Genomic DNA, 57,671 nt, shown 5'->3' with positions numbered 1-57,671 from the left:
GGCCGTCACCGGAGCGGCCATGCTGCCGATCTTCGTCAACACGAGCCATAATTTCCGTCACCTCTACTTCCGCCAGGTGCTGGGCGACGAACGTCCATTCGACGGGGCGTCGCCGGTCTGAAAGCCCTGCCGCGTCTCAATTGCGGGAGCGCCTTGCACCTGCAGCCGTCAGGACGGGACGGTTGAGATGACCTTGCCTTCGCGAAACAGCGCAAAGCGCGAGACGCGGATAGACAGTGTCTGTCCCTCGGCTATGTCCGCACTTTTCGGCACCTGGATCCGCACCATCGTGCCGTCGTCCGCCTGGCTCTCCACCTTGATGAAGGATCCGAGATTGACGGTCCGGGTGACGAGCACGCCGCCGTCGCCGGTCTGACCCTCGACGACGATGTCTTCGGGACGAACCGCAAGGGTTGCGGCGCCCGCTGTGACCGATGTCGGGATCTCAAGCCCCGCGATCCGGATGCGCCCCGCATCGACCGCGCAATCGAACATGTTCATGTCGCCGATGAAGCTTGCCACGAAGGCGGTCTGCGGTGTTTCGTAGATCTCGCTTGGGCTGCCGACCTGCTCGATACGCCCCGTGCTCATCACCACGATGCGGTCAGCGATGGATAGCGCCTCATCCTGGCCGTGCGTCACGAACACCGTTGTGATCTTGAGCTTACGCTGGATCTGCCTGACCTCTTCGCGCAGGCGGTCGCGCAGATGCTGGTCAAGGCTGGCAAAGGGTTCGTCCATCAACAGGATCTTCGGCTCGAGAACCAGGCAGCGCGCAATCGCCACGCGCTGCTGCTGGCCACCGGAAAGCTGGCGCGGCATCCGGTCGGCATGGTTCTGGAGACCCACCAGATCAAGCGCTTCCTTGACCTTCGCGGCAATGACCGGCTTGCTCATCTTACGCAGCTTCAGGCCGAAGGCGACATTCTCGAACACCGTCATGTGGCTCCACAGAGCGTGGCTTTGGAAGACCATGGCCGTCGGCCTATGTTCCGGCGGGGTCGACACGACGTCTGAATTGTCGATCAGCACCCTGCCGCCCGAGGGGCTCTCGAAGCCGCCAATGATGCGCAACAGCGTGGACTTGCCGGATCCGGACGGCCCGAGCAGGCACACCAGTTCGCCATCGGGAAAATCCAGGGACAGCGGCTCGATGGCGTTGATGGGGCCATACATCTTGGAGATATTGTCGAGGCGGAGCGTTGCCATGCGTATTTTCTTTCTCTTGGATTGCGCGTCAGCCGCCGAGGCCCTTGGCAAAGGCGTCGCCGCCGATGACCCGGCGCGCAAGCAGGATTGCCGCCAGCGACGGCACCCAGAGCATGACCGACAGGACCGCCCCATACTGCACGACCAGCTGGTTGTTGATCATCGACATCATCAGCAGCGGCATGGTGCGGATACGGGGTGCCCCGACGAGCCAGGCACCTTCCGTTTCATAGAAGGTCCACACGAACGTCATCAGCAGGGCGGCGGCGATGGTGGGAAGCGCCTGCGGCAGGGTGATCGACCAGAAGACCCGGAACGGCCCGGCGCCGACGTCGCGCGCCGCCTCCTCCATCTCACGGCTGACGGCCCTAAAGGCGGCCGTCGGAAGCCAGATCATCAGCAGCAGCGTGTTGAGGAGTTGGATGATGACCACCCCGCTATAGGTCCCGACCAGGTTCATCGAGAGGAACAGAACCGCGATTGATATGATCAGGGCAAAGCGGGGAAAGGCATTGGCCATCAGGAAGGACATCATGAAACCGGCCTTTCCGGGAAAGTTCATGCGCGCGAAGGCATAGGCCGCCGGCAGGCAGATCAACGCCGACAAGGCCGTCACGATCGTCGAGAGCTGCAGCGACGTCACGAAGGCGGCCCAGACTTCCGGTCGGCCCAGGACGGCGTACCAGTATTTCAGGCCCCATTTGGTCGGCAAAATGGCCGGGTAGAACCACTGCTCGGCAAAGGCCCAGAGGAAGACCGTGAGGATCGGCAGGGCGACGAACAGGACGAGGAAGGCGAGGATGATCCAGCCGAAGACGTCGACGCGGCGGTTGAAGGTCATCGGATGTCCTCCGCGCGGCGGGTCGAGACCGAGCGCACATAGGCAAGGCCGGCGATCGAGCAGATCATGAAGGTGATTGTCGCCTGCGTGGCGGCCTGGACGGGGTCGCGGACGCTGGCAAAGGTACGCAGCATAAAGGGGCCCATCATCTCCGGAGCGGTCGGACCCAGCATGAACGGCATCAGCGCCTGTCCGAAAAAGCCCAGGAAATTGAGCGCTGCGACGATCAGCAGCGAGTGCTTCATCTGCGGCAGGATGATGCTCCGCAGGATGCGCAGCTTGCGCGCGCCGATATCCCTTGCAGCCTCGATGGACGTGTCGGAGATATTGGACAGGCCGGAGACGAGGATCAGCAGCGCAAGCGGCATGCCGTCCCAGATCAGCCCGATCACCGGGCCCCAGGGCGTCAGGTAGGGCGAGTGGTAGCCCGGGATCCCGACCTTGGTGAGAAGACTCTGAAGCCAGCCATTCGGGCCCATGTAGCGGATCAGCGCATAACAGACGATGATGCCCGGCACGAACATCGGAAACAACGCCAGCCCCTGGATGAGAGACGCCAGCCAGCCGCGCGAAAACCGCATGTAGAGCGCGATTGGCAGGGTGATCGCGATCAGGAGCGCTAGGCTCACGAAGGTGGTCCAGAACGTCCGCATCAAGTTGGCAAGACTGTAGGGGTCGGAAAAAAAGAAGACGTAGCTGGAAAATGTCAGCCTGGTGCCACCGTCCGGCGACTTCCTGAGCACCGTGCTGAGTATCGTCAGCACGGCAGGATAGAAGAGAAAAACGGCGATCAGCAGGACGGGCAAGGCGATCAGGAGCAAGCCCTTAAGCTTTGCCGTCATTGTCCGGGCGGCGGCATCCATCGGCTGGGCCTCAGCGCTGGATGGTCGAGGCGACGTTGCGATACCAGGCTTCGAACAGCGCCGGCTCCCAGGTGGCCGGGAAGACCGGAATGGATCTCGGCGCGACCTTGGCGAATTTCGCCTGAAGTTCGGCGGCCATGAACTCCCATTTTATTCCGGGAAAGCCACCGAGCGCCGTGACGACTTGGTTCTGCACCTCCGGGGAAATCAGATAGTCCGCAAGCTTGAGCGCCGCGCCCTTGTTGGCAGCGACGCTTGGCACCACGATCCCCGAGAAGCCACCGGTGAAGGCCAAATCCTGGAGTTGGGCAATCGCGGTCGTCGGCGGCACCACGCCCTGGCTCATCGCCTGCAGCGCCATGTCGGACCAGGCGACCGTCATCGTGACGGCGCTGCTCGCCAGGAGCTGAATCGACGCTGTATTGCCGGACGTGTATTCGCCGCCATTGTAGAGCGAGGGTGCAATATCCTTGAGGAGTGGCCACACCTTCTCGAAAATCGGCGTCGCTGTATCAGCGGAGTAGTTTTCCGGCTGGAAAAGCTCCGGCTTCTTGCCGGTGACTTCCTGCAGCGCGCGCTCGATGAAGCAGGCGCCGGAATCGCCGAGGTCGGGACGGGCATAGGCGAACTGACCCGGATTGGCCTTGATCCAGGCCACCAGTTCCGGAAAGGTTTGTGGTGCCTTGGCAACCTTGTCGCCATTATACATCAACACGACCTGCGAGCCGCGATAGGGCAGAAGCGTCGTATCCTGAAGGACGACGGGGTCGACCTTGGCGTAATTTCGAAGATTGGCCTTGCTGAAATCGACCCAGAGACCGGCCTTGATGGAATCGGTCGGATAGAAGGGCGTCACCGCCTCCAGCATATCGACCTGTGGGTCCTTCTTGGCCTGGAAGGCCGCCATTGCACGGTCGGCCAAGGTGTTCATGGCCGAGCCGCCACCGCCGGCGACAAGATTGAGCGTCACACCCGAATTGGCCGCCTCGAAGCCTGGCTTGACGACCTGGGTCCAAAAATCGATGACGTTGGTGTCGCTGTTGAAAAAGATATCCAGAACGCCCGGGGCGGCCGAGGCGATGCGGATGCCGCCGGCCATGATTCCGACACCGAAAGCTGTCGTTGCTGTCAGAAACTCACGTCTTCCAATGTTCATGCTATCCTCCATTTTTCGGGCTGTGAAATGACTTGCATGCCGATATGTTGCCCTGGTCGTTCCCGGTGGCTGCAGATCTCCGCCTGCTCTAATTAAATACTTACCATGAATTTTATCGGCGATGTCAAGGGAGAGTGTGAGCAGAATTTCCATGGAGAAGTTTTTCTATCAAGCGAGGACCAAGTTGTGTGGCCAAAAATGAAAATATCTTATATCTTTATTGATGATTAAATATTGGGGGAGTTCCAGATGCGGGCTTATCGCGATCGCCAACGTAGCCTTGAACAGCTGTCGCGCCACATGGAAGTCTGGGTAGAGGAACTGCAAGCCTTCGAGATGCGCCAGCGCCTTGCCCTTACCGGCTGGCAGTCGACAAACCCGCAGGGCCAGCAACGGCCGATAGCGACCGGAGGCGCCTGGGACGACCGGTTCGGCATCCACCGCTTCGAAATGACCGGAAGCATTTCCGTTCCCCCCGGCGACGGCGTCGAGCTGCGGCTGGATTTCGGCGGCGAGGCCCTGGTGCGTCTGCATGGCGACGATGGGCAGGTCTTGGAGAGCTTTGCCGCCAATCCTTGCCACCGTCGCTTCCAGGTGCCGCAGGAGACGTCGCTGCGCATTGTGGCCGAGGTGGCCGCGCGCAGCCTGTTCGGCGTCCCAAACCGCGAGCCGCGTTTTGCAATGGCCGAGATTGTTCTGTTTCATCCCGAAATCCGCGCCTTGCGTCGCCGCCTGATGGTACTGCGCGACACCGCCAACAGCGTGGATGATGTCGAACTCTCGCGCTCCCTGTTCGAAGCTGGCGAGATTGCCATCAGCGGCCTGCGGCTTCCCACGGCCACGACCGCCGTTGCGCCGCGCGTCGCCGGCCGCCCCTGGGCACGCGATATCTGGGAGCGCAGCTTCGAGCCGTCGGACCGGCCCGAAGCACTCGGCAAGGAGGCCTTGGCGTCCGTTTGTCGTGCCTGCGAACTTCTGGATGGGATGCTCGATGATCTGCGCAAGGCCTATCCCAAGCAGGGCGACGTGCTGGTCACCGGGCACGCCCACATCGACTACGCCTGGCTCTGGCCGCAGCCGGAGACCGTGCGCAAGATCGTGCGGACGTTCAACAGCGTCAACTCACTGCTGCAGCGCCATCCGGACTTTCACTTTCTGCAATCGTCTTCGCTCTATTACAGCCATGTCGAGGATGAAGATCCAGCGCTGTTTGCAGACATCCGCAAGCGCGTGACGGAAGGTCGCTGGGAGATCATCGGCGGGATGCTGGTGGAATGCGACACCAACATGCCCTCGGCAGAAGCCTTCACGCGCCAGTTTCTTCTGGGCCAGCGCTATTTCCAGGCCAAGTTCGGCATCACCTGCTCGACGGCCTGGCTGCCGGACACTTTTGGGTTCACGGCCGCCATGCCGCAGATCATGCGCCATGCCGGCATCGATACGTTGGTCACCATCAAGGTCAGCTGGAACGAGACGAACCGTCTGCCGGAGAACCTGTTCCAGTGGCAGGGTAACGACGGCTCGCGGGTGCTTGTCCATACGTTCGACGCCTATGACAATGACGGTTACAACATGCTGATGACGCCGATGGCGCTGTGCGAGGTGTGGAAGAAGCATGGGGCCAAGGATCTCGTCGGAACCGTCATTGCCAGCTACGGCTGGGGTGATGGTGGTGGCGGCCCCGACCCGGACCAAATCGAGATCATGCCACTGCTGAACGCCATGCCGGCAATCCCGCATGTGCGCCAAGGACGCATCCAGCCGCATCTGGACGAGATACGTGTGGCGCTATCGGATGCAGCCCTGCCGGTCTGGGCCGGCGAGCTGTACCTCGAATATCACCGCGCGACCCTGACCACCCAGGGTCGCACCAAGCAGCTCAACCGCCGGGCCGAGCATGCGCTGGTTGCCGCCGAGGCCATGGCCGTCATCGATGCCCTCGACGGCGGCGTCACCGCCATGCCGGACCTTGCGCTCGATTGGACGCTCATGCTGCGCAACCAGTTTCATGATATCCTGCCCGGCTCCTCCATCCGCGAGGTCTACGAGCAGACGGAACCGGAGCTAGAAGGGGTCGTCGCCCGTGCCGACCGTCTGTGGCGACAACGCCTGGAAGCACTAGCATCGCGCAGGCGCGGCGCGCGGCGCGGGCTGCTTGTTGCCAATCTCTCCGGTTCGGCCAAACGGCAGTGGCAGCTCGAAAGCAGCGCGCCCCTCCCCGCCGGACTGGCGCCGCAGCACAGTCAAGCCGGCTACGTTGTAACGTTCGACCGACCGCTCCAGGCGCTTTCCCTCGGCTTCGTGTCGGCGACGGGACCGATCAGCAGCCTCGTCGTTGACGACAGTCGGATGGAGAATGCCTTCGTTCGCGTCATCCTCGACGCGCAGGGTCGGATTTCGAGCCTCCTTGACAAGCGCTGCGGCCGGCAACTGATCGATGGCGCCGCGAACCGGCTGATGCTCTATCGCAACGACCTTCCCCGCAATTTCGACGCCTGGGATATCGAACCCGGCTTCGAGCTCGGCGAGGAAGAGCTGTTGTCTCTGGAAAGCCGTGAAGTGACGGAATCCGGCCCGCACCGTGCAGAGATCACGTTGGTCCGGCGCTTCAGCGCCAGCACGATCACCCAACGCCTGCGGCTGTGGGCCAACAGTCCGCGTCTGGAGATCGTCACCGATCTCGACTGGCACGACCGACGCACCTATCTGCGGGCGGCCTTTCCCCTGAACGTGCTCGCCGAAGAGGCGGTGTTCGACCAGGCGATCGGCGTGACGCGTCGGTCGACCCACGATAATACCACCTGGCAGAAGGCACAGTTCGAAGCCTGCGGCCATCGCTTCGTCTCGCTGTCGGAAACGGACTGGGGCGCGGCCCTCTTGTCGGCCGACAAATACGGCTTTTCAGCCAAGGGCAACGTCCTGACGATCAGCCTCGTGCGCGGGCCGATGTTCCCGGACATGCTCGCCGATGAGGGGCACCAGCGCTTCACCTATGCGCTGCTGCCACATGACGGACGCTGGTGGAGCGCCGATGTGCAGGCGGAGGTTGATCTCGTCTGCGATCCGTTGCGCTTCACCGTGGCAACCGCAGATGCCGATTATGATCTGTCGCCTGTGACCATCTCTGACCAAGACGTGCGCATCCACGCGCTGAAGCCCGCCGAGGACGGTGATGGCTATGTGCTGCGTTTTTCCGAGGCGGTTGGCAGGCGCGGTTCCTATGCGATCTGCGTGCCGGATGGCCGCACATGCAGGGCTACAAACGCATTGGAAGCCGAACTTGAGGATATGCCATCCACTCTGAAACCCTTCGGCCTCGTGAGCGTCCGCTTCTGAAACGACACCTTGTCGCCCGTCCCTGCGCGCGAATGGATCTATACAGGTGGCGCCATTGACACGGCCTTCGCGTATCCCGGCGATGCGGCAAGTTTATGATATGGACGACAAATCTGGCGAGGCCGGATCTCGCCGATCGGCGCGGGGGCCGCGCCGTCTTGCTGGCCCCGCACACCCGGGAAGCCGCCGGACTGGCTCCCTGGGTGCGCCGACTGCTCGCCCTTCGCCGTCGGTTTCCCTTCCGGTATCCCGCCTGCTGGTGCTTGCATCAATTCGCAGCCGGCAAGAACGTCTGCGTCTTGCCGGTCAGGCGATAGGCGGCCAGACCCAACCATTCGTGAGCGGCGGTGTCGCTAACATCCAGTCCTTCGGCGATAGTACTAAACGGCAGTTTGAACTCTGCAGTTCGTGTGCGGTAATCAACGGGATAGGGAACGGTGGTGAATCCAACCGCTCTGAAGGACGCCACCGCACGCGGCATATTATAGGCTGAGGTGACGAGCAGCCAATTGTCGGACGGCTGTGGTTTGGCCACCGCCATGCTTTGAACGGCATTTTCATAAGTTGTCTGGGAACGGCGCTCAGTTTCAATGCGCTCTGAGGCTATCCCAAGGTCCACAAGCACGCGCTGGGCAATCTCCGCCTCGGTTTGAATTTCTCCGAGCACGAGGTGGCCACCGCCACCAGACAGGATAATGCGAGCCTGGGGATAGCGGCGTGCAAGCGCGGCAGTCTGAAAGATCCGCTCGGCATTGTTGTTGAGTGTAAGGCTGTTTCTACTCGCTGTAATATGGGCTTCTTCAGCCCCACCGAGCATCACGATACCTGTCACGTAATCGGGAAGGTCGGGGGCGGTGAACCGGTCCTCCAGCGTTGTGAGGACAGCGGGGCCGACCGGAGACCAGCCCGCTATGCAAAGCAGTACGGATGACGTGCCGAGCAACCAAAAGGCGGTGCATTTCCATCGTAGGAGTAACGCTGCGATCCCTAAAAGCCCGAGTAAAGCTATCAAATTCGATGGTAGGAATACTGACGCAACCAGTTGGTAAAATATGAGGAACATTCTACATCTGCTTTCAAGGGATAGCGTTGCGCCGGGGAGGTGTCTGGAAGCGACCTGTCATGTAGTTGCCGTTCATCCCTTAGAGGTTTTGTCAGACTACGCATCATTTAGTTCTGAATGACGCACGAAATCAGACGACTGTAACTTTTACTTTTCCAAGATTGGCCGAACTTTGATTTGGTTAGGTCGTAATTCGACCAACGACAACTCGCCTTCCTGTAGTGACGTGGCCCAGGGCCGGCACACCCAGAGTGCGGACACGATAAAGCAGATAGGTCGACTTACGGAATAGCCTGCTGCGGCTGCGGCCTGTCGAGCCCGGGACGGACCCAATCCTTCCTGGCACCGGCCTCAGCCTTCCTGGTACATCGAGGGGCAACCACGCAACCAGTATGTAAAAGAGCCGCGTGAATGACTGGCTCGCCCGCCCCTGCCCGGTCAATCTCAACACTATCGCGAAAAAGTCCGAAAGCGCGCAGACAGAAGTCTACAGCCGTCTCAACGACGCATAGGCGACGTTGCGATTGGCCCCTGACCAGACCGCCCCGTCGAATTTGCTCATATCGTTCGCCGCGTTCGATATTTTCCACATCTCCGACTCCGGCCTTAATAGGAGCGACCAATTCATAAAGGTCTCCATGTACCCATCCACGCCGACTTCGTCGGAGAAATTAGCAAACAAGAAAACCCCACCCGGCTTCAACATCCCTAAGCAATGGCGGGTCAGCTTAACGGCTACACTGAAGGACAGATAATCGTAGAGACCTGCGGCATAGATCAGGTCGAACTGACCGAGTTTCTTTCGTCCGGTGAGAATTTCAAGTACCGACCCACCCATGGCCTGGACGCAGCTTCCCCCATACTCCGCGTGCATGGAAGCAACACTCAGCGGATCCTGGTCCAGAGCGACCCATCGCTTGATCGTTCCACCATTTAGCGCGTTCGATTTTTCTGCTTCCCGCAAATGACCAGCGGCGATGGTAAGGACTTCGGCATCGGATCCACGACTTGCGGTGATCTCATCCACCTGACGGGTCAGGATGTCGCGACGCTCACGAACCGCGACTGATGAGGATGCATTGCTCGTGAATTCGTAGAGAGACCGTCCCCTTGCCGATGCTTGCTCTAGCGATCCACTTACGCTCGGGTGGCGGTAGATGAAGTCTAGAAGGTGTGCGTCGCCTGAATATCCTCTAGGCTTGTCGAATGACCAGCGCGTGAAGGGGTCTTCCAGGAAGACCGCAGCGACAGGATGGCTTCGTGCAACATCAACGAGTTCAGGCCAAGCGCCGGGGAAAAACTTTCTGCGCGTGAGGTGAAGCTGTTTGCTGAGCCGCTCGATGACGAGAGACGGCTCAACGCCGCTCTCAAACTGTTGCCGCGCAATCTCCAATGCCAGGGCCAGCTCGGCTTTTCCAACGGCTATCTTTTGGTGAAGCGGTTGATGCTGATGCTCAAACTCGCGAGCGATCAGTTCGGGGGTGATAAGACTTTGTCCATCAAGTTGCGTGGAGGTGCGGTTCAAAGCGGGACTCCCGTTAACAGAGTCGTAACTCTAATGGGAGGTAGGGCAACTTGCGAGTGGAAAAACTGCTCATATACCGAGAATTGAAAGACGGGTCGCCCATATCGATGGGGACGACGTCATACCCTCAAATCAATAGCCGTGGTATCTTCATGATTTATCAGAATAAATCCGGATATTTAGGGAATGTGACGCAGCTTAAATCCGGGCACGCAGGTCTTGACGTGGCGGTTCATTTCGGGGCAAACGAAACTTCGGCGCCAATCTCCGACGCTGATTTTGTCGTGGAAAAGCCAAAACCGGCGACCCAAGAATTGAAGGCCCTCTATCGCCAAAAGCAGGCAGAAGCCCGCCGTGCCGTATCGAGGAAAGGGCTGTGGCTGGCCGTTCTCGTCTACCTCCTGTTTTCACTGACAGACCTGCTTTTGATCGCAGACGTTGCGCCTTATACGATCATAGCAAGATTTGTGGTTGGGGCTTCCGCGTTAGCCGTGATCGAACTTCAGTACCGCTTCGGCCAAAAGGCTGACAGTCTCGATATAACGTGCGCCGCCGCCCTGGTGTTAGGATATGTGGGCTGGCTGTTGCCGGCGATGGCATCCGGAGAGATATCAAATCTCTCCTATTACATGGTCTTCGGCGCAATATTCATGATGGGCATTAATCTTTTCTTTGACTTCAGAGTTTCCCTCGCACTAAGTGCTTCAGCTGCCGTTTTGGGTTCTTTTTTAGTTTCCCTTTGTTTCTTTCCGAGCGACATCTATCATACGCTTTCGTTCGTCATATTTTATGTTTGCTGCTTCATATTTACCTCTTATGTGAACTGGAAGCTGAATGCCGAACGCTATCAGGTTTTCCTGAACTCACTCGAGGCGGCCGCCCAGCATCACGAGGCGAGCGAGCGCGGCAAAGCTTTGCTCAGGCTATCGATTACCGATCCCCTGACAGGTCTATCCAACCGGCGCGCCATTGATCGCACGCTTCGCGAGTTCTGGGAGAAGTGGCGATCCAGCCAACAAAGCTTCACCGCAATCCTGATCGACGTCGATCATTTCAAAAGATTCAACGATTTGTATGGCCACCAGGATGGCGATGACTGTCTTGTTCGCGTTGCAGAAGTGCTCCGGGCAACCGTTGAAAAGTTCGGCGGCTCATTGGGTCGCTACGGGGGCGAGGAATTCATAGTGCTGACGCATACAACATCTGCCGAAGAGTGCTTTGCTTTTGCAGAAAACATTCGCAAAGCCGTAGAGGAGATGACGCCTTCACCCCAAATGCGTCCGCAGGGGGCACCGGTTGTTACCGTGAGCGTGGGCGCTGCACTGACCGGTCCGCACTCCGCAACAAAGGTCGAAAAGCTCATTCATGAAGCAGACCGAGCCCTTTATGCGGCCAAGGCTGGCGGACGCAATTGCACAAGGCTATATGATGCATTGGATCCCGCATGCCGCGATGACGAGGAGGACCTCGTCGCACTGCTGAGAGTGGCTCTTCGGCAGGAGTTGGTATCGCTCGTATATCAACCGATCCACGATGTCGCCTCTGGCTCAACGAACACTGTGGAAGCCCTGATGCGCTTGAAGACGGCTGATGGCGTTTCTATCCCTCCCATCGCATTCATCCCTGTCGCTGAGCATACGGGTTTCATCCACGAACTAGGGCGCTGGCTCGTTCGCACCGTTTGCATCGAGCTGCTAGCAAACAATCGAATTCAGACCGTTTCAGTCAACATCTCCCCGGTCCAGCTGAAGTCGGAAGGCTTTGCTGCGTCTGTCGCGGCCATTCTTTTGGAAACTGGGGTTCAAGGCAGCAGGTTGGCGTTCGAAATCACGGAAGGGTTGGACATTGACGTCGATGCACAGGTGTTGATGTGTGTCGAAGAGTTGCGCGGGCTGGGTATTTCAATCTGGCTCGACGACTTTGGTACCGGCTTTGCTGGGTTGTCCTGGCTTCGCGTGATTGATTTCGACACGGTGAAGATCGATAAATCCTTCTTGAACGACGCGACGTCGCCAAGGGGTAAGGCCATGTTGCGCGACATGGTAAGCCTTCTGCGCAACCACGTGGACGACGTTCTTGTCGAGGGTGTCGAGACCGAGGAGCATATGACGCTAATGCGCGAGCTCTGGATTGATCAAGTTCAAGGCTATCACGTCGGTCGTCCGGTTCCGGCCCATATGATTAAGTCTGGCGACGACGGTGCCGCAATCGCGTCGCCACATTAGACCCGACCGGGTGTTATGGTGGTGCGCGATCAATGCAAGGCCTGTTCACATTTTCTAAGCTGACAGATTCGTCTCGGTGATGGACGGGAAGACATTTTACGTCTTTTCAGCCAGTAAAATTCGCCATGGTCGGATGGCCTTCTAATTTCGCTTTAGCCGCGAAACGGTGTACTTATGAAGACAAGCGGAACAGCACTTCGTCTGGAAGCCAGCACTCTCTGTTAGGGCGGGCGACGGCAGAGAAGATGAGCTTAGACTAAGGAACGGGTGGCTATAGTGAGGCTCGGGCTCCTACCGGACGGGTGGGAAAAACGCGTTGGACGGGCGACTGCCACAGGCACAATTTGAAGATCGCAACGCCGATCGCCAATATCCGTCTGTCAAAAAAGCCCGGCTCAGAGGCCGGGCTTTTAATGTCAGATAAATCAGATCAGAATGTGCGCTGGAAGCGCAGAACGCCACCGAACGTGTCGGCGTCGCGAACTGCGTTGTCGTATTTAATGTACGTCAGTTCAGGCTGAACCTTAAAGCCCTTGGCGATAAAGTAGTTTACGTTGGTGGTTGCTTCGAAGGTCTTACTGTCGGAATAGGCAAGCTGGGTATTCCAGTCGAGCTTGTCGTTGAACTTGACAGTCGTGCCGCCCCAGACAGTCCAGTCGCCCGTGCTTGCGCCGCTGGCGTCGCCGTTGGCGTAACGGTTGATCTTGTCGCCATCCGTGTTCCAGGCGCCCATAAGGAATGCCGAGAACGTCCCAAAATCGAGATCGAGGCGAGCCTTGATGGCGCCTTCTTCGACAACGGAGTCGTAGCCGCCGACGACCTTCAGGCCGACCATCCCGGTCTTGTAGCCGAGGCCAGCAACGAAGTCAGGAGTGTAATGGTCTGACTCATCACGGCCCGTGTTCGGGTCGGTTGCACCAGCGCCAGACTGGCTGTCCTCTACCGATAGAACGCCCGTCAATCCATTACCGCCGTCGTAAACGTAGGAGAGCTGGTTGAGCTCGTAAGGTCCGTCGCCGATCACGTCGTCGTTGATAACGTTTCCGGCGTAACCGATCCACTGCATGTATTGCGAGTCGGTTTTACCAACAATGAAACCACCAAGGCTAATGCTTGCGAACAAAACCTTCGAGTCGTTGTTACCTTCCGTCGAGTCGAAGCGGTAGATCATGTTGGTCTTCAGCGGACCGTATTCGGTGTCCGTTGCTGTGTCGACGTTGAGTTCAGCGCGGGTATGCCACTCGGTTCCGGTCTTCTGGCGAACGCCAAAGGCGTAGGGATCGTGCCACAGCGCTTCGGTACGAACCATGCCACCGACCTTGAGGCAGGTTTCCGTGCCTGGGATGTAGAAGTAGCCAGCGCCGTAGGCGTCGCAGATGCGGACATATTCAAGCGGCTCGGGCTCAGCAGCGACGATAGCGTCTGCAGCGTGAGCACCGGATACTGCTGCCAGGGCAGCAGCGGAGCCGAGAAGTAGGCTCTTGATATTCATGATTGACCTCCAGTTCAATGTTGCGAATAGATCCGGCACAGCCTGCATTGGGGCTCGCTCCCCATGTTCGCGAAGTCGAACAAACACACTTGCGCCTTCATTAGTAAGCATGGCTTTGTAATCGCTCGACCGCAAACGACTTCTTTCGCCAAAGCTGATTTAGGAAGTCCTTCGGCAAGTGATGTTGCAGAAAGGGCACAAAGTCCAGCTAGATTTACTGTGAAGATCTCAGTGGATGTCGGGGAGGCTCAAAGATAGTGAACGCGGCGCGCATGTCTCAATGATCGCCGACAGCACCAAGCTGGCGTTGGGTCCGCCTTCCCTACTTTGCCGGCGATCACTCGTTTCCGCTGCACAATTCCGGTTGAGTGACCGACGCTGACGGAGGTGCTCCCGGTCCAGAGCCTCCATCTTTTAGACAACGTCGCTTGATAGGCCTGCCCGCTTGCCGCTGTCGACCTCGGACCTCGTCGTCAACTGATAATGCGTATGTGCCGAGCAGCCTATCCTCGCTTCGATCAAAGGCAGTTGCCCAGCGCGAGGGATGCTGCGCTTCATGTGACCCGCTTCGTCACTATTTGTACGGCACCGCACCACTTCAGGAAAGAATTTCGTCGTCATGCTTGTCATAGACCCCACGTCCCGCGAGTTGGGGCCTCCGGCAAACCCAGGGCGGCTGAAAGAGGTGGACCGTCAGCGGCCTTCAAATCGCTTTAGCATCGCCCTCAGCTGCGCGTTTTGCTGTTTCAGGTGTTCCGCCAGCAACTGCTTCAGGCGTCGGTTTTCGGCATCGAGCAACGGCAACTCGTCAATGTGGGTGTCCACACTCGCAGCCTTCACCGTAGCGGCAGGCGCTGAGTTGCGACCCCGGGCGTTCTCCAACTGACTTCTCCGACCATGCTTAAGTGTCCCTGCCATTTTCGGTTTGAACTTGTCTTCTGCCGGATGGAACGCGGTGTTTTCCAGGCAAGCCTGTTCTTGCTGATGCCGTCGGATATCGTCGGGCCCGGTCGACGGCAGCAGACTGAGTTGGTTTTCACCGGCCTCATGGATATCGGTAGCATCCTCCGGTTCGAATGGTTGATCAACACGGGAGATGGGCGCCTGCGAAACGGCGTTCTGCATGAACGGGAGCTTTGCTTCCGCTTCCCGCACAAGTGCTCCAAAATCGGTCTCGCCCCAGATGGATTTCGGCCGAGTCTTCAACCGCCGGCGCGCCGATTTGATTTCGACGACGAAACTGCGTTGCTGTGGTTTCATTGCTGAATTCTCTGGTGATCGTCTTGCAGGCTCAGGAGCGGTCGAAGCGCACGAGCATTGCTCTCAGCTGGGCATTCTGCACCCGGAGCTTTTGTGCAAGCTGGTCTCTCAAATGCTTGATGTCCCTGTCGAGATCTATGACGTCGTTGGAAAGGACGTTCGTTGGCGACGATAGGCCTGCAACGGGCGTCTCCGCGGCGCCAACGGCGGTCTCAGGTGTTAGATCGCCGCGGACTTGCCTTAACCCCTTGCCCCTCGTCTTGGGTGCCTTGAGCGACTGAACATCTACCTCACCTGCAGGTAACGGGTCTCGCGGATCGGAGATGGACTGCCCTTGATCCCCAGTCGCCTTGGCCGTCGCTGCATGTATCTCGTCCAATGGCAAGGCGGGTGCTGCTGGATCGGTTTTACCGTCGGTCGCAGCCGCCGTTGGCACTTGAACGTCGGCGACAGGTGAATCCATATCCCCAGGCCCGGTGGCGCCTTCCGGAGAAGAGAGGAGAATAGTCTGAGCGGGCTGTAGTTCTACCTCGACATTGCCGGCACGTCCGCCATCTTTCGTATCAGACGTCTTTTGCCGGGACATCAATCGCGCGAGGTATTGCCAAGGTGCTTTCATTGTAAGTCTTTCCGGGCGGCAGACAACGCGGTGGTTCTGACAGCCCCAATCCGGCTCGCAGGGCGAGCCGGAACATCTTTAACACGAGCTTCGAAAATGGTGGCGTTGGTCGATTGCGCACCGCCGGCAGGTATCTGCCCAGATCAGACGCCGAGGCGTTTGCGTAAATCAGCATTTTCCGCACGCAGCTTTTCGGCCAGGGTCTGGCGAAGCCGCTTGTTTTCTTCCTCAAGCTGAATGAGATCAACCATCTCGTCGCTCGTAGTGGCGGCGGCGTGTGGCGTTGGCAGAGTGATAGGCTTAGCTTTTGCGGCCGCTTTGCCGGCCGTCTTCCTCGCGGTGCCAAGGGCAGGCTTTTCGCCATCCGCTGGAACGGGTTCAGCACGCGGGGTGCGCTTTTGACGAACCTTCGGTGAGCTTGCAGCAGCAGCCTCGATTTCGGCCTTGGACCGTCGTGGAGCACGCTGCTTTTTGGTCACAGCCGCCTCTTGCGGCGCCTCCAATTCTGCAACTTCACTTGGGATGCCTGTTTCGCTTTCGTCTGCCATTGCTCTCTCCATGACGGTATGGATTCTTTTCGACTGCTAGACAGCGGATGTCAACAGAACCGAACTAAATCATCGGTTGACGCGCAACTTTTGCATACAGTCCGACTTCCCAATTGGAGTTATAGGCCGCAGATTCCCGTACGAAGCACTCGCCAGCGACATCTTGAATATGGCGGCGAGATCCACGTCCACTGGTGGTGCCCGCGAGCATGGCGCGTAGCTGCGACCCCACGATTGGCAAAGTGCCGGGGGAACTTTCGACTCACTGGGGCTTAAAGCGAGCGTCGAGCGGAGAGGCGAAGCACCTCACGCTATGGGTGGCCCGCTCGCAGGCAGTTCAACAAACATCTCCGGCGATCTGGCGACTTGGCCAAGGGCGGGACGCATCGTCGGTGCCACGATCATTCATGCTCCAAGCCAACATACGGTCAGGCGGGGAAAGAACTCATCAAAGCGGGCGAGACCCCTGAAGAGTAGAATGACAAGCCCGCTAAGCTCGCGCAAAAGGAGCGCAGCGCGCCCGACGATCAGATCGGAACGCCGAAACTGGGCTCGCGGGGCGCTCCATGCCTATTCACAAATCACGGGACGACTATCGAGAAAATGGGATGCCCGCTGTTTATGGTGGAGGCAAGTTACGCAGAGACTCGCTCGCAGCTGGCGAAAGATACAGGTCTGGGCCAGAAGGATCGCTTAACGCGTTCGATGAAGTGATTTCCCGAATTGTCACTCACCGAACCGATGTCGGAATCACGGCATGATGGCAGGGCTGAAACGGGCAACCCGGCGTATCTCTGGACGTTGGCGTATCACAGGGCCATGATAACCGACAGCTCGCGCGACTGAAGTAAGATGTGCAACGATTTCTAAAAAGATATTTTTCGGATTGCTGCGTAGCTTTGGACTTTTGGTTGTAGTGATTAGTCTGGTTAAATTTGAAAAGGAAGCCGGGACTTGCGGAGCATGCTCACGTGGTGGATGGATCACGTCTTTCAAAAGGACGGGCCGTTGATAGCCCCACAAGCGGGTGGCTCAACAATTGGGGCGACGCAAAAGTAAATTTTTTGCCGTGCTTTGCTTCGAGGTAATTTTCGGTGACTGATAGTTATGGCCTCACCACCCACCGGAGCTACGCACTGGAGGCTCGCTAGCGATACAAAGCTTTGTAGCCCTAAGCTAAGCTAGGAAACGTTTGCAAAATCGAACAACGAGCTCAGACTAAGCGCTTCTTCCTTCGCTGACCCAGGCCCATTTCCGTTGCTAGTTGCGAGCGGGCCCGGGAGTATGCCGGAGCGACCATGGGGTAGTCGGCAGGCAACGCCCATTTTACACGATATGCTTCTGGAGAAAGTGCGTGGTTCGTAATGATGTGTCGTTTGAGAGACTTGAAAGCTTCACCACATTCCAGGCACGTAATCCGGTCATCTTGCAACGACTTCCTCACGGAGATTGCGGGCTTTCGCTTTTCGGCGACGGGAAGAACGGCGCTTCCAGACTTTGTTTTAAGTGCAGATTTGATCGAGATGATCAGATTGGCGATATCGTTGACGGGGACGACATGGTTGCTCAGATAGGCTGCCGTAATCGCCGCCGCTAACTGAACCAACTTATCGGCGTCTTCAATACGATTTTCGTTGCTCATTCAATCTCCGTGCACTTAAGGGGAGCGTTCACTATCGGGGACGGCGTCCGCTGAAACCGGGCTTTCTCATGATCTATTCGAAGTGCCGCGGGTGACATTGAGTAGCCCTGGAGCAGCCGTTTTCCGGGACCAAGATCGAATCGCCGATGGCGCTTTTGACAAAAAGGTTTTGGCAGTTACGTCACCGGCACTCAGCTGTTTTGTCTGGCGCTGGTTAACCAACCGTAAATTTCCACAGGTGGCCGCATCGAAATAATCGCCGCCGGACCTGTCTCGGCATGCGACTTGCTTGTTTATCGCTGTCTTAATGGCGGAGCTCGTATCTGGCATGCAGCGACACACATCAAATCAGTTTCCAACCGTCAGGCTCGTCCTGAAGGGTCATAAAAAATACAAAAGCATCAGAACGGTGCATGAGGCAGCCGAAATGTTGTTGGGAGAATGGCCAACTGACGACGGCGACTGTTACTTTGAGGCGATCATGACTTGCCATGACGCGCTTTACAAAGCGACGCCGCCAGCGCTTGTTCGCGCAGCTTTGATCCGTGCCGCTGACGAGGAAAATATTGGGCATATTTCTTTAGTCAGTGCAGCCATATAACGTCTCGCCATGCGTAACGGAAGTATCCTGAATAGACAGAGGGAAACGAAGACTGCCTGGTTGCAGGTCCGGTTGCGCAAATTGACGGTCGGCCTCTTCATCGTTCGTCTGATAGAGCTTAGATTGGGCACCGTCGAATTTGCCGACCAGGCGTATCCGTTCCCTTGGCGCACGACAGCTGCAAGTGCCACGGTTGGATATGCAGATCGTCTTCCAAGTCCTGGTGCACTGCCTGTCTTCCGGTGCGCGCCCCTGAAAACCGGCTGAAACGCAAGCTGCGAAACATCCAACCAGCACTAGCGGTGGTATTGATCCGAGGTCAATAAGCGGCGCTTCGAGACAGGGGCATCGGGCCTTACCAGCGCGTCGGCCTGACCGAAGATCATCTCGATCGCTATTCGCACGAATTCTCCGGCGGTCAGCGGCAGCGCTTTTTTGTTGCCCAGGCCCAGGAAGTGTCGCCATGGCGGATAATCGGCGATAGAGCCGCATCGGCGCTGGATGTGTCATTCCAAGCACAGGTCGTCAATCCGAGGATCGAGTTGTAGGACGAACTCTGGTTTTACTACCTTTTCATTTCGCGCGATATGGCGGTGGTCGAGCGGTTCAGCCAACGACTTGCTGTCATGAACGTAAGGTCGATGGGTGCGATTGGATCCTGTTCTCAATCTTCGGCAACCCGCAGCACGATTATACTCATCTCTTCTATCGGCCGCACCAAATTTCGAGACATGGCAACGGTACAAACAGTGAATCGGAGTTGGCGGGCTTAGTCACCCCTGCTAGCCGTGGAATATTAAGTCCCTTCATCCAGTCACCGAATGATTACATGAGAGCACCAAATCTTGTCAGTTGACTTAATTGAACATCGGCCTTTCTATCAGCATATTCAGTTGCTTGGGATGGTTTCTGGCGACTTTGTCGAACAGGTTTTCCTTGGAAGAGGCCTTGGAAAACGAGGCGCGGCCGTCTCGGATCCAAGCGAGCGCGGTCAGACGGGCGTTGCGATCGTCATAACCGTTGTTTTCGGTGGCGATCGGCTGGTTGTGGATAGCCTCACGTGCTCGATTGCAAGTTTCGGTAAGACGCCTGGTACGTCTTTGTAACAACGGTAAAAATGCGACTTGCCACTCAATGGAATTTTAGGAAGGTCTTGGGAACAATGATCCAACGTTATGGAATTTAACAATCCCTATACCGGCCCCGGCGCCATCAAGGGGTTACTACAGCACCGAACGCATAACCTTTGGGATATTCTGGCAACGCGTCTCGTCAAACAGACCTGTTCCTACGGGCAGGCTACTTATGGCACCCTGGACGCACCGGATTTCCTTCAGCAACATGCCGGTTGACAGCATCCCCACGAAATCATCGTCACCGCAATGTTACGGCTTATTGCCGACCATATCATCTCCGATCATCGCTGGTGTGAAAGCCTGAAGCGATCCGAAATAATCCAGATGGTTTGTCACGCGAACCAATGGTCTAGCCCAGTTGATGACGATGGATTTGCTGCTAATGCCAAGTGTCAGCGTCTCGCTGACGGTGTTGAGCTTTCCGGACGTGCCCCGAAAATTTACCGCCCGCCACTCATGGGCTCACGCTGCTTCTGCATGTAGCCAAGCACCGCGGCGATTGGCAAGGTGAGACACTGCCGATAAACTGGTCGGGACGACATAACCTCCGACAAGCCAATTTACCAGAGCCTCCTGGAACGCGAACATCCAATAGCCACTTGTAACAAGTGCTATCCCAGCGCTCCGGGATGAATGCGGTGTTCTACGCCGCATGAGAGCAACCATTTCTCGCGAGAATGGGCAGGTCAGCTTGGGCGATTCTCAAGAGGTTTCGACTGTTCTTCAGACGGTTCGTCTTCCGCGATCTTGCGCAGCAGGAACAGCAATGCCACCCGTTCGGCCGGATTGAGGCGCGCCATCGTCTTCTCGCTGATCAGGCTCGCCTGTGGATACATGGTCTGCAGGAGCGCCTCGCCCTTGGGCAGGATGCCGATGATAACTTTGCGGCCATCTGCCTCATCCCTTGAAAGTTCGATCAGCCCCCTCGCCTTCAGTCGGTCTACGATGCCGCGGATTGTCGCTTGGTCAACGGAGGTGGCCTTCACAAGCTCAACCTGCGAACGTGGTCCCAGATCGTGCAGTGCGCACAGGGTGACGAATTGCACCGACGTGAGGTCAGGATCAATCGCACCTTCCTGGAAGATCGAAAGGTGCCGTTGGTATGCCTTTCGCAAGAGATGCCCGACCTGCTCTGTCACTTTATAGTCGGCGCGCGATGGCGTGGCATCTTTCAATTGATCGTTGCTTTTCTTTCTCATTTTACCGCCAGGCCTCTGTTTGGCGGCAGGTTTACACGATCCGCCCCGAACCGAACATCCCCGAGCCGGGCCGATTCACCATACGGCCGGCTTGGCCCGCCCTTCACACGACAGAGCGGGCCATTGTTATACTATTTGCGGATATACTGCATTTCCCTCACGGCGATATCGCCATTGAGAACCATAGGCTCGTCGTCGAGAAACAGCGAGCAACCGCGCATCGGGATATCCAGATGGCAGGCTGTGTCGTTTGGACCGCCGAGCTCGTTATTGGGGCCTGTGGAGAACATGACGTTGCCGTAGAACGAACGGGCTTCCATGCCCATGCCACCTGGGAATTCCCCAGGCACCATGCGATGCCACTTGGCGTTCTGGTTGAGGCCCCAGCCGACGTGGCTCATGCCCATCCCACGCGGATCGTCGAAGCCTTGCATGTAGGACTTGACCAGATCGGCATCGAGGCCGCCCCTGATATCGGTAATCCAGCCGTTCTCGATCGTATAGGTGATGGGGTCGCGCACGTAAATGTTCTGCGGCAGCAGGATGTCGCCCGGAGCGACGACGATGGTGCCGTCGACGCCGTCATCGTCGCCACCGGTGAAGACGAACCCGGACGGCCAGTGGTCCCAGCGGCCGGGCTCGTCGGTGCATGCATATTCGGTGATGGCGGGATAGGTGTTGAGCTTGTAAGTGACATCGGTGCCGTGCGGCGAGGTAATGCGCATGACCTTCGCCTTGGAAAGCAGCTCGCCCGCAAATTCGACGCGCTCGCGCAACTCCTTTGTCGGCAGCATGCGGGCCAGAACCTCGGGCGGCTCCACCGCCGTGAGGATGCGGGTTCCGGCCGCCTGAATTGCCATCTGCTCGGGACTGAAGAGCAGGAAGATGCAGTCGATTAGCATGTCGGCAGCCTTGAGCGCCTCCACTGCGTCCGGCATCGAGGCAAGACCTGTCTGGCCGACTGCCCATGCACCCGCTGGTGGCACCGGCGGCAAGCGCATGTGATACATCTTGGCGCCGAGGCGCATGCCAGCGCCCATGAAGGCATCGGCATAATCGAGGCGTTCGTTGCCCTGTGTCAGGACGATGAGTTTTTCGCCCTCCTTGACACCTGACATCTTTAACTGATGCAGGCAGATTTCCGTGAAGCTGAATTGATCCATGCTCGTTCCCCTTGTTGGTTGAAGGCTCAGGTTATGCGGACGGTTAAGAACAGCCGGGTTTGACCTTGGCGATTTCCGCTATCGCCTCCTCCCTCGAAACGACGTCGCCATATTTGTTGTCGATGTCGAAGAGGTTGGCATTGTGCGGATCCTGGTGGCGGTCGCCGACGCAATTGCGCACGACAATGGCCCGGAACCCGTGTTGCACCGCATCTACGGCGCTCGCGCGGATGCATCCGCTCGTCGAGCAGCCGGCCATGATGACGGTATCGATGCCCTGGGCGTGCAGGTGGGAGGCAAGGCTGGTGCCGAAGAAGGCGCTGGCATATTGCTTGACGATAACGAGCTCACCCGCTGCCGGCTCGACGCCCTCGCAGAATTCGGCAAGCACATTGCCTTCGACCATTGCCTTCATGACCGGCGACTTCTTGACCCACATGCCGCCATCGGCACAATTTTCGGCAAGGTAGAGGATGCGCGTGTGGATGACGGGAATGCCGGCGGCGCGGGCAGAGGCGATGAGCTCGGGCGTCTGCGCCACGGCATCGACCACGCCGGGCGCATAGAGCGGCGCTCCTTCGATCGTGTAGGCCTTCAGGAAATCGATGACGAGGAGCGCCGGTCGCTGGCCGAAGCCGATGCGGTTACCCCAGACACCCTGATAGTTGGCTTCGGCAGTTTCCATCGTCGTCCTCCTAGTAGGCGCCGGACAGTAGCGCGCCGCCACCCGGCACGACAGCTTCCAGACCCAGTGATTTCAGCATGCAATAGGTCGTGGAAACGGCGGCTGTCAGCACCGGCTTGCCGGTCATGGCTTCCACTTTGGCAATCACGGGCAGCGATGGCATCTGGACGCAGGCGGACAGAACGATGACGTCGACATCCGTGAGATCGAGCGTCTGGACGATGGCTGGAAGATTTTCCGGGTCGTGACGCGCGACATCGAGATTGTCGGGGATCTCCAGCGCACGCCAGTCCATGACTTCGAAGCCTTCTTCCCGGATGTAGTCCACCACGAGCTCGGTGAGCGGCTTCATGTAGGGCGCGACGACGGCGATCTTTTTCGCCTTCATCACCTTCAGGCCCTCGATCAGGGCGCCGGCACTAGTAACGACGGGAATGTCGGTGCCGTTCTCCTGCGTGCGGCCGGTCAGGCGCCTTTCCGACTGGCGGTGATAGCCGAGGCCCATCGCCATGATGGCAACGAGGCAGGCATAGCCGAGCACATCGACGCGAGCATCCGATAGTTCGACGGCGCAGCGATCGGATTCCGCATCCATGGCCGCCAGTTCTTCCTTGACGACTTTCTTCATCCGCATGCGGCTGGAGTGGAATGTGAACCGCTCGGGCCGGATCGATTGGCGCGCGGTCAGCATGGCCGGAATTTCTGTTTCCATCGTGGTATTGGAACTCGGTACGATCTGGCCGATACGGTAATATTTCTGCACGGATGAAGTCCTCTGCGGCATGGAAGGCGAAAGACGGGCAAGTGGTGAAGCTGGTGGCTCCACCATCGCATTTAACGGGAGAGAAAGTCGCCAAGGGCGACGAAGAAGCCGTCGAAATCATCCCACGGGATCATGTGACCTGCATCAGGCACCCGGGTGATCTCGATGGCGCCGTTCAGGCCGGATATCTCCTGCTCGTCCACGGTTTCGATCACGCCGCCGCGTCCCGCCACCATCAGCATGGTGTGCTGCTTGAGCTTGCCGAAGTCGCCGAATATCTCGTCCTTGTGGAAGTCTTCGAATGCGGTGACGATGGCAGGCAGATAGCAGGTGTGCAGCCATTCGGCGCGCAGCTGCCGCTGCTCGAGCGTCCATGTTGGGCAGAATGCCTTCATGCCGTCTGCATCGATGCCCTTTTCGGCAAGCGTGATGGAATCGACATACCAGGCAAGCTTGCTCGGATACGGCCGGCGGCCGGGACCGGAAACCGGGGGATCGACAAGCACCAGGCGGGAGAAGGCCCCCGGCACCGACGCGGCGGCGCGCATGGCGATACGGGCGCCCATGGAGTGGCCGACAACCGACGGCCTATCGAGGCCGAGGGCTTGCGAAAGCCCGACGACGTCCTCAGCCATCGCGTCCAGGCCGTATTCCAGGTCCGGGCCGGTGGAGGAGAGACCGCGGCCGCGAACGTCGATGACATAGACATCGTTCGTTTCGGCGAGGCGCTCGGCGACGAAACCCCAGGTGATGGCCGGGCTAGTGATGCCCGGGATCAGGATGACGACGGGGCCCTTGCCGCCGTAGCGGAGATAATGCTGGCGGATGCCGTTGGCATAGACGTTCGCGCCGTAGAGGGGGCCGTTGCTCATGCTGCTTTCTCGCTTTTCAACGGTTCTGCGTAAAGGTCATAGCCGTAAACCCATGACGGATCTTCCTGGTTGAGCAGGAAAGTATTGGCATTGGACACGGTCTGCACGCGCGTCGCGCGGTCGCGGCGGTTGGCTTCGTAGAGCGCGAAGGCGGTGCCGAAGTTGTTGATGCCGGTCTCCAGCAGACAGCGCGTTAGCATGGCGGCATCCTCGATCGCCATTGCCGCGCCCTGGGCCATGTGCGGCTTCATCGGATGGCAGGCATCGCCAAGAAGCACCAGGCGGCCGGTGCTCCACAACGGCAGCGGATTGCGGTTGAAGAGCGGCCACTTAGTCACCTCATCCGTGCTTTCGATCAGCGCCTGGATGATCGGGTGGTAACCCTCGAACTCGGAGAACATCTCCTCGCGGCTGCTTGGTACGAATGCGGATTCGAATTCCCAGGCGGCATGCGGCACACCGGTGACATAGTAATATTCATCGCGCCGGGCCGTCGTGTAATAGACCATCATGTGGCGATCTGGTCCCCACCACTTGACGCAGTCTTCGAAGGTGAGGTCGTATTTCTTGAGCTTGTCGGAAGAAATCAGCGCGCGGTGCCCGACCCAGCCGCTGTAGTTCGGCTTCTCCGCGCCCAGCAGCGTTTCACGAACACGAGAGTTGATGCCGTCAGCGCCGATGACGATGTCGGCCCTGACCGATGTGCCGTCTTCGAACTCGATCAGGACGTCCGTGCCGTTGTCGTCGATGTGTGTCAGCTTCTTGCCGAAATGCAGGGTTCCCGGTCGCAGCACATCGCACTGGATTGCCTGGAGATCGCCGCGGTGGACGGTGCAATAGGTCGCGCCATATCCCTCAAGCGGAATGCGGGAGCGATAATCGCCGCTGATGCCGTTGCGGCTGAACCAGTGGCTGGGCGTGCTGCTGATACTGACGACCTTTTCCGCAACGCCGAGGCGTTCGAAAATCTTGATGACATTCGGCCCCATGTGGATGCCGGCGCCGAGGCGCGAGAAGCTTGGGGCCTGCTCGTAGATATTAACGTCGAAGCCCGCCTGCTGGAGCAACGCTCCCGCCACGGCGCCGCCGAGACCGGCCCCGATAATCGCGATCTTTTCCTTACCGTTGGACATGGCCGACCCTTCTAGCTGTCATGTTGACGCATAATCTTGCAATTCGAGACGTGACGAAATTTTTAGCGCATACGCTATAAATAGCAAGTCTGGCTTTTGCATTTTTGCAAAAAATCCGGCTAGCTTTTCCCAAAAATATGGCTATCGTCATGCTTGCCGGCACGTGCACAAGCACGGAGAAACGGTCATATAAAGTGCATACGCTTTATAAATGAGCAAGGAACAGCAAATGCGTGACGTGATTTTCGATCATGTCATTATGTTTTGCGGGCCTCGATGCGAGGTCTGCAGCATAATGGTGTGCATGAGTGCCGGCGGACCGGTTTCGGCCTGCGCCCGTGCTTTGGAGTCCGGCTCTTGAAGGAGGTCGGCTCATTCAGCCTGAACGTCAACGGCGCCGTCATCGCCGTCGAAGCGGGTGGCGCAACGCCACTTCTCTATATTCTCCGAAACGATCTCTGCCTCAACGGCCCCAAATATGGTTGCGGGCTCGGTGAGTGCGGCGCCTGCGCGGTGCTGGTGGATGGCAGGCCCGTTCGCTCATGCACCGTGCCGCTGAAGGCGTTGGGCAACAGGCAGGTGACGACGCTGGAGGGCCTGGCAAAGTCTGGCTGTCTGCATGTCGTACAGCGCGCCTTCATCGAGGAGGCCGCCGCACAGTGCGGATACTGCCTGAACGGCATGATCATTGCCATCGTCGGGCTGCTGGAAGCCAACCCCGAGCCTGACGAAACCGATATTCGTGAAGCTCTTCGGCATCATCTCTGCCGCTGTGGCACCCATATGGAAATACTCGCTGCGGCACGCCGCGCCGTCGCCTACGCCAAAGCTGATCGCGCAGTCGGCGCATCGGCAGAGGCACGAAACGAGGTTTCGCCATGAACACCCAACGCGAAGCGCCGAAATCCTCCTATTTCTTGAACTCCGACATTCTTCTTGTCGTTTCGGACAAACTCCAGGGCGACGAGGCCGAGCTCTACATCGCCATCGACCGGGACGGTCGCGTCAAAGCTTTCAACGGCCATGTCGATCTCGGAACGGGTATCCGCACATCGCTGGCGCAGATCGTCGCGGAGGAACTAGACGTACCCTTCGAGCATGTGGATATGGTGCTGGGAGCGACTTCTGCGGCGCCTAACCAAGGTGCCACGATTGCGAGCGAGACGATCCAGATCACGGCGGTGCCCCTGAGGCAGGCCGCCGCGACCGCGCGACACCATCTGATGGCGAAGGCTGCGGCCCTGAAGGACACGGCGGTCGAACATCTCATCCTGCATGACGGCATCATACGCGCCGACGGCGGAGAGAACTGGAGCCTCACCTTTGCAGAGCTCGTGGCCGGCGAGCATGTGCGACTGTCGATCGATGCGACAGCGGTGCTGAAGCTTGCATCGACCTACCGGATCGTCGGCGTCTCGCTGCCACGGGTGGACATACCGGCAAAAGCAACCGGTGAGTGGACCTACGTGCACGACGTGCGCGTGCCCGGCATGCTGCATGGCCGCGTCATCCGGCCGCTCTATGCCGGTTTCGATCACGGCGAGCACGTCGGCAACAGTCTGATCTCCATAGATGAAGGCTCGATCGCCCACATCGACGGAGTCGTCGGCGTCGTGGCCATCGGTGATTTCGTCGGCGTCGTCGCAACGCGCGAAGAAATCGCCATGGAGGCTGCAAAGACGCTTGTTGTTGTGTGGCGCGCTCCGCCGGAACGGCCGGATCTGAATGCGCCGGAGATGGCGCTACGCGCCAACACCTCAACCCCGCGCAAGCTGATCGATCGGGGCAACGTCGATATGGCGCTGGACGGCAGTGCCGAGCCGATGAACCGCACCTATGTCTGGCCCTACCAGCTGCACGGCTCGATCGGTCCGTCATGCGCAGTGGCGGATTATGGCGATAACCGACTGACCGTCTGGTCCGGCACGCAAAATCCCTTTCCGATGCGCCGTGATCTGGCGCTGCTCCTGGATATGCCGGAAGATCGGATACTGGTGGAACGTCTGGAGGCGGCCGGCTGCTATGGCCGCAACTGCGCCGACGATGTCACCGCCGATGCAGCACTTCTGTCCCGGGCAGTCCGGGCGCCCGTACGCGTCCAGCTGACACGCGAACAGGAGCATGCATGGGAACCGAAGGGGGCAGCGCAGGTGATGGACGTGCGCGGCGGTCTCGATCTGGAAGGCGGTCCATCCGCCTATGATTTCGAAACGCGCTATCCGTCCAATCTCGCGCCAACCCTGTCGCTGATCCTGACAGGCAAGGTGCCACCGGTATCGGATGTGGTCCAGATGGGCGACCGCACGGCGATCCCGCCCTATGCCTACGGCAATCTACGGGTCACCGTGCACGACATGCCGCCGATCGCGCGCGCCTCGTGGTTTCGCGGCGTCTCGGCCATGCCGAATACCTTCGCGCATGAATGCTATATCGACGAGCTTGCGGCCGCGGCCGGAGTCGACCCCATCGAATACCGTCTGCGCTACCTGCACGATACCCGCGCGGTCGACCTGGTTCATGCGCTTGCGGAACGGGCCAATTGGGTACCTCACACCAAATGGGGCACGCTCGGTGGCGAAGGGGACCTGCTCTACGGGCGCGGTTTTGCCTATGCCGTCTATATCCACGGTCCCTTCCCCGGCAAGGCGGCTGCCTGGGCTGCCTGGGTGGCCGACGTTGCGGTCAACACCAAGACCGGCGAGATCGCGGTGACGAAGGTAACGTGCGCGCAGGATTCCGGGATGATGATCAATCCCGACGGCGTCAAGCACCAGATCCATGGCAACGTCATCCAGTCGACCAGCCGCGTGCTGAAGGAGCGCGTCGAATTCTCCTCCACCGCCGTTACCTCGAAGGAGTGGGGTGGTTATCCGCTGATCACTTTCCCGGAATTGCCCGATATCGACGTGCTGATGGTGCCGCGTCAGGACGAGCCGCCGCTGGGTGTCGGCGAATCCGCCTCTGTCCCCAGTGCCTCGGCCATTGCCAACGCGGTCTACGATGCGACTGGCATCCGTTTCCGCGAACTGCCGCTGACACCGGAGCTGGTGCTGTCGGCACTAAGGGGCGATGCGTCCGCAGCGCCGACCACGACGTCTGCGCCCAAGAAGCGATGGTGGAACTTCGGTCTGTCTGCGGCTGGTGCCGTGGCGGCGATCGCCGGCCTGGCGACGATGGCGTCGCCCTGGCGCCCGGCCATCGCCACCATCGAGAGACCCGATACGAACGTCTACAGCGCCGCCACCATCGAGCGAGGTAGGCTGGCCGCGGCAGTCGGCGCCTGCAATGTCTGCCATGTGGGCAGTGACGGAACGCCCTTTGCCGGCGGGCGGCGGTTCGATACTGCCTTCGGGACTGTCTACGCGACCAATATCACCCCGGACGTGACCAACGGTATCGGGGGCTGGTCCTATCCGGCCTTCGAGCGTGCCATGCGCGAGGGCATCAGCCGCGATGGCCATCACCTCTACCCGGCCCATCCCTATACATCGTTTGCCGGTGCGGAAGATGCGGACCTACAGGCGCTCTATGCATACTTGATGACGCAAACAGCAGTCTCCAAAAAGGCGCCAGAGACGAGGCTCAAATTCCCTTATGGCATCCGGATGATGATGGCCGGATGGAATGCGCTCTTCCTGAAATCGTCGGCGATGACTTACGACAAGACGCGTGATGCCACCTGGAACCGGGGGGCCTATCTCGTGGAGACGCTCGGCCACTGCTCCGCCTGCCACAGTGAACGCAATGCGCTGGGTGCCGAAAAGACGGGAAGCGCCCACCTGTCCGGCGGCTTTGTCGATGGTTGGGAGGCCCCTGCCCTCAATGCGATGGCCAAGGGGCCCGTCGGCTGGACGGAAGACGCCTTCTATGACTACCTGCGCCGCGGCCATTCGCGTGACCATGGCAGTGCCGCCGGTCCGATGGCCCATGTGGTGGAGGTTATGCAGCCGCTCCCAGATTCGGATATCCGCGCGATGGCAAACTATCTTGCCAGCCTCAACGGGGACGGCGATCCCGCCAGGGCCGCGGCTCAAAGCCAGACCGCCATTGCTGCCAGCGACAGCGCTACGCGCGACGCAGCGTTGGTTTCGCCGAAGGGCGAGCGGATCTTCAACGGCGCCTGTGCTACCTGCCATGCCGGCAACACAGTCCTGTCATCTCTGGCGCTTAACAGCAACCTGCATGCCGATACGCCCAACAATGTCATCCAAGCAATTCTCGGCGGCGTCGAAGCGCCGGCTATCCTTGCCGCGACGACAGGGCGCGAGGCACCCGAAGTCATGTCGATGCCGTCCTTCCGCAACACGCTCGACGAGACCCAGTTGAAAGATCTCACCGACTATCTGCGGGCACGTTTTGCACCGGACAAGCCGGCATGGAACGACGCTTCGGCCGCTATCCAACGCGTTCCTGCCGCCGCACACTGAGGAAGAGGTATTGCCGGAAACAGCATCCATTGCGAATATCGATAGTCGGACGATCTTCCAGAGTCCGACAAATGCGTTTCGCCCATCCGCCTACTGGTTCTGGCACAGTATTCCGGACAAGGCGACCTGCCGGACGCAACTTGTCGATTTCCAGGCAAAGGGTATCGGCACCATCCTGATCCAGGCACGGCTTGCCCTGCCGCTTGAAGCCTATCTGTCATCCGATTATCTGGTCGCCTACCGGGATGCAGCCGATGTCGCGTCTGAACTCGAGCTGAAACTCGGCATGTACGACGAGTATAACTGGATCAGCGGTCACGCCGGTGGCCGCACGGTGGAAGGACGGGACGATCTGCGGGAACGCCACCTGTTCTGGTCGTCAGCCCTGCATAGCGAAGGGGGGATCAGCGCCATCCGTCCATCCTTCACGCAGACGATGGGTGCCGATATCATTGCCTGGCAATACGAAGGTGGGCGCATCGAGTGGCGCAAATGGACGATCGAGGCGGCGCTGCTGCATCCTTCCGCTACGATCGACAGCCTGGACGAGATAGTCGATGTGACTTCGCGCGTCCGCATCACCGACTCCAATCCCATAGCCTGCCATTATGCATATGATGGCGAGATCGCATCAGGCTCCATGCTGACGGTTTTCGTCAGCGCACGCTCCGCGACCTCCAGGATCATCAACTACCTGCTGCCCGAGGCTGCCGAGCGCTTCATCGATGTCGGCCTCGAGCCCCTCGTCGCGGCACTGGGCGAACACGTGCCGCGCACGGTGCAATCCGTATTCTACGATCAGCCCGCCCCCGGTTTCTACCGCTGGGACGAGATGGTCGGCAATCTCGGCAACAGCCTGCTGTATGCGCCTGGCCTTCGGGACCATGTTGAAGCAAATGCTATGGCACCCTTCGCGCATGCCCTGCTTGCGGTCGTCCGTGACGTCGGACCCCGGACGCTGCCGCTACGTGCACGGTTTCACGCCGCCTATTCCGCCCTGATGAATGAAGCCTTCTTCGGCACGCTCCGGAAATGGGCGGAGGAAACGCGTATCGTCCTGACCGGGCATGAAGTGCTGGCCCATGTCGGTTCCTGGGCGCCCAATGGCGGCTTCACGAGCATCGATCCGCGCGTCGCGCCTGCCGTCGACTTCTTCGGCATCGATGCCTTCCGCCATCAGACGGCGGTGGATGCAAACAACCTCGAACCGCAGCTTTCCGCCAAGCTGGGCGATTCCGTCGCCCGCTCGAACGGGCGCAGCCGCTGCGTCGTCGAGACCTATTTCAGTGCCGGACGCACTGAGGTCAGAGCTGCTGGCCAGTGGGAGGTGACGCTTGAGGCTGCACGCGCTGGGGCCATCCGCCTCGCCTGCCTCGGCGCCCGGCAGTTCCTCTGGCACGGCGTCTACCTGACGGACGGTCGCGACAATGACCCGACGCCCTTCACCAATCCGCGTTTCGACTTCGCCCCCGGCATCAACTTCGAGCCGTGGTGGAGCTATCACGATCTCTTTGCACTGGAGATCGCGCGCGTCTCCGCTTTCATCGAGCCGGCCACGCCGCGGACACCGGTCGCGATCCTCTATCCCCTGTTTACAGCCTTTGCCGAAGGGCCCCGGCACAGCCATGCCGCCCATATTGGAGCCTGGTGCGAGCATTTGCTGGCCCAAGGCTGCGACTTCATGTTCGTAAGCGAGCGTGACGTCGCCGATGCAACATTTGAACACGGGTGCCTGCTCGCATCCGGTCTTGCTTTCGACGCGGTTGTCTTGCCGTCCACCACCGTGGTGCAATCGGCAGCGACGATCGAGAGGCTCGATGCATTCCGGAATGCCGGCGGCCAAGTGTGGTCGTCCGGCGAAAGGCTGTCAGGGGTCTGCGCCGGGCAGCAGGCGGTGGGTCCCATCGAGGCAAGCAGGCATCTGGAGGCAATGCCGGATGCGGAGGCAATGTCCGCGCTGCTCTCGACCATCGCTTCATCAGGCCCACAGATACAGGGTGGCAAACCAAGGCACTGGGTCGGCTACGATCGGGAAGGCTGGTGGCGGATGGTTGTCTTCAACGATGGCACGCAAGAGATGCGTTTTGAGATCGCGCTTGGTGAGGGCTTCGCCTACCAAACATGGGATCCGGAACAAGGCGCTGCGGAGACGTTCGCTGGCGTCCGGCGCCTGGCTGTCCTTCTTGAGCCGCACGAGGTCCGTTGCATCCGCCTTTGCGCAGCTTCGCAGGCGGTTGCCGGATCTGGCCGGCTATCGAGCCAGCCGCCGCTTGACCGAAGCCGGACAGTCGCCTTGGCAGCCGGATGGACGTTCTCGGCCGGGCAAGGCCAGGATTTCATATCCATATCCGTCGAAAGCGGCTGGGAGGTGCAAGGCTTTGAGGCCTTCAGCGGAACCGGCATCTATCGCCTCTCCTTCAGCGTGGACGACGAAGGCGACTGGATACTGGAACTGTTGGCGGTGCATACGGTCGTAACCGCTTATCTCGACGGAGCCCAAGTGGGACGGCGCGGATGGCGGCCCTATCGCTTTTCGCTTAGTCGCCTTGCCGCCGGCAGGCATCAACTCGAGCTTCATGTCGCCAATACGGCGGCAAACCGCTACTACCACAACACACCCTATCTCGGCAGCACCCTGGACAAGAGCGGGTTAAGCGCCCCGCCTCGCCTCGTGCCGCTGCGAAACCGACTGGAATGAGATCATGCTGAAACACTCGACAGTTCCCCTGATGCGCGCCTGGAATAGCTGGTCAGACAGACCCGCAGAAATGGTGTTCCTGCCGCTCGGCGTGCGCATCACGCCCGTTCTCTATTCCACGCGCAGCCGCACAACATCCATCATCGAGCCGCGGCGTGACCCCGTGCGCCTGGGCCGCCACGCGCTCGATGGGTCGTTGATCGAGCTGGAAACCGACCACAGCGGCACGACCGTCGCGTTCAGGACCGATAAGGCCGATCCTTTCGCGGTTCGCGGCAGCTGGGAGGGCAAGGCTGCGGGTGAATGGGGCCTGCGCTTCTGGTTGACGCTGGCAGTCTCGGCCGATAGCGGCGAAATGGTCACTTACGAGGCAGTCCGCGGCATTACCCTCGTCAAGATCGGCACGCGCTTCGTGGCAGTCGCCACTGCGGAGGCGCCGGTGCATGTGACGGGCCATGACACAGTAGAGGCGCTCAGGGCCGATTTTGAGGCGAACGGTTATTTCTACACCGCGAGCCGGAAGAACGTTGCGCCTGTCATCGGCCTGCGCTTCAATCTGGAAATGATGCGCCAGGGCGCCTATGCCGCCGCAGTGGCCGACAGTGCGGAGCTTGCCATCGCAAAGGCCGAGGCTTGCCTCGCCGCCGGAAAGGCGGCCGCCGCTTCAAGCGCCCATGACGGCAACTATGAAGGATCGCTCGATGCGATCCGCGATGTGGTTGCCTGGAACACCATCTGGGACGAGACCAATGCGCGGCCCTACACGGCCGTGACACGCATCTGGAATCTCGGAAAATTTGCAGTCTGGTACAACGACCAGCTGTTTGCGGCACTGCTCGCCGGCGTCTTCGATGCCGATCTGGCGCGCGAGAACATGGCGACGGCAATGGCGAGCGCCACGCCCCAGGGCAACATCGCCTGCATCGTCACCTCGAACGATGCCTGGGTGGATCGCAGCCAGCATCCGAACGGCGCGCTCGTCGCCTGGCAGCTCTACCAGCGCACCGGCGAACGCTCGCTGCTGGCCGCAAGCTACGACGCGCTGGCCCGCAATCAACGCTGGTGGCGCGAGCATCGCGATCCCGATACGTTCGGGCTGCTGTCCTGCGGCACATCCGATGTCGGCGAAGGTCTCTATAAGGGCACGCATTTTGCCGCGCGCAACGAGACCGGCATGGACAATTCCTCCACCCATGACGAGGCCATCTACGATCCCGTCACCCGCACCCTGTCGACATTCGATCTGGGGCTGAATTGCGCCGCGGTGCTCGATGCCGAAATGCTGGCGAAAATGGCCGCGGTTCTCGGCAATGATGACGATGCCCGTGAATTCGGAGAGATTGCCGAGCGGTGCCGGAAGCTGATCTCGGAGCATCTGTGGGACGAGAGCAGAGGCATATTCGCCAACCGCCAGCGCCACGGCGGCTTCGTCCGCTCACTTTCGCCCACTAGCTTCTATCCCCTCCTGTGCGGCGCGGCCAGCCCGGAGCAGGCCGAGCGGCTGCTTGGGCACCTCAATGACGAGAGCACCTTTGGCGGCGACTACGTCCTGCCGAATGCGACGCGCGACGACCCGGCGTTTACCGACAACGTATACTGGCGCGGCCGCATCTGGCCGAACGTCAACTACATGGTCTGGCTCGGCCTGCGCCGCTACGGTTTTGCGGCCGAGGCAAGCAAGCTCGCGCGTCAGAGCTATGAACTCTTCATGAAGAACTGGAGCAAGAACCGTATCGCGTCGGAAAACTACAATGCTGTGACCGGCGAGGCGATGGACCAGGGCGATACGGATCCCTTCTATATCTGGGCAGGCTTGCTGCCACTGATGGCCGTCGGTGAGATTGTCGACTTCGATCCGTGGACCGGCTGGACACTGCACAACACGCGTGCCGATCTTTCGATCGGGCCGATGCTGTCTCCTTCCGGCATGATGTCGCTATCTGTTGCCGGCGGCCTGCTGGAGATGACGCTGGACGGACGCCTGTCGCTCACGACCGATCTCCAGACCACCCTGTCGCAGATCGCCTTCAGCAACGCACGTTTTGCCTGCACGATCGGACCGGTGGATGGCGCCGGTTTCATCAGCCTGCCGCACGTCGCTACCGGCAGCATCGTGGCGGCGCGGCTAGGTGGCGAGGAGCTCGCTTTCGAGGCGGTTGCGGACGGCGTCCGCGTCGAAATTTCGCCATGCGCCCTAGGCCGGAACTTGAATCTCTTTTTTTTGACAGCGCGGGCGTCAATGGCAGTTGATGGAACTTGACATGTGACAAATACGCATATTACTTTGCATACAAAGTAAAAAGACTGCCGAAAGAGCAAGAGGGTTGAACGGAAGTCTGCGCATCGGGGCGCTCTGCTCGTGGTGGAGACATTCTACTGACTGTGGCTGATTGATTGCGTTATTTTGGTGCTGTTGCGAACGGCGCTGCGACGACGCTTGCCTTCAGAGACGCATGCCCAGGTTGTTCGCCTCTCCTATATTAGTTTGTATACAAATCATATGGCGCGTTTTGTGAAACGCGAATTGCCTTTGATTTTTATATCGCTTGGGTCGTCGGCTTCGGCCGTGGACACTGAAAACAGAGAATTTTCATGAGGGGTTACACAATGACTGAAATCACAAGACGCAACGCGCTGAAGCTAATGTCCGGCGCAATGATTGCCGGTGCAACATTCTCGGGCCTGCCGAGCCGTGCCTTTTCGGCCGGCAAGATCACGGTTCTAAACTGGCAGGGCTACGGCACCGACGAAGCTTGGTCGATCAAGGCCTTCGCCGAAAAGACCGGCATCGAAGTCGTCCACGACTACTACAGTTCGGAATCGGAAATGCTGACCAAGCTGCGCACCAATCCGGGCGCCTACGACATGGTCATCCTGAACGCCGCCCGCTGCGCGCAGGCAACGGCGGAAGATCTGCTGCAGCCGATCGATTTCAGCAAGGTTCCGAACGCCGCCACGATCGATCCCAACCTCCGCTCAAACGTCAACTTCCTGAAGGACGGCAAGGGCTATGCGGTTCCGTGGGTCTGGGGCATGACCTCGCTGGCGATCCGTGACGGCATGCCTGTTCCGGACAGCTACAAGGTCTTGGCTGATCCGGCCTACAAGGGCCGCGTTGCCATGGACGACGACGCGATCATCTGCGTTGCCGCCGGCGCTCTGATGACCGGCCAGGACATTAACAATCCCAAGGATCTAGGCGCCGTCCGCGATGCGCTGAAGTCCATCAAGCCGAACGTAAAGCTGCTTTGGTCGACGGAAGACCAGTGGAACAAGTCGTTCGCAGCCAAGGAATTCGACCTCTCGCTGTTCTGGTCGGGTGGCTCCGTGCGCTCAAAGCGCAATTCGAAGCTGCCTGTAGATTTCGTCGTTCCCAAGGAAGGCGGCATCGGCTGGGTGGACGGTCTCGGCATTCCGGCATCCGCGCCGAATGCGGAAGGCGCATTGGCCTTCGCAAACTGGCTGATCGACCCGACCTTCTACCTTGAATGGGCGACCAAGGTCGGCGCGCCGGCATCGTCCAACTCGGCAGCACTGGCCGCTCTTCCGGCCGACGACCTGAGCCGCCAGGTTCACAAGCCGGAATACCTCAAGACCATGGGCATCATGTCGGCTCTCCCGGATGATCGCCGCGAAGCATTCAACAACCTGTGGCAGGAAGTGAAAGCCTTCTATGCGGAATGAGACCGGTACACTGACGTCGGAGCGCAGACCCTCGGGTCTGCGCTCAAGACGCGCCCTTCCATCCTGGGTTTCGACGACGGCCCTGCTGATGCCGACCTATGGCTGGCTGACCCTCGCTGTTTTCCTGCCGTTGCTGACCATGCTGGTCTTCAGCTTCATGTCGGCCACTCCGATGGGCAAGGCGCCAATCGTCTTCACCCTGAAACAGTACCGGGCCTTCATCGACCAGCCCTATCTGGTCGGCATTGCTGTCACGTCGCTGCTGATCGGCTTCTGGACGACGCTTTCCTGCGCCGTGATCGGTTTTCTGGCGGCTGTCGCGCTCACCCGCTCCACCTTCGGCAAGACGCGCGAAATGCTGCTGATCCTCATCCTCCTGCCGTTCTGGACCAACGGTTTGGTTCGCGTCTTTTCCTGGACGATGGTGCTGCGCGAGAACGGCTTCCTCGACACGCTGTTCCACATCGTCTTTCCCGAAGCCGGCTCGATCGGCTTTCTCTACAGTCGTTACGCGATCGTCGTCGGCCTGGTACATGGCTACCTGCCCTACATGATCCTCACCTGCTACATCGCGCTGGTGACTATCGATGAGGCGATCATCGAGGCTGCCTCCAGTCTCGGTGCGCGCTGGTGGACCATTCTCTTCAAGATCCTCGTGCCTATGGCAGCACCCGGCCTTGTCTCGGGCGCCGTGCTGACCTTCATTCCGGTGATCGGGTCCTTCATGGAACCTCGCATTCTCGGTGGCCGCGTCGGCGTGACGATGGGCACGGTCATCGAGGACCAGTTTACGCAGGCCTTCAACTGGCCGCTTGGCGCCGCGTTGTCTTTCACGCTGCTTGCCGTCGTGCTGGCTATCTTTGCAACGTTCTCGGGCGTCCTGCGCCGCGGCACCACAGCCTAGGGAGGAGACACCGAATGAAATCGCTTGGCCGTTTCTATCTGATCGCCATCCTTGTCTTCCTCTACACTCCGATCCTCGTGATGATGGCCATGGGCTTCAACGCCTCGCCGCTCTACGAACTGCCCTTCACCTTCTCCACCCGCTGGTATGAGGCGCTCTGGAACAACAGCATCCTGCTGACCGCAGGCATGAACAGTATCATCATCGCCGTCATCACCGCTATTTTGGCGACCACGCTCGGCACGATGGCATCGGTTGCCCTATCGCGCAGCACGTTCCGCGGCAAAAGCTTCCTGCAGATCATGCTGCTGCCGCCGATCGCCATTCCGTGGCTGATCACCGGCACGGCCATGCTCATCTTCTTCTACTGGACCGGTATCGGTCGCGGCATGCATGCGATCATCATCGGCCATGTCGCCCTTGCCATCCCCTATGTGGTGCTGGTGGTCGGAACGGGCTTCCGGACGATCCGGGCCGACCTCGAGGAGGCCGCCATGAGCCTGGGCTCCACGCCCGTCCATGCCTTCTTCTCGGTGACCCTGCCGCTGCTCTATCCCAGCATCCTGGGGGCTGCCCTGTTCGCCTTCGCGGTCTCGCTCGACCAGTTCGTGATCTCTTATTTCCTCGCAACACCCGGCTTCACAACATTGCCGGTTCAGATTTACTCCTCGATCCGCAAGGGCTTCACCCCTGAAATCAATGCGATCTCGACTGTTCTTCTTCTCGGTTCGATGACCGTGATCCTGATTTTTGCGCGCTTCGCCAAGCCCGGAGACACAAGTGACAAACGTTAACGTCCATTCCGTTGCCAAGACCTACGGCACAACGCCTGTTCTCGCCGATATCACCACCGAATTCCCGGAGGGCTCGTTCACCAGCCTTCTCGGACCGTCCGGCTCCGGCAAGACGACGCTCCTGCGCATCATCGCCGGCTTCATCAAGCCCGACCAGGGGGTCGTGACCATCGGCAGCAAGGATGTCACAAACGTGCCCGTCTGGGGACGCAACATTGGCATGATGTTTCAGTCCTACGCGCTGTTTCCGCACATGACGATCGCCCAGAACGTGGCTTTCGGTCTCGAGCGCCGCGGCATCAAGGGTGCGGCGGCCCGCAAAGAAGTCGATCGCGCCCTCGACATGGTGCGCCTGCCCGGTTTTGCCAACCGCATGCCGAAGCAGCTCTCCGGCGGCCAGCAGCAGCGTGTTGCGCTGGCACGCGCCATTGTCATCAAGCCGAGCGTGCTGCTGCTCGACGAGCCGCTGTCAGCGCTCGACCGCAGGCTTCGCCAGGAGATGCAGGTCGAACTGCTGCGCATCCAGCGCGAGAGCGGGCTTACGACAATTTTCGTCACCCACGACCAAGAGGAAGCCCTGACCCTGTCCGACAAGGTCGCCATCCTCGACAAGGGCCGCATCATCCAGATCGGCGCGCCCGACGCTGTCTACGAAAAGCCGCTGACGCGCTTTGCCGCGGAGTTCCTGGGCGATTCCAACTTCCTCACCGGAACCGTCGAGGACGGCGGAGTTAAGCTCCCGGATGGCACAATTGTGCGCAGCGCCAGCCCCCTGCCGGCCAACGGCACCAAGGCGACGCTGGCAGTCCGCCCCGAGAAGATGTTCATTGCCGCCGGCAATGGCGAAGGCAACAACCTGACGGCACGCATCACGACGGTGATCTATGCCGGAGCGGTGCTTTCCTATCTGCTGGAAACAGCCGATGGCATCCCTCTCAAGCTCTTCGTGCAAAACAGGGACGGCACCTTGCTCAGCGAAGGCGATACGGTGACACTGAACTGGTCGCCGGAACACACCGTCAGCGTACTGGATTGATGATGACGGGCGCGCCGCTGTCCGGCAACGTGTCGCTTGTCGTCATCGACATGCAACGGCTCTTTGCCGAAGAGACGGCCTGGTTCACGCCTGGCCTCGCCGCCATCGTGCCGAATGTGTCGAAGCTTGCCGAAGCGCAGCCGGACAGGACGGTGTTCGCCCGGTTCGTCGTGCCCCAACAGCCGGCGGATGCGAGGGGACAATGGCAGAGCTACTACGAGCGTTGGAAGGCAGTGACGCTGGACGAACTCGATCCGGCAATGCTGGACCTCGTCGCGCCGCTGGCGTCGCTGGCACGGCCGGGTTCGATCGTCGACAAGAAGACCTATTCTGTCTTCGAGACTCCGGGCTTCGTGGAGCGCCTGGATGCACAGGGTATAGATACGATCGTCTTCACCGGTGTCGAGACGGATGTGTGCGTCTATGCCAGCGCGCTCGATGCCGTGGACCTCGGATACAAGGTGATCCTTGCCAGCGATGCCCTAGCCAGCGGCGACATGGTCGCCCATGAAATGGTGCTGACGCGGCTGGCGCCGAGGTTCTTGGAGCAGATTGAAATTTTGACGACGGACGCCATTCTGGATTGGTGGTCCGCATAACGGCTTTTCATGGGTCGCCGGCTTTCGGCAGCCATGAGCCAGGTTGAGAGAGAAGATGGACATTCCACTCAAGGGCAACGCCCGGGAATCGGACGGTACAGCAGCGCCAGCGGCGAAACGCGACCAGGCGCAGTATACGCTGGGCGAGCAGATCGGCTTCTTCCTGCGCCAGGCCAACCAGCGCCACGTGTCGATTTTCGCCAACCTGATCGCCGAGAAGCTGACGACCACCCAGTGGGCGGCGCTCGTCAAGCTCAAGGACCTGCAACCTTGCTCGCAGGGCAATCTCGGCCGCGAGACGGCGATGGACATGGCGACCATCAAGGGCGTCGTCGACCGACTCGTGAAGCGCGGCCTGGTGCATACGGCGCCTGACGCGGCGGATGCGCGGCGTCTCGTGCTGACGCTGACCGAAGAAGGCCGGGCTATGGTCGAGCGCAATCTTTCCATCGCGCTGGAGATCTCGCAGCAGACCCTTGGCCCGCTGACGGCCGCAGAACGCATGATGCTGATGGAACTGCTCCAGAAGATCTGTTGACGGGACTCGCGCGGTCCTTCCCTCCAGCATGCCGACAAAGGAAAATCCGCCATGTCTCCCGCTGACGAAAAGGAAATCCGCTCGCTGGTCGCGGCGATGACGCCGGCAGAGAAGGTCGAGCTCGTCAGCGGCTGCGGCCTCTGGAGGACAGCTGCAATCGACAGGCTGGGGATAAAATCCATCCTGATGACCGATGGAACCTATGGCGTTCGCTACTCGACGACACAGATCGATGCCGGCGACGACGCGGAGAATGGCCTTGCCGCATTTCTGGATGTGGTGAACCAGCAAGCCGACGACACAGCCGGCATGTTCGGCACGGCACGCCCTGCGACCTGTTTTCCCAACGGAAACCTTGTCGGCTGCTCCTGGGACCTCGACCTGCTCTACCGGATGGGCGAGGCACTGGCGCGCGAATGCCGAAGCCTCGGCATCCAACTCCTCCTCGGCCCCGGCATCAACACGCGGCGCACGCCGCTTGCCGGACGGGCTTATGAATATTACTCGGAAGATCCGGTGATCAATGGCGAGCTTGCCGCCGCCCTGATTTCCGGCTTGCAGGACAATGGCATCGGCGCATCGCTGAAGCACTTCGCCTGCAACAATTCCGAGATCGAGCGGACGACGACCAGTTCCGACGTGGACGAGCGAGCCTTGCGGGAAATCTATCTCGCGGGTTTCGAACGGGCGATCGCAAAAAGCGCCCCGTGGACGGTCATGAGCGCCTATAACCCGGTCAATGGCGTCCAGGCCGCGGAGAACCCCTGGCTTTTGCAGCACGTGCTGCGCGACGAATGGGGCTATGATGGCCTCGTCTTGTCCGACTGGCACGCCATCAAGGACCGGCCCGCATCGCTGGCAGCCGGCAGCGACCTCGACATGCCGGAAAGCAAGCCCCGCAAGGCCCGCCTTCTCGCCGCCATCGAGGCTGGAAAAGTCGACGAAGCCAGACTCGACGAGGCCTGCGCGCGGGTTATCGGGCTCGCCCATCATTGCCAGGCTGGCGCACAGCCGGCTGTGCCGGCGGACCTCGATCTCCACCATGCCCTCGCCCGCCAGATCGCCGCAGAATCCATCGTGCTGCTGCGCAACGAGCATCAGACCCTACCACTCGATGCGACCGCTTCCGGCGATATACTGGTCGTCGGGGACGGCGCCCTACTTCCGACGATCCAGGGATCGGGCTCCGCGACGACCAACCCATTTCGGGTCGACAGCCCGTTCACGCAGATCGCCGCGCGTGCTTCCCCTGATCTGACGGTGCGTCACGTTCCCTTTCCGGGGGCGGAGGACGCGACGCTGGGGTTTGCAACGCAGGCCGTCCTCGCGGCCGCCTCTTCGGCCCAGGTGGTCATCGTCTTTGCCGAGAACGAGAAGGCCCGCAATGGAGAGGGCAACGATCGCGACAGCCTCAGACTGGCCGCCGGCCATGACCAACTCATCCGCGCCCTCGCCGATGCCCGACGGAAGGTCATCGTCGTTCTCACCATGCCGGATGCGGTCGAGATGCCGTGGCTCGATCGCGTCGATGCCATTCTTGCCTGCTTCTACCCAGGACAGGGCGGCGGCGAGGCCGTTTCGCGGGTGCTGTTCGGCGAACAAAATCCGTGCGGGAAACTGACGACGACAATGCCTGCGCGCCTGGAGGATATCCCCGGCTGGCACACCTACCCCGGCGAAAATAGTCGGCATCTCTACAGCGAAGGAACATTCGTCGGCTACCGCTTCTATGACCTCAAGGCCATGCCGCCGCTTTTCCCGTTCGGCCATGGCCTGAGCTACACCCAATTTTCCTACGAGGAGATGGTGCTGGACAGACAGGACATCGGTCCCTCGATGACTTGTACGGCCAGCATCACCATCCGCAATTCGGGATCAGTTGTCGGCAAGGAGATCGTCCAGCTATACGTCCGCCCCGTAAAGCCGGGCCTCAGGCGGCCCATCCGGGAACTCAAGGCATTTGCAAAGATCGCGCTCCACCCCGGCGAGGTCACGGTTGTGGCCCTGCCGCTCGCACCGCGCGATTTCCAGTATTTCGATGTTTCCCGCGGCACTTGGGTGCTCGAAGCGGAGGCCTTTGTGATCGAAGCAGCCGCGTCCTCCCGCGACATCCGCCTGGAATGCCGCCTTGGCTGCGTCTCCGAGACCTTTCCCCCGGTGCCGCTATCGACGCTATCGCCACCGTCGCTTGTCTTTGCAAACGCAAAAGCCTCCCCGGCGCTGACGGCACTGCTGATGGCAAAACTCGATATGTCCGAGCCAAATGCCACTGCGCTCCTGAACAAGCTCGACGGATCGTTCCTCGGCTTTTATGACACGTTGAGTTGGTACATCGGCGACGAAATCGCCGAAGCAGATATCGAGGCACTCTTCACGGCGTTGAATGAGGGCGAACTGGAGGTGCCCAAAACCGGCGTTTAATGAGGCGGCTATGCGAGCAGGCATGTTGTCCCAACAGCGGCCCTTCTCGAGGTGGTCAGCGGAAGTACTCTGACATGGCCATTACGATGTGCCTAATCGTCAACCCGCGATCTTATGGCAACACGCTTTGGCGAGACTGTGGAGGTCATTATTCCGCCGCCCAAGACGGCAGTTCAAAGCTCCTAATCAGCGTTAGAACCATTGATACGCGATCGCCACATCACCGAAATCGAGACCGGAGGCCGGATGGCCTGGCAGTAATCCACTGGCTATAGAGCCTTAATCAGACGGGCACGTCTAGACCCAACCGATGATGGCTGGACGCCTGAAGATATCAACGCAATGCGCCGGGACAATCTGCCATTTCGCTGCCATCCGTTCGAGTTGGCCTGTGCTGATCTCGAAATAGAACATCGGCTGACCGAACCTCGACATCCATGGACCAACGGCCAAGTCGAGCGGATGAACCGTACCATCAAGGATGAAACGCTTCCACTACGACAACCACGATCAGCTACGTCATCTCATGGACTTCATCGATGCCTACAACTTTGGCCGACGACTAAAGACCCTTCGAGGCCTTACGCCATACGAATTCATCTGCAAAATCTGGACAACCGAGCCGCGGAGGTTCACGATTAATCCAATCCATCAAACCTACCTAAAGAAGCAAGATGTCCCTTAAGCCAGGATGCAATCGCGGCCTACCACCCCTTGTGAAGCAATTCTGCAGATGAGAAATTTCGCTAGATTTCTGCCTCATTGATTGAAACAGACGGTAATGAAGTGCAGTTCTGTTGACACCAGCCGTTCTGAAGTCGAAAAGAATCTCACCCGCTCATGGAGATAGCAATGACTGACGAAACCGAAACAGGCGCGCAGATTGATGTTGTAGCACCGGATGCTCCGCCAGAAGCGCCTAAATCTAAAAAACAGCGCGCGCCTCGTCGTTCTAAGGCCGAAATTGAAGCCGCTACAGCTGCAAAGACACCGAAGGTCCGCCAGATGCGGATTGGCAAGGCTGAAGGCGGACCAGTGCGCGGGACAACTACCGTATCCGCTGCGACGACGAAGACAGAGGCCAAGGGTCCAGCAAATCCCAAGCCTGTCAGGCAGCCGGCAACACCGCCAGCACCTCTCACCGCTAGTGATGACATGGCTGATCTTCTTCAGCTTGAGGAAGACAACAAGAAACTTCGTCAGGCCTTGGCCGAAAAGTTGCGCGCTGAAAATGCTGATCTGCGCAAGCGCCTCGGCGTTTGATCTCGCTTCAACGTTGCTCGCTGTTCGCGCAATCTATCTCCGTAACCATCAAATATCTTAGCTTTTAAAATATCTTGGCTCGATTTCGAGCCGGGACGGAGCTGTCAGAATTGTCACATCTGCGGCTCAGAAAGAAGTCCTATGAAACCACCTTGGAAATATCTAGCGCAGCTGCTGTCTCGGCAAAAATCCTCCGAGACAGCAAACGAAGCAGGCGCGCCTGACAGCGCTCAAAAGCTTGTCGAAATAGAACTGCGGCCAACTGCGACTATCCTGCTCTCGTCCCAGGAGGCAATCTCTGGAACCGTGCAAGTGAACGAGGGCAAGCATGAAGACCTAGCACCGGCGCTGGCGGCGATTGAGAACGAAATTGTTCCTGAGACGCCCGATCTGAAATTGGACTACCTCGAAACAGCTAAGGCCGAGGTGACTAAGGAGAAAGCGCAGTCCAACTCCGATCTGTTAGAAGAGCGGCTAGAGGTAGAGGCTGCTGCACAGTCGCCGAAGCTTCGGCAGGCGAGGTTGAAGTCCGCAACGAAAGTCCGCGTCGGCTCGCCAGATGAAATTCCTGGTGCCATCGCGGACTTGCCCATTAATGCCGCATCTTCGACCGCGGACCCTTTTTTTGAGACCCCGACAAGCCTGGATGAAGACATCAAACACCTCAAGGATCTGCTGGCGCAAAAGCTACGTATTCAAAATGCCCAGCTCAGAGAAATGCTCAAGCGCTTCGAACGCTCCTGAGTACGTAGACCACAGTCAGAGAAAAATATGAGAACACAGCAGCGCAGTTTCGTCGTCGAAATCAAATCGGCACGCCGGCGACTAAAAACACAGCCGAAATCCATCTGGGGCAACACCGATTTCGCGGCTCTGGTGAGAGATACCGAGGCAACCCTGCCGTTTCTGCACAACGCCAACTCGGAAACCCCGATCAGTTGTGAGAACCTGCCAACCGACCTGGAAAAGCAGATCGAAGTCGCCGATGTCAGCAAGGTCGGTGGAGAAACGCACAGTCTGTTGCCGGCAATCGATTCCGACCAGATTGAGCGAAATCATCAAGATGCGGTTCCAAATAATAGTCAGGTCGTGAAGGTGCCGGCCAGTGAGCCGACACGCCAGACAGTAAAGGCGCTTAAGCGTCGTTACACACGTCGCAGGTCTGTTGCCAAGGATGCAATCGCAGCGCCTTCTGTCGCGATGGCGGTCGACGTAGTCGGGACCCACTCCGATGACTTGGCATTGCTTTCTGCCGAAAACCTCCGCCTGAAGCGGCTCCTCGCGGAACAACTGAGGTACCAGAATGCACAGCTTAGGCAGATGTTGGAACGTTTTGGGATCGCCTCACGGGCAAATTGAGACCGTGTCGCAGTGCAGTCTTGTTTGGCGCATTAGGGAAATGGTCTTCAAGCACCCGCCGCTGTGACAGCGATCGAGCCATTGCTCTCGCCGGCTCGGGAGGTAGTAGATACAGACGGTAGCGACCCACGATTCTGCCTACGCTTATCCATCAAAGCAGGTTTCAAGGATGATGAATGCCGTATTTCCTGGTCTCTTACACCGCGCTAGTCGAGGCGGATGATGAAGCAACCGCTTCCGAAAAAGTTTATGGAGAAATTTGCGATAACGAAAACATAACCTTCACTGTTACGGCCGATGAGAGCGTCAGGACGAAAATCACGATCCCCACGCGCACGAGTACCTAACTCGATGCCTAGCCGCCTTCTAAGAAGCCGCTAAAGGCCGGTAAGCCGGGGCTGGCCAAGGCAGTAGTCGCGTGGGATCCTGATTAACTATCAACAAGGATCCGGTAGCATTTCAAAACGCGTTTGCGTCCTTGATGGACCCGCCTGTTCTCATCGAGTTGCAAGCGACGCGGACTGACTTGGCGACGGGGAGATCGCCCTTCCGCGGTTTTCGACGCGCGAAATGGTCGATGTCGAGCACGCCATGGCCTGCCGGGCGGAGGTCTTGAAACATGCACGGAGCCATGGCGTCGACCGACATCATGTCGATCGTGCAATAGACAAGCGGGATATTGCGATCCGCACAAGTCTCATCGGCAACACGGCCGGCAAGATCGAGTGGGCCAAGATGGATCGGTAGATCGCGACCGGCGCCTGGAGACGGCGCATCTTTCCGATGAGCAGCGCGAGGCCTCCGTTGCCTTTGCCACTCATCGCACAGTGGACGGTCTGGCTGCCTATCGGGACAACGGCAAGGTTTCGTTCAGCGAGACGCGCGAAGCGGCACGCGCCGAGATCGTTCGCGACTATCTTGCCGATCGGGAGCAGCGGCCGGACGGCAGCCGTGTGGCGATGGCGCATCGGCGTGTCGATGTTCGCGCCATCAACGATGCAATCCGAAGCGAGCTGCACGCGCGCGGTGCGCTTGCCAAGGTTCGCGACAGTGGCGATCTTCTGGAGAGAGAGGGTTCCGCCCAGGAGCAGGAGCGGCCGAAGGCCTTCACCTATCAGACCAATGATGGCCGCCGCGATTTTGCCGAGGGAGACCGGCTGGTCTTCCTGGAGAACGATCGCGATCTCGGTGTGAAGAATGGCATGCTGGGGACAGTCAAGGCCGTCGAGGCCGACGCACTGCATGTGGAGATCGACGGCAGTGTACTGTCGCCAGGGGATGGAGTTGGCCTGGTGAGGATAGACACAAATTCTTATCAAGGTTTTGATCATGGCTATGCGACGACGATCCACAAGAACCAGGGTGCGACAGTGGACCGGGCATTCGTCATGGCGTCCGCGACAATGGACCGGCATCTGACCTACGTCGCCATGACCCGCCATCGCGACGAGGTGCAGCTCTATGGGAGCCAAGACGAGTTCAATCGCAATGGAGGTCGTCTGGTCGCGCATGGCGTTGCGCCCTTCGAACACAAGGCCGGTAACCGCGACAGCTATTTCGCGACGCTGGAAAACGATCGAGGCGAGAAGCACTCGACGTGGGGCGTCGATCTCGGTCGGGCAATGGCTGAGGCGAAGCCAGAGATCGGAGACAGGATCGGGCTTGAGCATCGCGGATCCCAGACGGTGCACCTTCCAAACGGCACGACGGCCGAGCGCAATTCCTGGAAAGTCGCTGGCGCCGGCGAACTTGCCTATAGACAGATGGAAAGCCGGCTCAGCCGCTCCGGCGCCAAGGAAACCACGCTCGACTATACCAGGGACTTTGCCGAGCGCCGTGGCGTCGCGCAGCATTTTGGCATCAGAAGCGAGATTGATCTTGCTCCTGCCCCAAAGCTTGTCCAAGAACTGGTTTCCCGTGCGGACCATCCGGCACGGGAGGTTCAGGACCGGTCGGCACTGCGTGCCTTTGATGAGGTGCGACCCCCAATGCAGGCCGGTCCTGAACGCGATCCCGCTCGGGCTGTTTCCGACCACCAGCAGGCTCCGCGTCGCAGCGCATTTGCTGGCTTGAAGCTCGGGCACAGGGGAGCGTCGCAACCCCAGCCATCCCAAGATCGTCCCAAAACGGCGGAGGAGCGCCCTCCGCAGGCGGCAACCCCGAAGCGCAGCATCTTTGCCGGCTTGAAGCTGAATGCTGCCGCCAGGGAGCGTGAGCCGCCGGACAGGTCAGATATTCCACGATCGCCTGAGGCATGGCGGCGGCCGTCGCAGTTCGAGCAGGCGGTCGACCGGTATGCCCGCGCCTTCACCGCTGCAGCGAAGATGCAGGATCAGGGGCTGCCCATTCTTGCGAGCCAGAAATTGGAACTGCAGGGAGCCGGCCGACAGATGGAGCAGGCCCAGCCGGGGTCACCGGCACTCATGGCCTCAGCCGCCCGATATGATCCGGATATCTTGAAAGCTATGCGAGCATATACCGGCCGCGAGCGCGTCAGTCATTTGATCGCCGGTATGGAAAAGGAAAAGGCCCTGCAGGCCGATCCGAACGTTCGGGCCGACCGGCTGATCAATCGCTGGCAGGAACTACAGACGGAACGCCAGGGCCTTCGCGGCTGGCCCCATGACAAGGCCCGCGGCAAGGTCGAGGGGCAAATGCGCCAGGTATCTGCTCAGATCGAAAAGGATCCACAGGTGGAGGCTATCGTGCGCAGCCGCGCCCAGGAGCTCGGCATCGGCAATATCCGCCAGGAACAGACTATCGCCCGCGAGATCGACCGACAGATTTCCCGCGGGCGTAGCCAAGGGCTTGAACGATAGGAGTGCGTATGACTGACAGTACCGACGATCAGGAGCGGGCGATGCCCTCCGAAATCGATGAGGCGACCGAAGCCTTCGAGGCCTTGCGCCGGACCGTGGAGAAGCTCGCCCGCGATCTCGGTGGCGAAATGGTGGTCATCCGCAAGGGGGTGGAGGCCGCCTTCGAACGGTTCGAGACGTTCCAGCAACCCACAGACCACAGCGTGGATATCGGCCAGATCGCCGAGAGCCTGGTGCTGATCGGCAAGCACCTGACGATGATCCAAAAGTCTCCGGCCCTGAAGAACGGCCCCGAGCATTATGCCCGGTTGATCGAAATCGCCGCCGATCGCATTTCGGCAAACGCCGTTCGGACACTTGAGAACCGGGAGCGCGGTCTGCAGCGGGTAGAGGCCGATATCAGAGAGGTCGTCAGCAGTGCCCGCGACCGGCAGACCCAAGATCGCTGGCTGCTCGGCGCTCTGGCCGTCGGCATCGTCATGGGTGGAGTGTTCCTCACTCTTGGGCCGCGCTTGCTGCCAGGATCGATCGACAAGGCGATTGCCGCCACAGTCATGAATGCCGATCGCTGGGATGCGGGGATCGCCCTGATGCAGTCGTCAAGTCCCGAGGGATGGCGTGGCATTGCCGATGCCAGTGCTCTCGTGCGTGCCAATCAGCAAGCGCTCACGACCTGTGCTGAAGCGGCCGCAAAGGCCAAAAGCGAGCAGCGTTGCGTAATCACGGTTGCCGTGCCAGCTTCCGACAAGTAACCAGCATTCGTTCAGCCACGAGGTTTTATAGGCAAACGATGACAAGATCGGAACTCGTCCAAATTGTCGCGCGGCGTAATCCCCACCTCTATCATAGAGACGTCGAGCGGATCGTCGACATCATTCTCGAGGGAATTACCGAGGCCCTGGAAAAGGGCAACCGGGTCGAGCTTCGTGGGTTCGGGAGCTTCTCCGTGCGACACCGCCCGCCGAGATCCGGGCACAACCCGAGAAACGGGGAAACCGTCTTTGTCGATGACAAATGGGTGCCATTTTTCAAGGCCGGAAAGGAAATACAAGAGCGTTTGAATTCCGAGAGTTCGTAAGCCGGAAATGTGTCGCGAAACAAGCCGCAGGTCTTGTTGCAAGCTGCTGTGGTCGTGCAGAAACGATCGGCATCAGGCTCTTACGGGAAACCAAGCCCTCACTGTTGGAATTCTGAGCATCCTGATGCTGCCGAGATTTCTCGCTAGCCTCCCACTTGGGAAAGGGCGACTTGACGTCATCCATTATGCTCGCGCTAGATGCCGACTGCATCTCGATCAAGCCTCTGCTGCCGACTGCCAGTGGACTTGATGTCGAGAGTTGAGCAAGTTGGCGTACTGCTGGAAATCTAAGACCACATCGGATCTGCGTCTGGAAACTGAATATCGGTTAGCGTTCTCGTCATTTTGGTCACGGCCGAAGATCTGCAGGAGTAATAGCATGTTGTGCCGTACGGTTTGCAAGTCACCAAACAAGCAGATCTTAGTATCGTCAGGTGCCGAGATACCGTGCCTATTTTAATTCCACATCGATTGGCCAGATCGGTTACGGACAGCTCTTCTTCAAGCAGAATTTGCAGCATTAGAAGTCGTTTGGGATGCGCCATGGCTGCCAGGAGAATGTTACTGGAGACTATAAAATCCTTGAATTCCAATTTGGAAATCTCAGCCATGAAACATCAAACGCAATCTTTGATTATCGCTCGAATAGAACGCTTGAATCGATTGGCGGCGCCGTATTAGGCAAGACCGCCAAGTGTCTATTCAATAAAGTTGGCCTCGAGAGCACTTCTCGTCGTAAGATTGATCATGACGCTAGACCCTCTCAGTCTCTGACGTCAGAACTCTTCCCAGCTATCGCCGCTTTTTACGGCAGCGTTGCCGTTGAACGAATGGACTAATTTTGCCGTCATCTGTCGGGCGGGGGACACAACCGGTCGTGTTTGCTGGTTGGCAACCACCGGTGCGGACCGAGGTCTCGCATCCATGGTTCCGATATTGAACTGGCCGATAAGCTCGAACAACTGCGCCGCTTCTCTGGAAAGGCTATGAGCTGCCGCACTTGTTTCCTCGACCATTGCAGCATTTTGCTGCGTACCCTGATCGATCGTGTTGACGGCAAGGTTGATTTCCTTGAGGCCAGTAGCCTGCTCCTTTGAGGCTTCAACAATGGCGCCGACGTTGCCGTCGACCCTGACGACCTGACTGACAATCTCCCGCAGGGCCTCGCCTGTGCTGCCGACCAATTCCACGCCGCTTTTAACGTGCCCGTTCGACGTGCTAATCAGTTCCTTGATTTCTTTTGCGGCCTTGGCCGAGCGCTGGGCGAGCTCACGCACCTCTTGTGCAACAACGGCGAAACCTTTTCCCGCCTCGCCGGCCCGCGCTGCTTCAACACCGGCGTTGAGCGCTAGAAGATTTGTCTGGAATGCGATCTCGTCGATCACCCCGATGATGTTGGCGATTTCCCGTGCAGACTTTTCGATCATGCCCATCGCGTCGACCGCCTGACCGACGATTTTGCCTGAGTGCTCGGCATTTTCCTTGGTCGTGCGAACAAGCCGGCCCGCCTCCTGGGCGCGTTGACTGGAGTCCGCAACGGTGGTCGTTATTTCCTCCAGCGCGGCGGCGGTCTCTTCGACGGAAGCTGCCTGTTGCTCGGTCCGCTTGGCAAGGTCATTGGAAGCGGACTGGATCTGCTGTGACGAGGCCGCGATAGCGCCGGCGTTCTCAGAGATGGTCTGCAGGGTGACGCGCAGCTTGGTGGAAGCCTCGTTGAAATCCAGACGTAACTTTTCCATTGTCGGCAGGAAAGGGTTATCGAGGGTTTGCATGAGGTCGCCTTCGGACAAGGACTTGAGGCACCCTGCCAGTTGATCGACGTTGCCCACACGCGCTGTGACGTCGGTCGCGAATTTGACGACCTTGAAGACGTTCCCGTTCATGTCGAGGATGGGATTGTAGGAAGCCTGAAGATAAACCTTCTTGCCACCTTTGCCGATACGCACGAACTCTTCCACTATGAACGCGCCGCCGGCAAGTCTGCTCCAGAAGCGGCGATACTCTTCGCTATTGGCAAAGCTCGGTTCGCAGAACATCGCGTGGTGCTTGCCCTGGACTTCCGAAAGCTGATAGCCCACCGTATTGAGGAAATTCTCGTTTGCGGTGAGGATATCGCCCTTAGGCGTAAACTCGATGATCGCTTGGGCACGGGAAATTGCGTCCAGCTTACCGGCTTCCTCGGCGCTTTTCAGCTTCTGCTCGGTGATGTCAGTCGCAAATTTCACAATCTTGTAAGGCTTGCCACCCCGAAACACTGGATTGTAGGAGGCCTCGATCCAGACTTCCCTACCGCCCTTGCCAATCCGCTTGTACTGACGGCGATCAAATTCTCCGCGCGCCAGCTTGGCCCAGAATTCCCTGTACTCCGGGGCTGCGGCTTCTTCGGGATCGACAAGCAGGCGATGGTGCTGACCGGCAAGTTCGGACAGTTGATAGCCGAGGGTGCGGCAAAAGTTCTCATTGGCAGTGATAATGGTGCCATCAAGTTTTAATTCGATGATCGCCTGAGACTTGCTCATTGCGTCTAGAACGGCCTTTGCGTCGGCCCCGGAGCCAAATCCCAGCATATTATCCTCCCAATTTCCAACCCAATCGATGGGAGAGGCTCGTGCTCGAAGCAACGTTGATCGTCTTCCCATGGCCGCTAATTTAGAGACCTAGATCTTTAAAGTGTGTGAAGTTTCTAATAAAATACTACCTATATTGCGAGGTTTGGATGTTTATTGCTATATTCAGGTTTGAAATATCGTTGAAATGATTGTGCAAGGCACGCGCAACCCAAAATTTGTAAATAGCACTCATGAAACGACTGAACGAATTACAGCTGCAATTCAGGGAGCCGGAGCCAAAAGCCGAAATTCATACCTCTGCGGGCTGGCGCGGCATTTCCGTCCAGTATTCTCGGCTACGCTTGCCAGCAGAATATCAATTTAGCTGGGATGGCCATTCTCATTACCTCGCCTATCATGACCTAGTGCTGATCGAGGGAGAAATGGAGGTAGGTGGTGAAAGACCGATCTCCGGCGGTGATCTGCGGGATCAGATCACGTACGTGCCAGCAGGCCGCAAGATAGACGGTTGGGCAAGACCTGCCAACAGGCTCAACGCATTCACGGTGGTTTGTTTTGATCCTGCCACCATGGAGGAGGAGCTTCAGGCAGAGTTCAACGCGCCTGATGCAAGACCGCACATCTACTTCAAAGCCGACGAACTTGGCGCGACGATGCGCAGGCTTGGCAGCTTGATGGCAGACAATATACGCCCGGTCTCAAAAATTCATGCAGAAGCAGTCGGCCTGACTGCCGCGTTGGAGATGTTCAGGCTTAGCCACACTGCAACAATGGTTGTTAAACAATCTGGCCGGCTGACTAAGGCCCAGATGAAGCTGGTACATGATTACATAGAAGAAAATCTGGCTAGCGACATTGGACTGGACGACATCGCCGCTGTCTGCGGTTTGACCCGGTTCCATTTCTCCCGCGCCTTTAAAGCTACGTTTGGCGAGCCACCCTACAGATATCTGACCGTAAGGCGCGTAGAGCGTGCCAAGCAAATGCTTGTGGGAACCCAATTGTCCATATCGACCATAGCCAGCGTCTGCGGGTTCAACGGTGCTAGTCAGTTTGGGCGTGCATTTCGGGAAACGTTTGGCCAGGCGCCGCTTGAATTTCGGCGCTGCATGTGAGAAATGCGGATCATGCGCGCCCTTGTTGATGACAACCCATCTGCTCAATCTCTGCGTCCGATGGGCAAGATTCGCCTGGGCTGACTTTGGAGTTTGCACCAAGCATCGCAGGAGTGGACGACAATATCGTCGTAGTGCAATCAGCGAGGAGTCCCCGATGTTATGGGGAACTATTGAGATTGGTCCATGCACTGACGCCTTCACGAGTGGATCCGGTGGCGATCCGCCTTGAGCTCTTTCCCTTTCGTTGGGCTTGCCACCAACCTAAATCTTGCCGTGGACTGCCGAAGCCCCGCTCTGCTCAAAGCGGGGCCGTCATTCCTCTAGACGAGACGACCAAGGCGATGATGGAGGTTGGAATATTTCTTCACCTCGCTCTGATCTTCCAGTTCTTTCAGATAGTGTGAAATTGCCGTGCGGATGAGCTTGAAATCCTGCTGTGAAAAGACCGCACGCGAGCGCTCCGGCTCGGGCGTGTAGATCCTGTCTTCGTCTGCCATGTCTTCCTCCTCCTTTGAATGCCGGGCGACAGCCCTTGAATGTTGCCGTGTCAGGCGGCGAACTGGTTCATCGTGTTGTGGCCGCCGCCCGCCTTCAGGGCGGCCTCGCCGGCAAAATACTCCTTGTGGTCGTCCCCGAGGTCGGAGCCCGCCATGTTCTGATGCTTCACGCAGGCGATAGCCTCGCGGATCTCCTTTCGTTGGACATTGGCGACGTAGCCGAGCATCGCGGCATCGCCGAAATACTCCCGCGCCAGGGTGTCCGTGGACAGCGCCACGGTGTGGTAGGTCGGCAGGGTTATCAGGTGGTGGAAGATTCCGGCGCGGCAGGCGGCGTCGCGCTGGAATGTCCTAATTCGCTCGTCCGCCTCGATGCCGAGGTCCGTCGTGTCGTAGTCGACGCTCATCAGTCTCGCCCGATCGTAGGCAGCCACGTCGACGCCGTCGTCCAGCCACGCATCGTAGACTTGCTGACGGAAGTTCAGGGTCCAGTTGAACGAGGGCGAATTGTTGTACACGAGCTTCGCGTTCGGCACGACCTCCCGGATGCGGTCGACCATCGCGGCGATCTGGTCGATATGGGGCTTCTCGGTCTCGATCCAGAGCAGGTCGGCGCCGTTCTGCAGCGACGTGATGCAATCTAGCACGCAGCGATCTGCCCCTGTTCCTTCCCGGAACTGGTAAAGATTGGAGGCAAGGCGCTTGGGCCGTACCAGCTTACCGCCGCGTCGCAAGATAACATCGCCGTTGCCACTGCTGTTCTCGTCGATTGCCTCACAGTCGAGAAAGGAATTGTAGAGATCGCCTATGTCGCCAGCCTCCATGCTGAAGGCGATCTGCTTGGTAAGCCCGGCGCCGAGTGAATCGGTGCGCGCGACGATGATGCCGTCGTCAACACCGAGTTCGAGGAAAGCGTAGCGGCAAGCCCGGATCTTGGCGATGAAGTCCTCGTGCGGGACCGTGACCTTGCCGTCCTGATGGCCACACTGCTTCTCGTCGGAAACCTGGTTTTCTATTTGCAGTGCGCAGGCCCCCGCCTCGATCATCTTTTTGGCAAGAAGATAGGTCGCCTCGGCATTGCCGAAGCCCGCGTCAATGTCGGCGATGACAGGAACCACATGGGTCTGATAGTTCTCGACAGCCTGGATCAATTGAGCCTCGCGCAGCCGATCGCCCGCCTGGCGCGCCGTGTCAATATCCCGGAACATCATCCCGAGCTCGCGAGCGTCAGCCTGCCTGAGGAAGGTGTAGAGCTCTTCGACAAGGGCCGGAACGCTGGTTTTTTCGTGCATCGACTGGTCGGGTAACGGTCCAAACTCGGAACGCAGGGCCGCCACCATCCATCCCGAAAGATAGAGGTAGCGACGCTCGGTGGTGCCGAAATGCTTCTTGATGGAGATCACCTTCTGTTGGGCGATGAAGCCGTGCCAGCAGCCGAGCGATTGGGTGTATTGCGTTGGGTCGGCGTCGTAGGCGGCCATGTCCCTGCGCATGATCGAGGCTGTATACCTGGCGATGTCCAGCCCGGTACGAAAGCGATTTTGCAGGCGCATCCGCGTAACGGCCTCTGCACTGACGCCGCTCCAGCTCTTCTGCCCGTCGAGCAGACGATTAAGTTCTGCGATACTGTCTGAATATTGCATTGGTTTTCTCCCTGCTACTACAGGCGAGCATCGCGACTACTTGACAGCGGCGCCAGAGAGATCAGTGTGCACTTGTCAAACTTTACAGAACTTGGCTGTGAGATTGTAACAATCATGAAGGCTCCTTCTTCCAGCAACAAGGGCGTCTATCTGGGCCCGCGGCTGCGCCGGCTGCGTCGGGATCTCGGCCTTACCCAGACGGAGATGGCGTCGGACCTAGAGATTTCGCCATCCTACATCGCGCTGATGGAGCGTAATCAGCGGCCCGTAACCGCTGAAGTTCTGCTGAAGCTGGCACGCACCTACAAGATGGACATGTCGGATCTCGTCGGCGACGAAACTGCCGATCACTCGGCGCGGCTGCGATCCGTGCTTAAAGATCCGCTTTTTGCCGACATCGACTTCCATTCTAGTGAGATAGCCGACATCGTCAGCAGTTTTCCGAGCTTCAGCGAGGCTATGCTGCGGCTCTATACCGCCCACCGCGAGGCGCAGCTGGCACTGGCGGACAACCGCCCAAACCCGCGTAAGGGGGGATCGGAAGCGGTCGATCCTTTGGCCGCGACCAGGCGCTTTCTGGCGGCACGACGCAACTGCTTTCCCGCGCTCGATGCCATCGCCGAGCGGCTAGGGGCGAAGATAGCAGAGAAGGGCGGTCTCCAAGCCTATCTCCTCGAGAGACATGCGCTGAAGGTTCGCCGAATGCCGCCCGATGTGATGTCGGAGTCGCTGCGAAGGCACGATCGTCATCGCAGGGATATCCTCCTCGACAACACGATGAACGTGGCCAGCCAGACCTTTCAGCTCGCGATCCAGGTATCGCATTTGGAATTCGGCAAGGAAATTGCCAGCGCCGTCAATGAGGGAGGCTTCGGGGACGAGAGCAGCATGCGGATCGCCAGCCGTGCCTTGGCCAGTTACTGCGCAGCGGCGATCCTGATGCCCTATGCCGCCTTTGCCAAGGCCGTGGACGTCAGTAAATACGATGTCGAGACGCTTTCCCGACAGTTCGGCGTGAGCTTCGAACAGGCAGCCCACAGGTTGACGACCCTTCAGCGGCCTGGCCAGGAGAAGGTACCCTTCTTCTTCATTCGCTTGGATGTGGCCGGCAATGTTTCCAAGCGGCTCGAAGGCGCCAACTTTCCGTTCGCGCTCCATGGCTGCAGCTGTCCGCTCTGGACAGTACATCACGCATTCAGGCGGCCGGACGAGGTGCTGACGCAGTGGCTGGAATTCCCGGACGGACAACGCTTTTTCTCGATAGCTCGGACCGCTAGCACCGGCGGCGGGGCGTTCGGCGAACTGCGCGTCGAGAGAGCCGTCGCCCTCGTCTGCGAAGCGCAACATGCCGATCGTCTTGTCTATCATCAGCAAGAACCGGAGAGGCAGCGTCGGCCGACGCTCGTGGGGACGACGTGTCGCTTGTGCCACCGGATCAATTGTACGGCGCGATCAGAACCGCCTATTGGACGCCAGATTCTCGGCGACGAACGCCGCAGGACACGCACGCCGTTCGGATTTTCGGACGCTTGAGGTAAGACTGAACATCGTGACGCGAGCAAGATCCCTGTGAGGGACTGAACCACGTTCTAGAGCAAACAAATAGGAAATGGCGGTCGTCCGCCCTTCGATCCGATCCAGCGCCTTCGCCAAAGGTTTCTCACATACCGCCCATGTTTCTCTAAAAATATAACGAAAGTAGTGGTTACAAAAGATTCGTAATAGTGATTCATGGAACTTCAGCGGTTGCTCAGTCACCAGGGTCCGGTTTCTTCAGTGCGTCTATCATTGTGTTCGAACCGAGAGCCTTAAGCGCCCTAGTAATATGAGTGTCAATTTCCGCTCCGGTAACCCCCCTCCAGCAAAGCGATCTGTGCGATAGTCTGTCCGCGCGCGAGCCACCGCAAACATGCAGTCTCAATAGGCGCCAGGTTCATATTAACCATAGTGGTCGCGGCTCCTATTCACTCGACAGCCGCTCAACGAGCGGTGCCGGGTGCCGCCCATCCGAGAGGCTTTCCCTCGTTTTCTTTCTCGATGGTCGCTCTGCAAGCGGCGTGCCCTCGGCCGTGGTGGATCGCTTCCCCTACCAAGTTTGGAGCTTCCACGATGAATTAATGATTCAGAACCGGTTGATGGACAATGTTGATACCGTTGATCCAAGCCATCAACTGAAGCGCTCAAGACCGGTTGCCGCTCATTTCCACGAACGTAAGCTTTGCTCCATTTCCCATTCACGTATCTAACGATCCCGGTGGCGTAATGGCTCCTTGAAGAAGCCGTTTCGTCTGCAGCCACTTCTTCAAGAATTGGCTGGAATTACCTCATGGCAAGACCGTGGTCGTCGAACCTGTGGATGAAGCCATCGGTGGGGGATAGTCCGATCCGTTCTCCGACTTTGACCCCAGCCAGGCCTTGTACCCGCACCACAAGCGCACCGGCAGCGTCGGAGCGCGCATGGATATAAGACTCCGCGCCGAGATTCTCGATGACCTCTACAGTGGCAGGCCACAGGCCTCCATCCTGATTGACCCGGATGTGTTCCGGACGGACGCCGATCGTTGCAGCACCCAGTGCCGCCGCGGCCGCTCCATCGATTCTGTTCATCCGGGGCGCACCAATAAATTCGGCCACGAACCGGTTGGCCGGGCGCTCATAGAGCTCCTGCGGAGTACCGACCTGCTCGATCTTGCCGTGATTTAGCACGACGATCCGGTCCGCCATCGTCATCGCCTCGACCTGGTCATGCGTGACGTAGATCATCGTCGCTCCGAGCTGATGATGCAGCTTCATGATCTCGAGGCGCATTGTACCTCTTAACGAGGCATCAAGATTGGAAAGCGGTTCGTCGAACAGAAACGCCGTCGGATTGCGGACGATTGCCCGACCGAT

General features: G+C 59.1%; 44 protein-coding genes and 2 pseudogenes (2 of these 46 only partly in view). 24 read left to right on the top strand and 22 right to left on the bottom strand.

All coding sequences use genetic code 11. The annotated features are described in order from the left end of the window. Positions 1-121: the final stretch of an ROK family transcriptional regulator gene (locus J5274_RS23490; RefSeq protein WP_224129354.1), read on the top strand. It extends 1,145 nt beyond the left edge of the window; the window shows 121 of its 1,266 coding nt (coding positions 1,146-1,266); its start codon lies off the left edge, out of view; the stop codon is at positions 119-121. A gap of 47 nt (positions 122-168) precedes the next feature. Here J5274_RS23490 and J5274_RS23485 read toward each other — a convergent pair whose 3' ends face one another. Genes J5274_RS23485 through J5274_RS23470 form a run of 4 tightly spaced genes read right to left on the bottom strand, consistent with a single transcriptional unit; the run spans position 169 to position 4,069 of the window. Further along, positions 169-1,209 carry an ABC transporter ATP-binding protein gene (locus J5274_RS23485; RefSeq protein ID WP_142831817.1) on the bottom strand — a complete coding sequence of 347 codons (1,041 nt, stop codon included), beginning with the start codon at positions 1,207-1,209 and terminating at the stop codon, positions 169-171. Positions 1,210-1,237: 28 nt separating this feature from the next. Then, positions 1,238-2,050 (bottom strand): ABC transporter permease, encoded by an 813-nt coding sequence (locus tag J5274_RS23480; protein ID WP_142831816.1) that lies wholly within the window; start codon positions 2,048-2,050, stop codon positions 1,238-1,240. Continuing rightward, complete coding sequence (locus J5274_RS23475; protein ID WP_224129356.1) at positions 2,047-2,913, bottom strand: ABC transporter permease; 867 nt, start codon at positions 2,911-2,913, stop codon at positions 2,047-2,049. The genes J5274_RS23480 and J5274_RS23475 overlap by 4 nt, the downstream gene beginning before the upstream one ends. A gap of 10 nt (positions 2,914-2,923) precedes the next feature. Then, positions 2,924-4,069: an extracellular solute-binding protein gene (locus J5274_RS23470; RefSeq protein WP_219275309.1), complete on the bottom strand. Its 1,146-nt coding sequence runs from the start codon at positions 4,067-4,069 to the stop codon at positions 2,924-2,926. 249 nt (positions 4,070-4,318) lie between these two features. Here J5274_RS23470 and J5274_RS23465 point away from each other — a divergent pair, with 249 nt between their 5' ends. Continuing rightward, positions 4,319-7,405 carry a glycoside hydrolase family 38 C-terminal domain-containing protein gene (locus J5274_RS23465; protein WP_219275308.1) on the top strand — a complete coding sequence of 1,029 codons (3,087 nt, stop codon included), beginning with the start codon at positions 4,319-4,321 and terminating at the stop codon, positions 7,403-7,405. 268 nt (positions 7,406-7,673) lie between these two features. On the opposite strand, the gene J5274_RS23460 is transcribed toward J5274_RS23465, so the two are convergent. Together J5274_RS23460 and J5274_RS23455 are read right to left on the bottom strand one after the other, a co-directional pair. Further along, on the bottom strand, positions 7,674-8,468 hold the full coding sequence (locus J5274_RS23460; RefSeq protein WP_142831813.1) for a YdcF family protein: 795 nt from the start codon (positions 8,466-8,468) through the stop codon (positions 7,674-7,676). Between the two features lie 487 nt (positions 8,469-8,955). Next, positions 8,956-9,993 (bottom strand): class I SAM-dependent methyltransferase, encoded by a 1,038-nt coding sequence (locus J5274_RS23455; RefSeq protein ID WP_219275307.1) that lies wholly within the window; start codon positions 9,991-9,993, stop codon positions 8,956-8,958. Between the two features lie 152 nt (positions 9,994-10,145). Here J5274_RS23455 and J5274_RS23450 point away from each other — a divergent pair, with 152 nt between their 5' ends. After that, on the top strand, positions 10,146-12,218 hold the full coding sequence (locus tag J5274_RS23450; protein ID WP_142831864.1) for a bifunctional diguanylate cyclase/phosphodiesterase: 2,073 nt from the start codon (positions 10,146-10,148) through the stop codon (positions 12,216-12,218). A 430-nt stretch (positions 12,219-12,648) separates the two neighbouring features. On the opposite strand, the gene J5274_RS23445 is transcribed toward J5274_RS23450, so the two are convergent. The 5 genes from J5274_RS23445 to J5274_RS23425 form a co-directional block, all read right to left on the bottom strand. Further along, positions 12,649-13,710, bottom strand: a complete 1,062-nt coding sequence (locus tag J5274_RS23445; protein ID WP_142831811.1) for a porin — start codon at positions 13,708-13,710, stop codon at positions 12,649-12,651. A 693-nt stretch (positions 13,711-14,403) separates the two neighbouring features. Beyond that, on the bottom strand, positions 14,404-14,970 hold the full coding sequence (locus J5274_RS23440) for a hypothetical protein (RefSeq protein ID WP_142831810.1): 567 nt from the start codon (positions 14,968-14,970) through the stop codon (positions 14,404-14,406). Between the two features lie 31 nt (positions 14,971-15,001). Continuing rightward, complete coding sequence (locus J5274_RS23435; RefSeq protein WP_219275306.1) at positions 15,002-15,589, bottom strand: hypothetical protein; 588 nt, start codon at positions 15,587-15,589, stop codon at positions 15,002-15,004. Positions 15,590-15,732: 143 nt separating this feature from the next. After that, positions 15,733-16,137: a SyrB-like regulator gene (locus tag J5274_RS23430; protein WP_142831808.1), complete on the bottom strand. Its 405-nt coding sequence runs from the start codon at positions 16,135-16,137 to the stop codon at positions 15,733-15,735. A gap of 1,213 nt (positions 16,138-17,350) precedes the next feature. Further along, the gene (locus J5274_RS23425; protein ID WP_209185963.1) at positions 17,351-17,779 is read right to left on the bottom strand and encodes a MucR family transcriptional regulator; all 429 of its coding nucleotides are present in this window, start codon (positions 17,777-17,779) and stop codon (positions 17,351-17,353) included. A 307-nt stretch (positions 17,780-18,086) separates the two neighbouring features. Between J5274_RS23425 and J5274_RS23420 the strand changes: the two genes are divergently transcribed. Beyond that, on the top strand, positions 18,087-18,380 hold the full coding sequence (locus J5274_RS23420; protein WP_307877647.1) for a DUF982 domain-containing protein: 294 nt from the start codon (positions 18,087-18,089) through the stop codon (positions 18,378-18,380). Positions 18,381-20,202: 1,822 nt separating this feature from the next. Here the strand turns inward: J5274_RS23420 and J5274_RS23415 are convergent. The 6 genes from J5274_RS23415 to J5274_RS23390 form a co-directional block, all read right to left on the bottom strand. After that, a complete protein-coding gene (locus J5274_RS23415; RefSeq protein WP_142831806.1) occupies positions 20,203-20,715 on the bottom strand; it encodes a MarR family winged helix-turn-helix transcriptional regulator in 513 nt (170 codons plus the stop codon). A gap of 131 nt (positions 20,716-20,846) precedes the next feature. Continuing rightward, a complete protein-coding gene (locus J5274_RS23410) occupies positions 20,847-21,878 on the bottom strand; it encodes a leucyl aminopeptidase (RefSeq protein ID WP_142831805.1) in 1,032 nt (343 codons plus the stop codon). Positions 21,879-21,921: 43 nt separating this feature from the next. Beyond that, on the bottom strand, positions 21,922-22,563 hold the full coding sequence (locus J5274_RS23405) for an N-carbamoylsarcosine amidohydrolase (protein WP_142831804.1): 642 nt from the start codon (positions 22,561-22,563) through the stop codon (positions 21,922-21,924). 10 nt (positions 22,564-22,573) lie between these two features. Continuing rightward, positions 22,574-23,326 (bottom strand): Asp/Glu racemase, encoded by a 753-nt coding sequence (locus tag J5274_RS23400; protein WP_142831803.1) that lies wholly within the window; start codon positions 23,324-23,326, stop codon positions 22,574-22,576. Between the two features lie 71 nt (positions 23,327-23,397). Beyond that, complete coding sequence (locus tag J5274_RS23395; protein WP_209188139.1) at positions 23,398-24,198, bottom strand: alpha/beta fold hydrolase; 801 nt, start codon at positions 24,196-24,198, stop codon at positions 23,398-23,400. After that, a complete protein-coding gene (locus J5274_RS23390; RefSeq protein ID WP_219275305.1) occupies positions 24,195-25,331 on the bottom strand; it encodes an FAD-dependent monooxygenase in 1,137 nt (378 codons plus the stop codon). Before J5274_RS23390 ends, J5274_RS23395 begins: the two co-directional genes overlap by 4 nt. Positions 25,332-25,688: 357 nt before the next feature. On the opposite strand from J5274_RS23390, the gene J5274_RS23385 reads away from it, so the two are divergent. The 18 genes and pseudogenes from J5274_RS23385 to J5274_RS23300 all read left to right on the top strand — a co-directional run bounded on the left by J5274_RS23385 (position 25,689) and on the right by J5274_RS23300 (position 48,951). Continuing rightward, a complete protein-coding gene (locus J5274_RS23385; RefSeq protein WP_209185961.1) occupies positions 25,689-26,213 on the top strand; it encodes a (2Fe-2S)-binding protein in 525 nt (174 codons plus the stop codon). Next, complete coding sequence (locus tag J5274_RS23380) at positions 26,210-29,758, top strand: molybdopterin cofactor-binding domain-containing protein (RefSeq protein WP_219275304.1); 3,549 nt, start codon at positions 26,210-26,212, stop codon at positions 29,756-29,758. Before J5274_RS23385 ends, J5274_RS23380 begins: the two co-directional genes overlap by 4 nt. 10 nt (positions 29,759-29,768) lie before the next feature. Beyond that, positions 29,769-32,456 carry a carbohydrate-binding protein gene (locus tag J5274_RS23375; RefSeq protein ID WP_219275303.1) on the top strand — a complete coding sequence of 896 codons (2,688 nt, stop codon included), beginning with the start codon at positions 29,769-29,771 and terminating at the stop codon, positions 32,454-32,456. A 4-nt stretch (positions 32,457-32,460) separates the two neighbouring features. After that, positions 32,461-34,716 carry a trehalase family glycosidase gene (locus J5274_RS23370; protein ID WP_209188142.1) on the top strand — a complete coding sequence of 752 codons (2,256 nt, stop codon included), beginning with the start codon at positions 32,461-32,463 and terminating at the stop codon, positions 34,714-34,716. 347 nt (positions 34,717-35,063) lie between these two features. Continuing rightward, the gene (locus J5274_RS23365; RefSeq protein WP_219275302.1) at positions 35,064-36,140 is read left to right on the top strand and encodes a PotD/PotF family extracellular solute-binding protein; all 1,077 of its coding nucleotides are present in this window, start codon (positions 35,064-35,066) and stop codon (positions 36,138-36,140) included. After that, positions 36,130-37,044 (top strand): ABC transporter permease, encoded by a 915-nt coding sequence (locus J5274_RS23360; RefSeq protein WP_142831793.1) that lies wholly within the window; start codon positions 36,130-36,132, stop codon positions 37,042-37,044. Before J5274_RS23365 ends, J5274_RS23360 begins: the two co-directional genes overlap by 11 nt. A 14-nt stretch (positions 37,045-37,058) precedes the next feature. Beyond that, positions 37,059-37,838, top strand: coding sequence for an ABC transporter permease (locus J5274_RS23355; protein WP_142831792.1), 780 nt, complete (start codon positions 37,059-37,061; stop codon positions 37,836-37,838). Continuing rightward, the gene (locus J5274_RS23350) at positions 37,825-38,874 is read left to right on the top strand and encodes an ABC transporter ATP-binding protein (RefSeq protein WP_209188145.1); all 1,050 of its coding nucleotides are present in this window, start codon (positions 37,825-37,827) and stop codon (positions 38,872-38,874) included. Before J5274_RS23355 ends, J5274_RS23350 begins: the two co-directional genes overlap by 14 nt. Continuing rightward, positions 38,874-39,473: a cysteine hydrolase family protein gene (locus J5274_RS23345; protein ID WP_219275301.1), complete on the top strand. Its 600-nt coding sequence runs from the start codon at positions 38,874-38,876 to the stop codon at positions 39,471-39,473. Before J5274_RS23350 ends, J5274_RS23345 begins: the two co-directional genes overlap by 1 nt. Positions 39,474-39,528: 55 nt before the next feature. After that, positions 39,529-40,011, top strand: a complete 483-nt coding sequence (locus J5274_RS23340; RefSeq protein ID WP_142831789.1) for a MarR family winged helix-turn-helix transcriptional regulator — start codon at positions 39,529-39,531, stop codon at positions 40,009-40,011. Between the two features lie 51 nt (positions 40,012-40,062). After that, positions 40,063-42,432, top strand: coding sequence for a glycoside hydrolase family 3 C-terminal domain-containing protein (locus tag J5274_RS23335; protein WP_219275300.1), 2,370 nt, complete (start codon positions 40,063-40,065; stop codon positions 42,430-42,432). 396 nt (positions 42,433-42,828) lie between these two features. After that, positions 42,829-43,117: pseudogene (locus tag J5274_RS23330) on the top strand (integrase core domain-containing protein); the annotation flags it as partial. Positions 43,118-43,284: 167 nt separating this feature from the next. Further along, positions 43,285-43,695, top strand: a complete 411-nt coding sequence (locus J5274_RS23325; protein WP_219275299.1) for a SyrB-like regulator — start codon at positions 43,285-43,287, stop codon at positions 43,693-43,695. Positions 43,696-43,836: 141 nt separating this feature from the next. Then, positions 43,837-44,439, top strand: coding sequence for a hypothetical protein (locus J5274_RS23320; RefSeq protein ID WP_219275298.1), 603 nt, complete (start codon positions 43,837-43,839; stop codon positions 44,437-44,439). Between the two features lie 27 nt (positions 44,440-44,466). Further along, on the top strand, positions 44,467-45,054 hold the full coding sequence (locus tag J5274_RS23315) for a hypothetical protein (RefSeq protein WP_219275297.1): 588 nt from the start codon (positions 44,467-44,469) through the stop codon (positions 45,052-45,054). A gap of 833 nt (positions 45,055-45,887) precedes the next feature. Then, positions 45,888-47,873: pseudogene (locus J5274_RS23310) on the top strand (Ti-type conjugative transfer relaxase TraA); the annotation flags it as partial. An 8-nt stretch (positions 47,874-47,881) separates the two neighbouring features. Beyond that, positions 47,882-48,625 (top strand): DUF6118 family protein, encoded by a 744-nt coding sequence (locus J5274_RS23305; RefSeq protein WP_219275295.1) that lies wholly within the window; start codon positions 47,882-47,884, stop codon positions 48,623-48,625. Between the two features lie 38 nt (positions 48,626-48,663). Next, positions 48,664-48,951, top strand: coding sequence for an integration host factor subunit beta (locus J5274_RS23300; RefSeq protein WP_219275294.1), 288 nt, complete (start codon positions 48,664-48,666; stop codon positions 48,949-48,951). A 287-nt stretch (positions 48,952-49,238) separates the two neighbouring features. Here J5274_RS23300 and J5274_RS29425 read toward each other — a convergent pair whose 3' ends face one another. Together J5274_RS29425 and J5274_RS23290 are read right to left on the bottom strand one after the other, a co-directional pair. Then, entirely contained in the window at positions 49,239-49,472 is a 234-nt protein-coding gene (locus J5274_RS29425; protein ID WP_374113766.1) for an ArsR/SmtB family transcription factor, read from the bottom strand. Positions 49,473-49,727: 255 nt separating this feature from the next. Then, positions 49,728-51,518, bottom strand: a complete 1,791-nt coding sequence (locus J5274_RS23290) for a PAS domain-containing methyl-accepting chemotaxis protein (RefSeq protein WP_219275292.1) — start codon at positions 51,516-51,518, stop codon at positions 49,728-49,730. 233 nt (positions 51,519-51,751) lie between these two features. On the opposite strand from J5274_RS23290, the gene J5274_RS23285 reads away from it, so the two are divergent. Further along, positions 51,752-52,636, top strand: coding sequence for a helix-turn-helix domain-containing protein (locus J5274_RS23285; RefSeq protein ID WP_219275291.1), 885 nt, complete (start codon positions 51,752-51,754; stop codon positions 52,634-52,636). 323 nt (positions 52,637-52,959) lie between these two features. Here J5274_RS23285 and J5274_RS23280 read toward each other — a convergent pair whose 3' ends face one another. Both J5274_RS23280 and J5274_RS23275 read right to left on the bottom strand, forming a co-directional pair. Continuing rightward, positions 52,960-53,136, bottom strand: a complete 177-nt coding sequence (locus tag J5274_RS23280; protein WP_219275290.1) for a hypothetical protein — start codon at positions 53,134-53,136, stop codon at positions 52,960-52,962. A 50-nt stretch (positions 53,137-53,186) separates the two neighbouring features. Next, the gene (locus J5274_RS23275; protein ID WP_219275289.1) at positions 53,187-54,779 is read right to left on the bottom strand and encodes an isocitrate lyase; all 1,593 of its coding nucleotides are present in this window, start codon (positions 54,777-54,779) and stop codon (positions 53,187-53,189) included. A gap of 114 nt (positions 54,780-54,893) precedes the next feature. Between J5274_RS23275 and J5274_RS23270 the strand changes: the two genes are divergently transcribed. Beyond that, complete coding sequence (locus J5274_RS23270; protein WP_219275288.1) at positions 54,894-56,312, top strand: short-chain fatty acyl-CoA regulator family protein; 1,419 nt, start codon at positions 54,894-54,896, stop codon at positions 56,310-56,312. 786 nt (positions 56,313-57,098) lie between these two features. On the opposite strand, the gene J5274_RS23265 is transcribed toward J5274_RS23270, so the two are convergent. After that, positions 57,099-57,671 carry the 3' portion of an ABC transporter ATP-binding protein gene (locus J5274_RS23265; protein WP_219275287.1) on the bottom strand. The gene runs 429 nt beyond the window's last position, so only the last 573 of its 1,002 coding nucleotides appear in the window; its start codon lies beyond the right edge, outside the window — the gene reads right to left on this strand; the stop codon is at positions 57,099-57,101.

This window comes from Rhizobium sp. L51/94 (assembly GCF_019355555.1).
Taxonomy (GTDB): domain Bacteria; phylum Pseudomonadota; class Alphaproteobacteria; order Rhizobiales; family Rhizobiaceae; genus Rhizobium; species Rhizobium rhododendri.
Note: the sequence above shows the minus strand (reverse complement) of the source record. Positions and strands in the feature narration are given on the sequence as shown.

Bases quoted from the DNA above. Each gene is read 5' to 3' on its own strand.
- J5274_RS23485 (WP_142831817.1), bottom strand. From the start codon at position 1,209: ATGGCAACGCTCCGCCTCGACAATATCTCCAAGATGTATGGCCCCATC.
- J5274_RS23480 (WP_142831816.1), bottom strand. From the start codon at position 2,050: ATGACCTTCAACCGCCGCGTCGACGTCTTCGGCTGGATCATCCTCGCC.
- J5274_RS23475 (WP_224129356.1), bottom strand. From the start codon at position 2,913: ATGGATGCCGCCGCCCGGACAATGACGGCAAAGCTTAAGGGCTTGCTC.
- J5274_RS23470 (WP_219275309.1), bottom strand. From the start codon at position 4,069: ATGAACATTGGAAGACGTGAGTTTCTGACAGCAACGACAGCTTTCGGT.
- J5274_RS23465 (WP_219275308.1), top strand. From the start codon at position 4,319: ATGCGGGCTTATCGCGATCGCCAACGTAGCCTTGAACAGCTGTCGCGC.
- J5274_RS23460 (WP_142831813.1), bottom strand. From the start codon at position 8,468: ATGTTCCTCATATTTTACCAACTGGTTGCGTCAGTATTCCTACCATCG.
- J5274_RS23450 (WP_142831864.1), top strand. From the start codon at position 10,146: ATGATTTATCAGAATAAATCCGGATATTTAGGGAATGTGACGCAGCTT.
- J5274_RS23445 (WP_142831811.1), bottom strand. From the start codon at position 13,710: ATGAATATCAAGAGCCTACTTCTCGGCTCCGCTGCTGCCCTGGCAGCA.
- J5274_RS23440 (WP_142831810.1), bottom strand. From the start codon at position 14,970: ATGAAACCACAGCAACGCAGTTTCGTCGTCGAAATCAAATCGGCGCGC.
- J5274_RS23435 (WP_219275306.1), bottom strand. From the start codon at position 15,589: ATGAAAGCACCTTGGCAATACCTCGCGCGATTGATGTCCCGGCAAAAG.
- J5274_RS23430 (WP_142831808.1), bottom strand. From the start codon at position 16,137: ATGGCAGACGAAAGCGAAACAGGCATCCCAAGTGAAGTTGCAGAATTG.
- J5274_RS23425 (WP_209185963.1), bottom strand. From the start codon at position 17,779: ATGAGCAACGAAAATCGTATTGAAGACGCCGATAAGTTGGTTCAGTTA.
- J5274_RS23420 (WP_307877647.1), top strand. From the start codon at position 18,087: ATGGCGGAGCTCGTATCTGGCATGCAGCGACACACATCAAATCAGTTT.
- J5274_RS23415 (WP_142831806.1), bottom strand. From the start codon at position 20,715: ATGAGAAAGAAAAGCAACGATCAATTGAAAGATGCCACGCCATCGCGC.
- J5274_RS23410 (WP_142831805.1), bottom strand. From the start codon at position 21,878: ATGGATCAATTCAGCTTCACGGAAATCTGCCTGCATCAGTTAAAGATG.
- J5274_RS23405 (WP_142831804.1), bottom strand. From the start codon at position 22,563: ATGGAAACTGCCGAAGCCAACTATCAGGGTGTCTGGGGTAACCGCATC.
- J5274_RS23395 (WP_209188139.1), bottom strand. From the start codon at position 24,198: ATGAGCAACGGCCCCCTCTACGGCGCGAACGTCTATGCCAACGGCATC.
- J5274_RS23390 (WP_219275305.1), bottom strand. From the start codon at position 25,331: ATGTCCAACGGTAAGGAAAAGATCGCGATTATCGGGGCCGGTCTCGGC.
- J5274_RS23380 (WP_219275304.1), top strand. From the start codon at position 26,210: ATGAACACCCAACGCGAAGCGCCGAAATCCTCCTATTTCTTGAACTCC.
- J5274_RS23370 (WP_209188142.1), top strand. From the start codon at position 32,461: ATGCTGAAACACTCGACAGTTCCCCTGATGCGCGCCTGGAATAGCTGG.
- J5274_RS23365 (WP_219275302.1), top strand. From the start codon at position 35,064: ATGACTGAAATCACAAGACGCAACGCGCTGAAGCTAATGTCCGGCGCA.
- J5274_RS23360 (WP_142831793.1), top strand. From the start codon at position 36,130: ATGCGGAATGAGACCGGTACACTGACGTCGGAGCGCAGACCCTCGGGT.
- J5274_RS23355 (WP_142831792.1), top strand. From the start codon at position 37,059: ATGAAATCGCTTGGCCGTTTCTATCTGATCGCCATCCTTGTCTTCCTC.
- J5274_RS23345 (WP_219275301.1), top strand. From the start codon at position 38,874: ATGATGACGGGCGCGCCGCTGTCCGGCAACGTGTCGCTTGTCGTCATC.
- J5274_RS23340 (WP_142831789.1), top strand. From the start codon at position 39,529: ATGGACATTCCACTCAAGGGCAACGCCCGGGAATCGGACGGTACAGCA.
- J5274_RS23335 (WP_219275300.1), top strand. From the start codon at position 40,063: ATGTCTCCCGCTGACGAAAAGGAAATCCGCTCGCTGGTCGCGGCGATG.
- J5274_RS23325 (WP_219275299.1), top strand. From the start codon at position 43,285: ATGACTGACGAAACCGAAACAGGCGCGCAGATTGATGTTGTAGCACCG.
- J5274_RS23320 (WP_219275298.1), top strand. From the start codon at position 43,837: ATGAAACCACCTTGGAAATATCTAGCGCAGCTGCTGTCTCGGCAAAAA.
- J5274_RS23315 (WP_219275297.1), top strand. From the start codon at position 44,467: ATGAGAACACAGCAGCGCAGTTTCGTCGTCGAAATCAAATCGGCACGC.
- J5274_RS23305 (WP_219275295.1), top strand. From the start codon at position 47,882: ATGACTGACAGTACCGACGATCAGGAGCGGGCGATGCCCTCCGAAATC.
- J5274_RS23300 (WP_219275294.1), top strand. From the start codon at position 48,664: ATGACAAGATCGGAACTCGTCCAAATTGTCGCGCGGCGTAATCCCCAC.
- J5274_RS29425 (WP_374113766.1), bottom strand. From the start codon at position 49,472: ATGCTGCAAATTCTGCTTGAAGAAGAGCTGTCCGTAACCGATCTGGCC.
- J5274_RS23290 (WP_219275292.1), bottom strand. From the start codon at position 51,518: ATGCTGGGATTTGGCTCCGGGGCCGACGCAAAGGCCGTTCTAGACGCA.
- J5274_RS23285 (WP_219275291.1), top strand. From the start codon at position 51,752: ATGAAACGACTGAACGAATTACAGCTGCAATTCAGGGAGCCGGAGCCA.
- J5274_RS23280 (WP_219275290.1), bottom strand. From the start codon at position 53,136: ATGGCAGACGAAGACAGGATCTACACGCCCGAGCCGGAGCGCTCGCGT.
- J5274_RS23275 (WP_219275289.1), bottom strand. From the start codon at position 54,779: ATGCAATATTCAGACAGTATCGCAGAACTTAATCGTCTGCTCGACGGG.
- J5274_RS23270 (WP_219275288.1), top strand. From the start codon at position 54,894: ATGAAGGCTCCTTCTTCCAGCAACAAGGGCGTCTATCTGGGCCCGCGG.